Source organism: Paenibacillus sp. J53TS2 (genome assembly GCF_018403305.1).
Classification (GTDB): domain Bacteria; phylum Bacillota; class Bacilli; order Paenibacillales; family Paenibacillaceae; genus Fontibacillus; species Fontibacillus rhizolycopersici.
The window spans coordinates 574,050-630,410 of record NZ_BOSK01000002.1; the positions used below are offsets into that span (position 1 = coordinate 574,050).

62 protein-coding genes and 1 pseudogene (1 of these 63 cut by a window edge) are annotated in these 56,361 nt (G+C 45.7%); 22 read left to right on the plus strand and 41 right to left on the minus strand.

The annotated features are described in order from the left end of the window. The 5 genes from KJS42_RS07245 to KJS42_RS07265 all read right to left on the minus strand — a co-directional run. A protein-coding gene (locus KJS42_RS07245; RefSeq protein ID WP_213622458.1) for a VOC family protein crosses the window boundary here: on the minus strand, positions 1–174 show its beginning. Its footprint begins 222 nt before the window's first position; 174 of the gene's 396 nt are visible here — the first part of the coding sequence; its start codon is at positions 172–174; the stop codon falls past the left edge of the window. A 97-nt stretch (positions 175–271) separates the two neighbouring features. Further along, positions 272–934: a DUF4386 domain-containing protein gene (locus KJS42_RS07250; protein WP_213622459.1), complete on the minus strand. Its 663-nt coding sequence runs from the start codon at positions 932–934 to the stop codon at positions 272–274. Positions 935–1,000: 66 nt separating this feature from the next. Next, a complete protein-coding gene (locus KJS42_RS07255; protein ID WP_244868408.1) occupies positions 1,001–3,049 on the minus strand; it encodes a helix-turn-helix transcriptional regulator in 2,049 nt (682 codons plus the stop codon). Positions 3,050–3,212: 163 nt separating this feature from the next. Then, positions 3,213–4,121 (minus strand): hypothetical protein, encoded by a 909-nt coding sequence (locus tag KJS42_RS07260; protein ID WP_213622461.1) that lies wholly within the window; start codon positions 4,119–4,121, stop codon positions 3,213–3,215. Positions 4,122–4,138: 17 nt separating this feature from the next. Beyond that, on the minus strand, positions 4,139–4,672 hold the full coding sequence (locus KJS42_RS07265; RefSeq protein ID WP_213622462.1) for a GNAT family N-acetyltransferase: 534 nt from the start codon (positions 4,670–4,672) through the stop codon (positions 4,139–4,141). A 229-nt stretch (positions 4,673–4,901) separates the two neighbouring features. Here KJS42_RS07265 and KJS42_RS07270 point away from each other — a divergent pair, with 229 nt between their 5' ends. After that, the gene (locus KJS42_RS07270) at positions 4,902–5,753 is read left to right on the plus strand and encodes an aldo/keto reductase (protein WP_155604620.1); all 852 of its coding nucleotides are present in this window, start codon (positions 4,902–4,904) and stop codon (positions 5,751–5,753) included. A gap of 93 nt (positions 5,754–5,846) precedes the next feature. Here KJS42_RS07270 and KJS42_RS07275 read toward each other — a convergent pair whose 3' ends face one another. The 5 genes from KJS42_RS07275 to KJS42_RS07295 all read right to left on the minus strand — a co-directional run bounded on the left by KJS42_RS07275 (position 5,847) and on the right by KJS42_RS07295 (position 10,329). Then, positions 5,847–6,764, minus strand: a complete 918-nt coding sequence (locus KJS42_RS07275; protein ID WP_213622463.1) for a helix-turn-helix transcriptional regulator — start codon at positions 6,762–6,764, stop codon at positions 5,847–5,849. Between the two features lie 79 nt (positions 6,765–6,843). Next, entirely contained in the window at positions 6,844–7,989 is a 1,146-nt protein-coding gene (locus KJS42_RS07280; RefSeq protein ID WP_213622464.1) for a winged helix DNA-binding domain-containing protein, read from the minus strand. Positions 7,990–8,031: 42 nt separating this feature from the next. Further along, positions 8,032–9,198, minus strand: coding sequence for an epoxide hydrolase family protein (locus tag KJS42_RS07285; protein WP_213622465.1), 1,167 nt, complete (start codon positions 9,196–9,198; stop codon positions 8,032–8,034). 122 nt (positions 9,199–9,320) lie between these two features. Further along, on the minus strand, positions 9,321–9,764 hold the full coding sequence (locus KJS42_RS07290) for a VOC family protein (RefSeq protein ID WP_239483869.1): 444 nt from the start codon (positions 9,762–9,764) through the stop codon (positions 9,321–9,323). A 142-nt stretch (positions 9,765–9,906) separates the two neighbouring features. After that, on the minus strand, positions 9,907–10,329 hold the full coding sequence (locus tag KJS42_RS07295; protein ID WP_193417537.1) for a DoxX family protein: 423 nt from the start codon (positions 10,327–10,329) through the stop codon (positions 9,907–9,909). 1,329 nt (positions 10,330–11,658) lie between these two features. Between KJS42_RS07295 and KJS42_RS07300 the strand changes: the two genes are divergently transcribed. The 5 genes from KJS42_RS07300 (at position 11,659) to KJS42_RS07320 (ending at position 15,571) form a co-directional block, all read left to right on the plus strand. Further along, positions 11,659–12,426, plus strand: coding sequence for a sensor histidine kinase (locus KJS42_RS07300; protein WP_244868409.1), 768 nt, complete (start codon positions 11,659–11,661; stop codon positions 12,424–12,426). Next, entirely contained in the window at positions 12,413–13,060 is a 648-nt protein-coding gene (locus tag KJS42_RS07305; RefSeq protein ID WP_213622466.1) for a response regulator transcription factor, read from the plus strand. Before KJS42_RS07300 ends, KJS42_RS07305 begins: the two co-directional genes overlap by 14 nt. 100 nt (positions 13,061–13,160) lie before the next feature. Next, the gene (locus KJS42_RS07310; protein WP_213622467.1) at positions 13,161–14,021 is read left to right on the plus strand and encodes a CPBP family intramembrane glutamic endopeptidase; all 861 of its coding nucleotides are present in this window, start codon (positions 13,161–13,163) and stop codon (positions 14,019–14,021) included. Positions 14,022–14,248: 227 nt separating this feature from the next. Then, positions 14,249–14,650: a nuclear transport factor 2 family protein gene (locus tag KJS42_RS07315; protein ID WP_213622468.1), complete on the plus strand. Its 402-nt coding sequence runs from the start codon at positions 14,249–14,251 to the stop codon at positions 14,648–14,650. A 36-nt stretch (positions 14,651–14,686) separates the two neighbouring features. Further along, positions 14,687–15,571 (plus strand): NmrA family NAD(P)-binding protein, encoded by an 885-nt coding sequence (locus tag KJS42_RS07320; RefSeq protein ID WP_213622469.1) that lies wholly within the window; start codon positions 14,687–14,689, stop codon positions 15,569–15,571. 73 nt (positions 15,572–15,644) lie between these two features. Here the strand turns inward: KJS42_RS07320 and KJS42_RS07325 are convergent, their stop codons facing one another. The 5 genes from KJS42_RS07325 to KJS42_RS07345 all read right to left on the minus strand — a co-directional run bounded on the left by KJS42_RS07325 (position 15,645) and on the right by KJS42_RS07345 (position 19,123). Continuing rightward, the gene (locus KJS42_RS07325; protein WP_193417542.1) at positions 15,645–16,247 is read right to left on the minus strand and encodes a TetR/AcrR family transcriptional regulator; all 603 of its coding nucleotides are present in this window, start codon (positions 16,245–16,247) and stop codon (positions 15,645–15,647) included. Positions 16,248–16,285: 38 nt separating this feature from the next. Further along, entirely contained in the window at positions 16,286–17,308 is a 1,023-nt protein-coding gene (locus tag KJS42_RS07330) for a phosphotransferase family protein (protein ID WP_213622470.1), read from the minus strand. 32 nt (positions 17,309–17,340) lie between these two features. Continuing rightward, positions 17,341–18,369: a spore photoproduct lyase gene (gene splB / locus KJS42_RS07335; protein ID WP_193417544.1), complete on the minus strand. Its 1,029-nt coding sequence runs from the start codon at positions 18,367–18,369 to the stop codon at positions 17,341–17,343. Continuing rightward, on the minus strand, positions 18,362–18,610 hold the full coding sequence (locus KJS42_RS07340; protein WP_193417545.1) for a transcriptional regulator SplA domain-containing protein: 249 nt from the start codon (positions 18,608–18,610) through the stop codon (positions 18,362–18,364). The genes splB and KJS42_RS07340 overlap by 8 nt, the downstream gene beginning before the upstream one ends. Positions 18,611–18,703: 93 nt before the next feature. Continuing rightward, positions 18,704–19,123, minus strand: coding sequence for a DUF3237 family protein (locus KJS42_RS07345; protein WP_193417546.1), 420 nt, complete (start codon positions 19,121–19,123; stop codon positions 18,704–18,706). A 623-nt stretch (positions 19,124–19,746) separates the two neighbouring features. On the opposite strand from KJS42_RS07345, the gene KJS42_RS07350 reads away from it, so the two are divergent. Together KJS42_RS07350 and KJS42_RS07355 are read left to right on the plus strand one after the other, a co-directional pair. Next, positions 19,747–19,884 (plus strand): hypothetical protein, encoded by a 138-nt coding sequence (locus KJS42_RS07350; protein ID WP_213622471.1) that lies wholly within the window; start codon positions 19,747–19,749, stop codon positions 19,882–19,884. A gap of 6 nt (positions 19,885–19,890) precedes the next feature. After that, on the plus strand, positions 19,891–20,052 hold the full coding sequence (locus tag KJS42_RS07355; protein ID WP_213622472.1) for a hypothetical protein: 162 nt from the start codon (positions 19,891–19,893) through the stop codon (positions 20,050–20,052). Positions 20,053–20,900: 848 nt separating this feature from the next. Here KJS42_RS07355 and KJS42_RS07360 read toward each other — a convergent pair. The 11 genes from KJS42_RS07360 to KJS42_RS07410 form a co-directional block, all read right to left on the minus strand. Continuing rightward, positions 20,901–21,308, minus strand: coding sequence for a VOC family protein (locus tag KJS42_RS07360; protein ID WP_213622473.1), 408 nt, complete (start codon positions 21,306–21,308; stop codon positions 20,901–20,903). Positions 21,309–21,387: 79 nt separating this feature from the next. Next, a complete protein-coding gene (locus KJS42_RS07365) occupies positions 21,388–22,335 on the minus strand; it encodes a helix-turn-helix transcriptional regulator (RefSeq protein WP_213622474.1) in 948 nt (315 codons plus the stop codon). Between the two features lie 19 nt (positions 22,336–22,354). Then, positions 22,355–23,290: a VanZ family protein gene (locus tag KJS42_RS07370; protein WP_155604605.1), complete on the minus strand. Its 936-nt coding sequence runs from the start codon at positions 23,288–23,290 to the stop codon at positions 22,355–22,357. 11 nt (positions 23,291–23,301) lie between these two features. Then, on the minus strand, positions 23,302–24,018 hold the full coding sequence (locus KJS42_RS07375) for a DUF4386 domain-containing protein (protein ID WP_280516400.1): 717 nt from the start codon (positions 24,016–24,018) through the stop codon (positions 23,302–23,304). Beyond that, on the minus strand, positions 24,015–24,242 hold the full coding sequence (locus KJS42_RS07380) for a helix-turn-helix transcriptional regulator (protein WP_155604603.1): 228 nt from the start codon (positions 24,240–24,242) through the stop codon (positions 24,015–24,017). Before KJS42_RS07380 ends, KJS42_RS07375 begins: the two co-directional genes overlap by 4 nt. A gap of 1 nt (position 24,243) precedes the next feature. After that, positions 24,244–24,690, minus strand: coding sequence for a hypothetical protein (locus tag KJS42_RS07385; protein ID WP_193417551.1), 447 nt, complete (start codon positions 24,688–24,690; stop codon positions 24,244–24,246). A gap of 179 nt (positions 24,691–24,869) precedes the next feature. Next, on the minus strand, positions 24,870–25,223 hold the full coding sequence (locus tag KJS42_RS07390) for a DUF4260 domain-containing protein (RefSeq protein WP_213622475.1): 354 nt from the start codon (positions 25,221–25,223) through the stop codon (positions 24,870–24,872). A gap of 14 nt (positions 25,224–25,237) precedes the next feature. Further along, positions 25,238–25,654: a MerR family transcriptional regulator gene (locus KJS42_RS07395; protein WP_155604600.1), complete on the minus strand. Its 417-nt coding sequence runs from the start codon at positions 25,652–25,654 to the stop codon at positions 25,238–25,240. 141 nt (positions 25,655–25,795) lie between these two features. Beyond that, positions 25,796–26,650, minus strand: a complete 855-nt coding sequence (locus KJS42_RS07400; protein ID WP_213622476.1) for an alpha/beta fold hydrolase — start codon at positions 26,648–26,650, stop codon at positions 25,796–25,798. Between the two features lie 90 nt (positions 26,651–26,740). Beyond that, a complete protein-coding gene (locus tag KJS42_RS23105) occupies positions 26,741–27,046 on the minus strand; it encodes an ArsR/SmtB family transcription factor (RefSeq protein ID WP_244868410.1) in 306 nt (101 codons plus the stop codon). A 23-nt stretch (positions 27,047–27,069) separates the two neighbouring features. Next, a complete protein-coding gene (locus tag KJS42_RS07410; RefSeq protein WP_213622477.1) occupies positions 27,070–28,608 on the minus strand; it encodes an alpha/beta hydrolase family protein in 1,539 nt (512 codons plus the stop codon). 272 nt (positions 28,609–28,880) lie between these two features. Between KJS42_RS07410 and KJS42_RS07415 the strand changes: the two genes are divergently transcribed. Further along, complete coding sequence (locus KJS42_RS07415) at positions 28,881–29,495, plus strand: TetR/AcrR family transcriptional regulator (protein ID WP_213622478.1); 615 nt, start codon at positions 28,881–28,883, stop codon at positions 29,493–29,495. Beyond that, complete coding sequence (locus KJS42_RS07420; RefSeq protein WP_213622479.1) at positions 29,467–30,087, plus strand: DNA-3-methyladenine glycosylase I; 621 nt, start codon at positions 29,467–29,469, stop codon at positions 30,085–30,087. The genes KJS42_RS07415 and KJS42_RS07420 overlap by 29 nt, the downstream gene beginning before the upstream one ends. Positions 30,088–30,171: 84 nt before the next feature. Here KJS42_RS07420 and KJS42_RS07425 read toward each other — a convergent pair whose 3' ends face one another. Then, entirely contained in the window at positions 30,172–30,615 is a 444-nt protein-coding gene (locus tag KJS42_RS07425; RefSeq protein ID WP_193417556.1) for a cell wall hydrolase, read from the minus strand. A 182-nt stretch (positions 30,616–30,797) separates the two neighbouring features. Between KJS42_RS07425 and KJS42_RS07430 the strand changes: the two genes are divergently transcribed. After that, the gene (locus tag KJS42_RS07430) at positions 30,798–31,274 is read left to right on the plus strand and encodes a PAS domain-containing protein (protein ID WP_193417557.1); all 477 of its coding nucleotides are present in this window, start codon (positions 30,798–30,800) and stop codon (positions 31,272–31,274) included. A 3-nt stretch (positions 31,275–31,277) separates the two neighbouring features. On the opposite strand, the gene KJS42_RS07435 is transcribed toward KJS42_RS07430, so the two are convergent. Next, on the minus strand, positions 31,278–31,919 hold the full coding sequence (locus KJS42_RS07435) for an FMN-dependent NADH-azoreductase (protein WP_213622480.1): 642 nt from the start codon (positions 31,917–31,919) through the stop codon (positions 31,278–31,280). 87 nt (positions 31,920–32,006) lie between these two features. Between KJS42_RS07435 and KJS42_RS07440 the strand changes: the two genes are divergently transcribed. The 3 genes from KJS42_RS07440 to KJS42_RS07450 all read left to right on the plus strand — a co-directional run bounded on the left by KJS42_RS07440 (position 32,007) and on the right by KJS42_RS07450 (position 33,940). Then, complete coding sequence (locus KJS42_RS07440; RefSeq protein WP_213622481.1) at positions 32,007–32,942, plus strand: helix-turn-helix transcriptional regulator; 936 nt, start codon at positions 32,007–32,009, stop codon at positions 32,940–32,942. Between the two features lie 166 nt (positions 32,943–33,108). Next, complete coding sequence (locus tag KJS42_RS07445; RefSeq protein WP_193417561.1) at positions 33,109–33,528, plus strand: MarR family winged helix-turn-helix transcriptional regulator; 420 nt, start codon at positions 33,109–33,111, stop codon at positions 33,526–33,528. A gap of 19 nt (positions 33,529–33,547) precedes the next feature. Next, a complete protein-coding gene (locus tag KJS42_RS07450; RefSeq protein ID WP_155604593.1) occupies positions 33,548–33,940 on the plus strand; it encodes a rhodanese-like domain-containing protein in 393 nt (130 codons plus the stop codon). A 152-nt stretch (positions 33,941–34,092) separates the two neighbouring features. Here the strand turns inward: KJS42_RS07450 and KJS42_RS07455 are convergent, their stop codons facing one another. Then, positions 34,093–35,565, minus strand: coding sequence for an MFS transporter (locus KJS42_RS07455; protein ID WP_213622482.1), 1,473 nt, complete (start codon positions 35,563–35,565; stop codon positions 34,093–34,095). A 24-nt stretch (positions 35,566–35,589) separates the two neighbouring features. Beyond that, entirely contained in the window at positions 35,590–36,168 is a 579-nt protein-coding gene (locus tag KJS42_RS07460) for a hydrolase (RefSeq protein WP_155604591.1), read from the minus strand. Positions 36,169–36,290: 122 nt separating this feature from the next. Between KJS42_RS07460 and KJS42_RS07465 the strand changes: the two genes are divergently transcribed. After that, positions 36,291–37,178, plus strand: a complete 888-nt coding sequence (locus tag KJS42_RS07465; protein ID WP_155604590.1) for a TetR/AcrR family transcriptional regulator — start codon at positions 36,291–36,293, stop codon at positions 37,176–37,178. A 26-nt stretch (positions 37,179–37,204) separates the two neighbouring features. Here the strand turns inward: KJS42_RS07465 and KJS42_RS07470 are convergent, their stop codons facing one another. Further along, entirely contained in the window at positions 37,205–37,441 is a 237-nt protein-coding gene (locus tag KJS42_RS07470; protein WP_213622483.1) for a DUF6953 family protein, read from the minus strand. A gap of 113 nt (positions 37,442–37,554) precedes the next feature. Between KJS42_RS07470 and KJS42_RS07475 the strand changes: the two genes are divergently transcribed. After that, positions 37,555–38,025 (plus strand): pyridoxamine 5'-phosphate oxidase family protein, encoded by a 471-nt coding sequence (locus KJS42_RS07475; protein ID WP_213622484.1) that lies wholly within the window; start codon positions 37,555–37,557, stop codon positions 38,023–38,025. 60 nt (positions 38,026–38,085) lie between these two features. Here the strand turns inward: KJS42_RS07475 and KJS42_RS07480 are convergent, their stop codons facing one another. From KJS42_RS07480 to pdxR, 3 genes are all read right to left on the minus strand, one after another. After that, positions 38,086–39,627 (minus strand): SAM-dependent methyltransferase, encoded by a 1,542-nt coding sequence (locus tag KJS42_RS07480; protein WP_213622485.1) that lies wholly within the window; start codon positions 39,625–39,627, stop codon positions 38,086–38,088. A 1-nt stretch (position 39,628) separates the two neighbouring features. Further along, positions 39,629–39,991: a nucleotide excision repair endonuclease gene (locus KJS42_RS07485; RefSeq protein WP_213622486.1), complete on the minus strand. Its 363-nt coding sequence runs from the start codon at positions 39,989–39,991 to the stop codon at positions 39,629–39,631. A 578-nt stretch (positions 39,992–40,569) separates the two neighbouring features. Continuing rightward, positions 40,570–41,949 carry a MocR-like pyridoxine biosynthesis transcription factor PdxR gene (gene pdxR / locus KJS42_RS07490; RefSeq protein WP_213622487.1) on the minus strand — a complete coding sequence of 460 codons (1,380 nt, stop codon included), beginning with the start codon at positions 41,947–41,949 and terminating at the stop codon, positions 40,570–40,572. Between the two features lie 207 nt (positions 41,950–42,156). Here pdxR and KJS42_RS07495 point away from each other — a divergent pair, with 207 nt between their 5' ends. From KJS42_RS07495 to KJS42_RS07515, 5 genes are all read left to right on the plus strand, one after another. Continuing rightward, the gene (locus tag KJS42_RS07495; RefSeq protein WP_213622488.1) at positions 42,157–42,813 is read left to right on the plus strand and encodes an FMN-dependent NADH-azoreductase; all 657 of its coding nucleotides are present in this window, start codon (positions 42,157–42,159) and stop codon (positions 42,811–42,813) included. Positions 42,814–42,845: 32 nt separating this feature from the next. Further along, complete coding sequence (locus KJS42_RS07500) at positions 42,846–43,190, plus strand: DMT family transporter (protein WP_213622489.1); 345 nt, start codon at positions 42,846–42,848, stop codon at positions 43,188–43,190. Then, the gene (locus KJS42_RS07505; protein WP_213622490.1) at positions 43,190–43,504 is read left to right on the plus strand and encodes a DMT family transporter; all 315 of its coding nucleotides are present in this window, start codon (positions 43,190–43,192) and stop codon (positions 43,502–43,504) included. Before KJS42_RS07500 ends, KJS42_RS07505 begins: the two co-directional genes overlap by 1 nt. A gap of 120 nt (positions 43,505–43,624) precedes the next feature. Further along, entirely contained in the window at positions 43,625–44,071 is a 447-nt protein-coding gene (locus KJS42_RS07510; RefSeq protein ID WP_213622491.1) for a carboxymuconolactone decarboxylase family protein, read from the plus strand. A 467-nt stretch (positions 44,072–44,538) separates the two neighbouring features. Then, positions 44,539–45,231 carry a YjjG family noncanonical pyrimidine nucleotidase gene (locus KJS42_RS07515; protein ID WP_213622492.1) on the plus strand — a complete coding sequence of 231 codons (693 nt, stop codon included), beginning with the start codon at positions 44,539–44,541 and terminating at the stop codon, positions 45,229–45,231. Positions 45,232–45,600: 369 nt separating this feature from the next. Here the strand turns inward: KJS42_RS07515 and KJS42_RS07520 are convergent, their stop codons facing one another. From KJS42_RS07520 to KJS42_RS07545, 6 genes and pseudogenes are all read right to left on the minus strand, one after another. Beyond that, positions 45,601–47,340 (minus strand): ABC-F family ATP-binding cassette domain-containing protein, encoded by a 1,740-nt coding sequence (locus KJS42_RS07520; RefSeq protein ID WP_213622493.1) that lies wholly within the window; start codon positions 47,338–47,340, stop codon positions 45,601–45,603. A gap of 224 nt (positions 47,341–47,564) precedes the next feature. Next, positions 47,565–48,059: a DinB family protein gene (locus KJS42_RS07525; protein ID WP_213622494.1), complete on the minus strand. Its 495-nt coding sequence runs from the start codon at positions 48,057–48,059 to the stop codon at positions 47,565–47,567. Positions 48,060–48,065: 6 nt separating this feature from the next. Then, positions 48,066–48,842, minus strand: coding sequence for an RNA polymerase sigma factor (locus KJS42_RS07530; protein WP_213622495.1), 777 nt, complete (start codon positions 48,840–48,842; stop codon positions 48,066–48,068). Continuing rightward, positions 48,842–49,264 carry a VOC family protein gene (locus KJS42_RS07535; protein WP_155604577.1) on the minus strand — a complete coding sequence of 141 codons (423 nt, stop codon included), beginning with the start codon at positions 49,262–49,264 and terminating at the stop codon, positions 48,842–48,844. Before KJS42_RS07535 ends, KJS42_RS07530 begins: the two co-directional genes overlap by 1 nt. A 227-nt stretch (positions 49,265–49,491) precedes the next feature. Further along, positions 49,492–50,088, minus strand: a complete 597-nt coding sequence (locus KJS42_RS07540) for a dihydrofolate reductase family protein (RefSeq protein WP_193417575.1) — start codon at positions 50,086–50,088, stop codon at positions 49,492–49,494. 387 nt (positions 50,089–50,475) lie between these two features. Next, a pseudogene (locus KJS42_RS07545) lies at positions 50,476–51,037 on the minus strand (Crp/Fnr family transcriptional regulator). A gap of 135 nt (positions 51,038–51,172) precedes the next feature. On the opposite strand from KJS42_RS07545, the gene KJS42_RS07550 reads away from it, so the two are divergent. Continuing rightward, positions 51,173–52,135, plus strand: a complete 963-nt coding sequence (locus KJS42_RS07550) for an NAD(P)-dependent alcohol dehydrogenase (RefSeq protein ID WP_213622496.1) — start codon at positions 51,173–51,175, stop codon at positions 52,133–52,135. A 206-nt stretch (positions 52,136–52,341) separates the two neighbouring features. Here the strand turns inward: KJS42_RS07550 and KJS42_RS07555 are convergent, their stop codons facing one another. Beyond that, positions 52,342–56,163, minus strand: a complete 3,822-nt coding sequence (locus KJS42_RS07555; protein ID WP_213622497.1) for a YobI family P-loop NTPase — start codon at positions 56,161–56,163, stop codon at positions 52,342–52,344. Between the last annotated feature and the right edge of the window lie 198 nt (positions 56,164–56,361).

Consider the following 56,361-nt stretch of genomic DNA (forward strand, 5'->3'; position numbering starts at 1 on the left):
GTTCTGATTCAAGAGATTGATGCAGGTATTTCCAAAATCAAACACCGCGCAGTCGGCATCTTCATAATGAATCGCCAGTTGAAGCGTCTCTTGATAAAACGCCTTCGACCGCTGCAGATCTGCTACAAACAAGGTGATTTCGGTAATTGGACTCGCCCATCCTGATTTCTTCATTCTTATCAGCTCCCTACTTCTTATTTTTCAAATGTCCATCTATTTAGACGATATCCCGTTGCCAAATTCATCGGGTCTAGTTATTCAGCTAGGAGATTTAGGCCGTAGATTGGGATTGCGGATGAAATCCCTTCACGATGAGCCAACCCGGCAAAACGATTTCGAAGATCGCACCGGGGAGGTAAAGAATTTGTCCGGCATCCAGGCCGGCCAGAGACAGAGAACTGCTAGCCAGCAGCCCCGTATAGCCTACGAAGCCAATCACAGACAACCATCGCGGAACCAGTCTCGATTGATAAAGAATCGAACAAAATAACAAGCTGCCGGAACTTAGTACAAGCATGGCGAGATCAAATAATAACTCATGGGTTCCCACCGCTAAGCTCCCTAAAGTTTGTAGGTATGCACCACCGGAAGCTTCGGCAGTTACGGACTGCTGACTTAACGCGAGAAGAAGGAGCGGTCCGATGAAACTGATCATCAACATGGCTGACTCCATGACCCGAGAAGCGAAGTAGCCGAACGCAAACGCTTCATGATATTTCTTTAACGTTGGTTGCAGCAACATGGCAATCCCCACAACCGCGATAGCGTTAATGAACTCCAGGAACAATCCTGTAAGCATGCTCGTTCGATGGGAACCCACACCGACGAGCAAGTCCGTTCGATGCAAAATCGGATCCAATATCCCGCTCCCCACCAAAAATGCGCCGGTCGACAAGAAAAATAAAACCCCCGCCACACGCTCTGCCTTCCTCATGCTTAATCCCCTCTCATTGCGAATTAAGAGCAGTATAACTCGAAGAGGAGGGAGCCTGTAGACACTTTAGTGTGGTTTTGTCGTGTCGCTTATTAAATTGAGTTCGCGGGCGCGGGCGATCGCTTCCGTGCGTCGTTGTGCGTGGAGTTTCTCAAAAATCCTTCGGTTGTGGCCTTTCACCGTATCCAAGGCCAAGAAAAGCCTCTCAGCGATTTCCCGATTGGAAAGTCCCTGGGCCATCAGCTGCAGTACCTCTATTTCACGTTGGCTAAGCGGCTCGATCCGGTTATGCTTTCTCCCGGACTCGAGCACACGGCGTACGCGCTCCAGGCCTATTTCGGCTTCTTTCCTAGCGGGGTGCGGCAGATCGCCAGCGCGCCTCAGAGCCTCTTGGTACCGCTCTGCCGCTAGATCGGGCCGCCCTTCTACTTCTCTGATTTGAGCGATTCCGATGATCGCCATGACCGCCATCAGTTGGTGATCCATCACTTGGCAGTTCGCGATGACTTCCAGATAAGCCTCGCAAGCCTCATCGTAATCTCCCCGCCGCTGACAAGCAACGCCCAGCATCCAAGCGGACGCCGTCCGGACGGGGAGATGATCCGGTCGCAAATAGGCAAGCGCACGTCGGGATTGGAGGATGACTTGATCTAATACGCCCGGTTCACTTATTCCCGCATTCCAAGCAGGCGCAATCAAACCGACAAGGTCCTCCGTTTTATCCTCGATTTCCGAGACTTGCATCACCGCTTCGGCCGTATAAAGATTAGGTTCCGCGGCATCCTGTTGATCCGCTAGTAGTAATGAGGCTAGCGTAGCGCGGGTAGCCGCAATCCATCCGATCAGGTCCAGGACGCCGGCGTCTGGTTCCACGTCCTCCAAGGCCATCTCTGCCGATCGGAGCTTGCGCTCGACCCCTGTCGGTTGACCGGCAATCAATAGAGCGGAGCCATAATACACCCATAACTCGGGTCTTCCATCGAGTTCCTTGGCAGGCAACGATTCCAGCCACTCGATCGTCATTCTTGCAGCTCCCCGCAGATGCAGCGGCATCCCGTTGCCTTGAAGCAGACGAAAGCATCGCTCGACATCTCGAGCCATTATGGCATGATGAAACGCCTCGATCTCGAAGCCATGTTCTTCATACCATTGGCTTGCCCGCTGATGCAATTCGGTGATTTCGCTTGCACTCGTATGATCCAACAGCCGCCGACGAAGATGATCCGCGAACAAATGGTGGTATCGATACCATCGTCGTTCATGATCGAGGGGCACAACAAACAAATTTCTGCGATCCAGCTCAATCAACACTTCATGACTGGAAATCTCCGGTTGGAGCATCATGTCATCGCATAACGATCCGCACATTCGGTCTAGGAGTGAAGTTCGCAGTAGAAAGTGTTGCACAGCCTCAGGCTGACGCTGCAGAACTTCATCCATTAGATAATCCAGCACAAAATGATGATTGCCCGTGAAGGACTGAAGAAGCCGCTCGGCATTGTGATCTCCTTCGATAGAGAGCGCAGCCATTCGCAGCCCGGCAGCCCATCCCTCGGTGCGAGATTGCAATTCGGTGATATGGTCCGCAGTAAGCTGCAGATCCATGAGCTGGTTAAAGAAGGTTTCAGCTTCGGGAAACGTAAACTTCATATCGGCAGCGCGGAGCTCCGTTAATTGGTCCCGAGCCCGCAACCGCGGCAATGAAAGCGCGGGGTCCTCGCGGGTTGTTAAGACCAGGTGCATCTGAGGGGGAAGGTGGTCCAGAAGGAAACCTACCGCCTCGTCGATCTCTCTCGAGCTCGCCGCATGGTAATCATCAAGGACCAAGAGAAATGGAGTCGAAATAGCCGTAAGTTCATGGAGAAGAGCCGTCAAGATCGACTCGGTTGGTGTCGGCTGCGGGGAATGGAGGATGGAAAGCACGCCCGCGCCTATATCCTCCTCTATAGTCCGAAGCGCGGAAATCAAATACGTCAAGAATCGCGTGAGCTCGGTATCGCCCTGTTCAAGCGAAAGCCACGCAGCAGGGCGCTCGCAACCGGCTAGCCATTCGCACACTAGCGTCGTTTTTCCATAGCCCGCCGGTGCAGAGATTAGGGTTAATTTACGGTGCAAACCCTTGTTTAATTTCTCCGTTAACCTCCGGCGTATCACCGTTCTCGACCTAGGGGCAGGGATATAGAATTTGGTGGGATTTATTGGGTTTGACATACCCCTATTATAACCACACCACTTATCCACCATCAACGAGAGGTTACGCGCGTCCGTTTGCGATTTATTACCCGACTTTCACACTTCTCTCCCTGACGGAACCCATCGGCTGGCTAGCCTCTTTCATGAGTTCAATTTTCTCCTTTTCCCGCAGGTCTTGAATTCGAATTTGCTCGGAAACCTTCGCATAATCTTCCCATGTCAGGACGCTGTCCGCTTCTTCCCACAAGGTCATATACTCGTTCTCGACTAAATGGTAGAGACGACTTTTTTTGATCAAATTATAGGTGAAAAAATCGTTGGCCGTAATCCGTTGATCGTCTTCATCCCGATTATGCATGTAAGGCCCGGTCACGATATGTAGATCTACTTTATAAGTATCGCTAAACAACGGTTTCCTCGTAAACCGCACCTCGCACACTTGCTCAACGGGACGACCCGCCTCTCGGCAAGCCTTGGCGATTGCACTGAACACTTTACAGTAGTTGTCGATTACCCGATCGTTCTCACCGTAAACCAATTGGAACCCGTCCATCCAGGGAGGGGAGATCAAGATCTTGAGAAGAGCGCCTTGCTTGATCGCCTGCGACAAGCTGGGGGATATCTTGCTAGTCAGAATCAAGCGGTATCCCGAGACCCAGACTTCCCGGTCGCAAGTTTTCAGCAAATGCTCCAACAGCTGCAGCTTATTGAAATGAAGATCATTGATGCCAAACTCGTGGATCCCTTCCAGGAGCTTATCGTTTTCTTGATTTTTATATTTGACATAAATATCGGAGATGAGAGAGAAGATGGAGGCGAGCAACGAAGTGGCGCAAGCCAGCGCTAACTCAGGGACGAAGCGGTTGTGTCGCATTGGGGATACGTAAATCAAGATGGAGCCCAGTACGCTTACGGCTAACATCATAACGACATACACATTGTTGTGAAGCTTGTAGGCCTGAAGCTTCTGCCATAAGGATCGTTTGCTGTTCATGATGTTGTCTCTTCCTCCTAAATATCCTTGCGGTAATAAACGGTATCCACCCCAGGGCCTCGTCCGTCTTTGATCCGCTTGATTTCCTGCATGCTGATTTTGTTTAAGACTCGAATATGGCCTTCGTTCGTTGACCAAGTCCTCGTCATCATGGGTCGTTTCCTTTGCTTCGCAATTCTCTCTAGTTCCGCATACAAGTGCGTCGTGATTCCTTGGCCTCGATACGCCTGATCCACAATCACGGTCGTCACATAAAGCGTGTCCACATGGTCATCCCTATCTTCATACACATAACGCGGGCGAAAGGACATGAACCCGATCACTCGTTCTTGATCCTCTGCCAGCCAACAAGATTGCTCTTTCAATTCTTCAAAGTATCGCTTCGGCTCTTGAGTTCCCGCGGAGCCATTGGTTAAATCGGACTGATCCGTATGCTCACGGGCGGACAGCGGCGGTATAAATTCATGATCGTAACGGTATAGCAAATCCCATACCCCTTCTAAAAGAGCGGAGTCCGTCAGCGTTTCGTAAAATCGGTATTGGATCGGCATGTTTAGGTCATTCCTCTCAGTTCTCTAAGGTGTATTCAATCTATTATACTACCGTAACATTCATTGGAGGAGCCTTGTTTCAATATCCGAAAACTTTTTTCAGACGGTTGACTTCGTGTAACACGAAGGCGGTAACCTTACTGTGTGCAGGTCGGCCGGAGGCGGAAACCCGCCGAGTCCCCGAACCGGACGGCCGTCTGCCATATATAAAGTAAGAGGAGGAATTACCATGCAAACCGTAACCTTGAACAATGGAGTGAAAATGCCGATCCTCGGCTTCGGTGTCTACCAGGTTCCCGATGCGGAACAATGCGAGAATGCCGTATATGATGCGTTAATGGCGGGTTATCGCCTGATCGATACCGCCTCCGGTTATCTCAACGAGGAAGCGGTCGGACGCGCGATCAAGCGCAGCGGGATTCCGCGCGAGGAATTGTTCATCACGACCAAGCTCTGGGTTCAGGACGCCGACTACGAGAGAGCTAAGCTGTCTTTTGCCAAATCCCTGAAGAAGCTGCAGCTCGACTATCTCGATCTGTACCTGATTCACCAGCCGTTCGGCGATTACTATGGCGCTTGGCGTGCGATGGAGGAGCTGTATCGCGAAGGCAAGATCAGAGCGATCGGGGTCAGCAACTTCCTGCCGGATCGTCTGATGGACTTGATTGTGCATAACGACATCGTGCCCGCCGTCAACCAGATCGAAACTCATCCGTTCTACCGTCAGGTCGAGAGCGCCGCGTTTATGAAGGAACAAGGCGTGCAGCACCAATCCTGGGCCCCGTTCGCTGAAGGTCTTAATCACCTGTTCAGCAATGAAGTATTGAACTCGATCGCGGAAAAACACAACAAATCCGTCGCCCAGGTCGTATTGCGCTGGCTGGTTCAGCAAGGGATCGTTGTGATCCCCAAATCAGTACGCAAAGAGCGGATTGCCGAAAACATCAACATTTTCGACTTTGAGCTCCGCCCTGAGGATATGGATCAAATTGCCGCACTGGATACTCGGGAAAGTCTTTTCTTATCGTACCGCGATCCGGAAGTCGCTAAAAGGATGGGCAACTGGAAAATTGATCTGTAAGCCTAGAACGATAAAATAAACAGAAAAGAGTGCCTCGAAAGCAGAGCAATTGCTCTGCCATTCGGGGCACCCTCTTTTATCTAGATCTCAGTCTTAGCCATAGAGCTGAGACATCTCCTCGATTTGACGCTGCATATTCAGGATTAATTCCGCGGGTTCTATCACCTTTACCCCACTGCCGTAACTCAAGACTTTCTGGAGTGCTCTTTCCATGGACGAAAAATACGTAACTAGTGACAAGGTTTCGTCCGGATTGACGAGGACTTGATCGAAGCCGAATTCATCGCGAACCCGTGTCTTCATTTCCGGTTGAAAGCGGAGTACCGCCCGTACCTTCTTGAAATCAGCTCGATTCACGAACTGTTGTTCGACATCCTGCAGCGTATAGTTTCGCCTCACAAAATGTTCCGGTAAAATCCTCAGCTCCCCGATACGGGACAAGCGAAATACGCGGAAATCCTTCCGTGTCAGACAATAGCCATAGACATACCAAATATATCCCTTAAGGAACAGCCCCATCGGTTCCAGTGTGCGCTCGGTTTCCGAACCTTTGTTATCCAGATAGGTAAATGAAATGAGGTGAAGGTCTTTGATGGCCTGATGTAACGGAGCGATATGCACTTTATCGTTGGGGGCCGGCTTGAAATCGAGATCCACATGAATCGGGTCTCTGGTGATGTTCTGTTCGGGCATTAACGCACCAATCCGCTCAATTAATCGATCGATTTCGGAATGATCGGTCGCGGAACGTACCCCGCGCAAGGCAGAGCAGATGGAGGAGAAGTCATCCAAGGATAATACCTGCTTCTCCAATCGGTAGCCCTGCATAATCTCATACCCCCCATCCGATCCGGCAAAAGATACGATGGGAATCCCCGCTTGATTGATCGCTTCCATGTCGCGATAGATCGTTCGCAGTGAAACCTCAAATCGCTTGGCCAGGTCCGTAGCGCTGACGCGGGGCTGATTCAACAATGTCATCGTTATCGCAAGCAAGCGGTCCAGCTTCATATATCGACCTCCGGTGACGGGAATTCGAGTCCTGGCCTTATTATACCTTCAAATACCGAAGCCTCCTATATCCAACGGGTTAGTGAAAAATAAGATCAGAGGCAACCGCATTCGGGACTGCGAAATGAAGCAGACGAACCCCCTCCTCAGATAGAGCATCTATCTCTTGTTTAGAAAGTACGCGGAAGGGTTCGATATGCAAAAAAGCTCCTCCACGCCCGTTTGTCAGCTTCCAGGTTCCGGCTACGAAGCCGTCAATGAGGAGGGTTGCACGGATGATTCCGTTCGACGTGAATACACGTTTGCGGTCGTTTTCGTTCATAATACGACTACGGTCCGCATAGGACAGCAGCATATTATCGAACTCACTTAGAAATCTCGGTGCAGACGGCGAGTCGGCATCGGGCCGAGGGGCATTCGGCAGATCGAACAACTCCTCGCCTCGTTCATTTCGGAAAGTGATCAGATGCGGACGAAGAGATTCGATCCTTTCATGGATTCGCGTAAGCCCTGACCATACTTGAATATCCCTGATAGTGGCAGGTCCGAATGCGGCCAAGTAACTTCGAATGAGCCCATCTAGATCTGGCGATGAGGATAGAGGTTGACCGAGCCAGGCCTCCACTGTCGTATGTACAGCTTGACCACTCTCCCCCCATATGCCTCGAGGAGGGATTTGTACTAACGGCACCCGGTTTCGGATCACAGCCGTTGCTGCTTCCGGATTCAGCCCCGGCCATTGTTCACCTAATCGCTTACCCAATTCATTAAACGTCAGGGGCTCCTTTTCCACGATTGCCCTCCCTGCCGCAGCAAGCGCTTCTAGGTCTATCCCCTTAATGTGTTTGCCAAAGGATCCCCTTAAGCTGCGGTCCATGACGGACTGCAGCAAAGGGCGTAGTTGCAAAGCGTCGCGGGCAGAGACCAGGTGCAGGGTCGAACGCAGGAGTGCCATACGTACAACCTGTCTATCCCGCATCAGTTGGGACAGCTCTTCGTGCCGGAAACCTTCTAGCCGCGACCACAAACCGAAATAAGGGGCATTCGGGGACTGTGCCTGTAATCCAACGAGCTTCTCGACGACCTCTAAGACAGGGAGCTTAACACGATGAAGCAGCATTTGCCTGGCAAGCAGCGCGCGATTCAACTCACGGTCATTCAGTACTTTTCCGGTAGCCTTCTCGGTTGTTAACCCTTCGTTTCGCACTTTGTCCTCTGCCTCCATGTTTACAGCTCCCTTCTACTAAACCATCATTATAGACCAGTATTAACGGAATCTTCGAAAGAAAGCCTGAATGTCAGGGATGAGAAGGTCCGGTGCATCCATTGCGGCAAAATGGGTTCCACGTTCAAATTCCGACCAATGCACAATATTCGTATTATCACGTTCAGCAAATCGGCGGATCGATTTGAAATCATCTCCGAACACAGCCACACCGGTTGGAGTCGTATTGGTTCCTTGCGGCTCGTGCCCCTGGTTGTGCGCATTCTCGTAGTACAAACGAGCGGATGATTCCGCCGTATTCGTCAGCCAATACAAAGTGACATTCGTCAGGAAAGCATCTCGGTCGATATAATCGACATGGTCGCCAAAGCCGCAAAACAACTCGGCAATCCAAGCAAGCTGACCCGTCGGCGAGTCCGAGAGCCCGTAGGAGAGGGTTTGTGGGCGTGTAGATTGGATTGAGTTAAACCCCGCCCTTTCCTGAAAATTAGCCAGAAATTGAAGCTTCTGCTGATCTTCTTCCGATAAGTCCGCCATCTCCGCCGGGTCGCCGGAAGGGAAAGAGAACAGCTGCAGCACATGAATGCCATGCAGCCCATCCGGCTTTTGAATACCCAGTTCTCTGGACACCAGTGCGCCGCAATCGCTGCCGTGCGCACCATATTCCGCATAACCCAAGCGCTTCATTAAGACATCCCATGCTCTTGAAATACGAGCAATATCCCACCCCGCTTCGAGAACAGGTCCCGAGAACCCAAAACCAGGCACGGAAGGTATGACCAAATGGAAGGCTTGCGACGGATCGCCGCCGTGACTGCGCGGATCGCTGAGCGGACCGATTAATTCCAAGAACTCGATAAACGAACTGGGCCAGGCGTGAGTAAGCAACAGTGGAAAGGCGTCCGGTTCAGGCGAACGGACATGTAAAAAGTGAATATTGGCTCCATCGATCATTGTCGTGAATTGAGGATGCTCGTTGATGCAAGCTTCGAATTTTCGCCAATTGTATTCCTTCTGCCAATAAGCTGCCAACTCTTTCACATAGTCGAGTGAAACCCCATATTTCCAGCCTGCCTCGCCTAATGCATCCGGCCAACGTGTCCGGGCCAAACGATTCCGAAGGTCATCCAGATCTCCTTGCGGCACAGAGAGGTGAAACGGCCGGATTTCAGTGCTTCTCTCAGTAAGGATGGGTTTAGAATTCGTCATAAACAATTTCCTCCTCGAAATGGGTTCGTTTGTTGTGCTTTCTATACCCATCCTAAACGAAGCACCCTGACAACATCATGTCAGGGTGCTTGGCGTGCATTTTATTTTTTTAATGATCCGTTTCAACGAGTCTCCGTATAAACTTGGAACGTCACGCCGAATTTGTCCGTGACATCGCCGAATCCAGGGCTGAAGGATTCCTCTTGAAACGGAACATTGATTTGGCCGTCTTGCCGCAGAGCCTCGAAAATGGCTCTGGAGTGCTCGACATGGTTCGTCGTGATGCAAATGGTCACCCTTTTACCATCCCCCAGCGGTGAACCCCCAGGAGTATCCGAAAGCATGATCTCCGCGTCACCCACTTTTAACCTGGCGTGAGCCACAAGACGCTTCAATTCGTCAGTGAATGTATTGGGCATTTCCGGCATCTCGCCGTAAGTAATCATGGAAATGACCTTAGCTCCGATCGCCTCTTCGTAGAACTGAATGGCCTCTCGCGCGCGTCCCTCTAAAGTAATATAGGGAGTAAGCTGAACCGTTCTTGATGGATTTGTAATCATGTTCATGGACACCTCTTTCATGATTTTCGTCTTCTTATTGTTTCTCGCTTATATAGACGAAAGGCATGCAAGAAATTCATCGGTGTTATTGTGTTGACTAAAATGAGCCCAGGATTGTCACTGGACTCATTTCATAACCGTTTGAATGTTAAAGTCTGCGGCTCTTCGGGCGCAGCGCCCAGGAGGCCATGGCAAGCGCGGCATAGAAGAGCGGCAAGATCACATGAAATCCATAATCGCCGTAATCATGAGCGAACGCATGAGATAAGGCAGCGCCCGTCATCAGAAAGAAGATTCCGCTATAAGCCCATTCCTTGAGCCGGGGGAAACCCGGCATAACGATAGCAATGACTCCAAGCAGTTTCCAAGCTCCCAGAATGTTCGTGACATATAACGGGAACCCAATATTGGTCACTAACTCGACATTCCCTCCGTAGCGCATCAATTGCCCGATGCCGCTTAAGGCAATCGAGAATGCGAGAATGAGGGTGACGGCCCAATAAGCGGCCATCCTTCCACTAGGGCGGGACCCTACCTTCGTATTACTTTCAGTTCCGATCATCGTATTCATTCCTATTCCTCCTTTGATCTCGTTCACTTCTTCGCGTAGCAACTGGTATCCGTGTGACTCCATCTCCTGCTTGAATTCATCATAATCCTATATCATGTCAAAACATGATACTGTTTAGATGGCTTCGCGGAGGTCCGGATTTGTAGCTTGCGATTCTGTGAAACGAATCCTCAAGAGGTCTATAGGTTACATCCGATCTTCCTTGCTGTACATATGCTCCCGTTGCAGATGAACAAGCACCTTGCCGAACCGGCCGCCTTGGCCGGCGGCTCTATTATTGAGCTCATTGATTTGTCCTCGTTATTGGGATTGATTATATTATGGCGGACATGCTGGAACGAGCCGGATGCGTCTTCAGCGCCTCCGAGGTTTCGAAGGAATGGATGCAATCTAAAGCAAGGAGCTTATCAATCATACTTTCTCCGCAACCTGCAAATACAGCTGTCGCTTCTCTTTTTTGGAAGCGCTTTCAGAACTCATGTCCGGACATTCCTTTATTATTTTTTAGTTGGTAGACCGCGCGTGATCTACCAAGCCATTAGCTTAAGCTGACATAACCTTACTATATGTCACTGACACATTCAATGGTATGTTCCAAAAGAAATTGGATGGAATTTATCTCCATTTCCCAGAAAAATCAATCTACTCTTACCTAATCGCCTGTGCTATTGAAATAGGCTAGAGAGCCGCTATAAAGATCAGTGACATAGTTCAACTCCCCCATTATAGGGGTCATCCCTATAATCCCAAATTTATATTCAATGTCGCCAACCTGATGAGAAAGGTGTTATCCTTACTAGAACAGTCCTACGCGCATGCGGAACACCGCTCCGTTTGTAGTTATATGAAGCACTGATCTGCTGGTCAAGGAGGAGTCGTCTTATGCAAGCCAACCGTCACCTTAAATCCATTCTCGCGTGGTGGAGGCCGGCTGTGTTCTCTTTCATGGACTGGGGCGTCTTCGCTCTCCGTTCTTACCATTATCTATTGCTGTCGTCCCGGTTTTTCACCGTAAGTGAACTTTCGAGCCAAACCTGGTTAAACTTCATCTGGCTGATGATTGCATTTATCGTCCCAATGCTATTCTGGTTCCCTGGGCGGCGAATGAGCAAAGGATGGTTTTGTATCCTGGAGCTCTTGCTCGGAGGTTCTTATTATATAAACTCCGTCTTCCATCCGGATCTGGCTTCAAAAGCAGACTACTTGTTGCCGAGTCTTACAATGGGATATTTATTGAATAAACGTACTCTTTGGATCATTCCTGCCGTGACTTTGATTCCTTTTACTTTTCAAACCTACCTGGGATCATCTTGGGAGCAGACCCTTAGTATGGGAGTAGACAATCTGTTATTCTGCTTCATCGGGATATGGGTCAGCTTCGTAGCCAAAGCGTATCATCAGAAGAACGAAATGGCCGCTGAGATCGAGCAGCAAAATAAACGGTTAACCCTCTATGCCGCTGAGATCGAGAAAATGACCTTGCTTGAAGAACGCAACCGCATGTCCAAAGAACTTCATGATACGCTGGGACACTCCTTTATCTCCCTCATCATGAGTCTGGACGCCTCCATTGCCCTATTGGATCGCAAGCCCGCCGAAGCCAAAGATCGATTAATTCGTTTAAGAGCGTTGACCGAACAAAATCTGGACGAAATGAGAAATTGGGTTCACGAGATGGGAGATGAAGACTCCAGTCTTACACAACAGGTCGAAGAGCTTGTGGAACGTTTCCGGGAGCATACGGGAATTGTCCTGAATTCGAGTCTGGTCGGTACCGAGCCACTCTTGCGTTTTGAAGGGCAACAAGCGATCCTTCGGGTCATTCAGGAGTCTTTTACAAACGCACTAAAACACGGAAAAGCGTCCCAACTGGATCTGGAGCTTCGATTTTCCGAGTCGATGCTGCAATTAATCATTCGAAATAATGGCAAACCCATGGATAAGCTGGAATACGGCTTCGGCTTGACGACGATGAACCATCGGATCGAACAACTGGGGGGCAGCTTGCGGGTTTCTTCTAAAGAGGAGAATACAACGGTCACCGAGGTTAGATGTGAAATCCCACTCAAAGGAGTTATGCGGTATGTCCAAAATTAAAGTGCTGCTTGCCGATGATCAGGAATTAATTTTGGAGAGTCTCCATATTGTCCTTTCGATGGAAGAAGATTTGGAGGTTGTGGGGTTAGCCAAGAATGGGCAAGAAGCCATTGAATGCTGTGAGCAGTCTCCGCCGGATGTGGTGCTCATGGACATCAATATGCCCGTCATGGACGGCGTTGCCGCAACGGCACGGATTAAAGAGCGGTTCCCATCCATCCAAATTATCATGTTGACCTCCTATCGCGAAGTCGAATATGTAGTGGCGGCATTAAGTCATGGTGCGGAGGGTTACCTGCTCAAAGCCATTCATCCCAAGGACCTGGCCGCCGGCATCCGGGTGGTTCATGCGGGAGGGACCCTAATCACGCAGGAGATGGCGAGTAAAATGGTCAAAAAGATGAGCAACAGCCCGGCCGCAGAGAGTAATGAGTACGGACTCAGCCCCCGCGAAATGAGCGTGCTGCATAAGCTGGCCTCCGGCCTGCGCAATCAAGACATTGCTGAAGCGTTGTCTCTTAGTGAAGGGACGGTTAAAAATTATGTCTCCACGATTTATTCGAAGCTGAACGTGAAAGGGAGACGGGAAGCCGCACGTAAAGCCCGAGATTCAGGAATCATGGATTCTTTATAACCCGGTCCTGACCAAAATCATGACGAAATGGCACTGCCTCTTTATGACTTTTTCAGCGTATACTCCTAACCATTAAGCAATAGAGGAGCTGAAGCAAGACATGAAGAACACTTCTGCACACAAGGCAAATTCATTTTTACGTTTCCCCCTCACTTGGATGGTCGCAGGCACGATTGGGATCATTCTCGTAGATGTATTATTCCGGCTGCTAGCTGGGGATGTAAAGGGAATATCCTCCCTTCTGTTAACTCTAACGGCTAGCATCGGGGGCATCCTCGTCTATTGGCTCACGATGAAGTACTTAGCTCGTCGGTCCATTTCTGAACTATCCAGACAACGCGCAGGCGTGGAAGCGGGCAAAGGATTCCTCATCGGGGCCATCTTTATTCTTGTGTCTACTTTGATGATTGTGATTCTGGGGGGCTACTCTCTTCAATGGGCCCCTGCTGCGGATACGAATCTGATTCTACTCGCTTCCATTGAAAGTGCCTTAAGCGCAGCCATTATTGAGGAGCTGATCTTTCGCGGGCTGATGTTCCAGGCGATTCGCCAATGGTTGGGTAACTGGCCGGCACTCGCTGTAACCTCCTTATTCTTTGGGGTAGCCCACCTCGGGAATACCGGGGCAACTCTATGGAGCGCATTCGCGATCACCATTGAAGCAGGCGTCCTGCTCGGCGCCGCCTACCTGTGGCGTCGGAACCTGTGGTTTGCCATGGGGCTGCACTTTGCCTGGAATGCACTTGAAGCTTTGCTTGGCATACCTGTATCCGGTCACCCTGCAACCGGCCTGTTTACGGTAACCGTGAGCGGCGCTCCACTTCTCACCGGAGGCGATTTTGGACTTGAAGGTTCTATTGTGCCGGTGATGGTCAGCCTTCTGATCGCTATTCCGATGCTGATTGCCGCTTCGCGGAATCGGGCATCGTCAGCCCCGCGTAACAAGTTTATCGACGAATGAACAGCGATTAATAATTTTCTTTTGCCTCATCGTATTTCCACCCTTCTCCTCCCCATTTTAGTACTGTTCCCCGGGAATCAGCTGCTTGGCAATCTTGATGAGTCATTTACTTTTCGGACTGTTCAGTCAAAATATATTTGACCGTTCAGTCCGGAAAGTGATATAGTGAGTCTAGAGCTTCCCCCTTTGCTAAGGCTCCATTCTCTTTAGAAAGCGAGGCAATCGAAATGAATACCTTGACTAACGGGCAGGCTGAGCAGCTGATTCAACTCTTCGCGGATCGTTATATTCGAAAGGATTATGATGCATTTCTCGATTTGTTTGCGGACGATATCATCTTCGAATTTCCTTATGCCCAGGAACCGAATCCTAGGCGTCTGGACGGGAAGGCGGCGCTGAAGCCGTATCTGGAGAATTTGGAGAAGGTGCTTGAAATCACCTCATTCACCCCGCCGGTCATTCATGTAGCGGCCGATGCCCCGGTGTTCTTCGCTCAGTTCGAAGCGAGTGGAAAACTCCTTATGACTGGCCAACCTTATGAACAAAGCTATATTTCCGTAGTCAAGGTTCAGGAGAATGGCAGGATCGTTCATTATCAAGACTACTGGAATCCATTAGCCGCAACTTAATACTAGACCTTAATGAGAACTAAAGGAGATCACGATATGCCTAATGAATCATCCACCCGTATTCTACTAACCGGAGGACAAGGCAAGACTTCTTCTCGCATCGCACAGCTGCTGCAAAATCAGGGCGTTCTGGTTCGAAGAGCCGGACGTAGCTTACCCAAGCCCGGGGATCAACAAACCGGGGAATCGGTCCGTTTCGATTGGTTCGATGGCTCCAACCATGATCAAATCCTGCAGGACGTCCATGCTGTCTACCTGATCGCACCTCCAAGTATGAACCCTGAGGAATTCATGATCCCCTTTATCCGCAGGGCTATTGACGCTTCGGTAAGGCGCTACGTCCTGTTATCAAGCGCCTCGATTCCGGAGGATGGCCCTGTCTTTGGAGCGGTTCACCGTTACTTGCATGAGCATGTCCCCGAATGGGCTGTCCTGCGCCCCTCCTATTTCATGCAGAACTTTACGGATCCCGGACACGGACACGGAAATTCCTTGCGCCAAAGCGGACACCTTTATACGGCAACTGGGGATGGCAAGATCGGTTTCGTTGACGCCGAGGATATTGCCGCTGTTGGCTTTCATGCCCTGACGGACAAGGAACCCCCTAACCGGGAGCTTATCATTACGGGTCCAGAATCCCTCACCTATGACGATGTGGCCAAAGTGATCCGCAGCGTGACCGGCCTGAACGCTGCCCATATTCATATCACACCGGAGCAACTTACAGAGAGGCATATGGCGACTGGTTTGCCGGAGAGTTATGCCAAAAACCTGGCCGAAATGGATATCCGTATTCGCCTCGATGGATTGGAGGATCAGGTTACGGACACGGTGTTACGTGTGACCGGGCGAGAGCCGCGTTCTCTAGAGCAGTTTATTTCAGAACATAAGTCATCATTTCTAACTAAAGTATTATCCTAAGATAAAAGGCTCTCCCGTCACCATTTATGATGACCTGGGAGAGCCTTTTGAGGTTCATATGTTTGAATAAGATCTACCGTTTAGTGCCTTGTATCGTCCGAAAGACCATTAGAACCATCTGCAGGAGTCCAAGCAGCTTCGGTTCTTCTATTCCCAGCTTGGCTGACGTGATCAAGGCGATCCGCTCATGCACCAGGAACCGGGCCAGGTCTCGGATGTTCACCTCTGAGCCGATTTCCCCTTCCTCCACCGCCCGTTCCAGCATCGTGTAGAAGGTCAGCTCCGACAGCTCTATACTCTCTTGCAGATAAACCGCCAGTTCCTCATGATGAGGCGCCTGCTCAATCGCACTGCTAATAATGAAGCATTCCAAACGCAGTTCGGGATCAACTAGGACTTTAATGATGGTCAAAAATACGAGTTCCACCTTGTCAACGACCGTTCCCGGCCCCTCGCAATGCTGCTGCAACTCCCGATTCTTCTGATCCATATAATGCTTAACCGCTGCGAAGAAGAGATCCCATTTGGTTCCGTACGTGTCATATATACTTTGGCGGGCAATGCCCAGCCCTGAAATCAAATCGGGCAGCGAGGTGCCTTCATAGCCACGATTTCCAAAGACATTCATGGCTTTATGCAAGATTTCATTCGTGTCAAAGGCCTTCGTTCTTGCCAACGCTAGCGCCCCTTCCTCCAGTTATTCATAATAAGTAATTATACTATAGCTGGTGGAGAAGCCGCCTTCATTTCATAGATTTTCTGGAGCGTCTCTACATGCTTCATCTTCTCGTTCTCGTCCTCTGTATGGAGAACCCAATCCACGAGCCTATAGCCGAACAAGAAAAGAATCATCTCGTAGACGCAATCATCGACGATAGAAGCTACATCCACATACTCCGCAAAACCTTTGTAATACGCGGGGACGCATCGTTGGTAATATTCAACCATGTGATCGATATCCGCTTCATCCGCAATCAGACTGGCGATATCCTCGCCCAAGTAGCCCCATCCACTGGTATCCCAGTCGATGAGCGTGATTTTCCCGTCGGCAAAGATCAAGTTGGCCACCCAGAAATCCCGATGGCATAACACGAGGGGCAGTTTCTCGATGCGGGCGATGATCTCGTCTGCGTGTTCATCGATGTCGATGAGCATTTGACGCACGTGCTGCGGCAATTCGCAATCCTCCGAGCGGATATAATTGTAGACAACCGGCCATGCCCGGTAATGCAGGTATGTATTCTTCATAAAATCGGCATGGCTCAGGTTGGTCAAGCTCTGCAACATGGCGGGCTGTTCCGCATAAAGCTTGCCTTGATAACGCCCTAAGTCCAGCGCGGCCTGTTCATACATGTCACCCGTCAAGTCTAGACCCGATACACCATCGATATAATCCAGCCACAGCTGGAATTCACTACCTTCGGCATTCATCTCGGCGTAATAACAGGTCGGCCAGCGAAAAGCATCCGGGAACGTCGTTTCCAAGTCAGACGCGTAAAGATCATACTCTCTACGCCATGAACCCGGGTCGCCGTAACGCTCCCATTTCTTCTGAATTTTCAACACGATACGGTACGGCAACTCTTCACCATCCACGGTTTCGGCAACTCCCGTGACCAGGTACACATTTCCCACCGTTCCGCCCTTTAACGGCATCGTCTGGTAGTCGGCTGAGATGATCTCCCTCTTGAACTGTTCGCTTAAGACATAAGTGAGCGTCTCGAATTTTATATCCATGCTTTTCCCCTCCCTTCGAGGATCCCGTTCCCTTATGTGAAATATTCAATTGTGGCGTCAGGAAAATAAGTGCGGATATACCCACCTAGCGTCTCTTTCATATCCTCCTGCTCCAGATCGGTATAGACGTATTTCCCTATCCCATATCGTCCCCACTTCCACTTCCGCTTGGATTCATCAAGCTCCAGCTTGGTCATCGGATAATTCTTCTCAATGACACGCTTCGCCGGCTTGGTAAATCGATGCTGTATCAATTCGAACGTCAAATCTTTCTTTGAAGAAGAGGGAAGGATGGTCTCTAGTTTCTCGAACATGTCCTTATACCCCTCTTTCCATCCGTCATGCAAATAGATCGGAGCGATAATGAACCCTAATGGATATCCTGCCTCCGCCACTTTTCTCGCTGCCTCCATCCTCTCCGCTTGTCTGGATGTGCCTGGTTCAAAATTTTGAATGATATAATCGTCATTCATACTAAAGCGAAACCGGGTCCGACCATTATGCTTGGCATCCAGCAAGTGATCGATATGAGCGAACTTCGTTACGAAGCGCAACTGTCCCAACTCTGACGCGCCAAAATATTCGATGGCTTTCTTGAGCGTATGGGTTAGGTGATCAATCCCTGCGATGTCCGACGTACATGAGGCTTCAAACCTTGTTATCTCAGGGGCTCTTTCCTTCATGTATTGGTCCGCGGCTTCAAAAATATCGTCAATATTGACATAAGTCCGAATATACGGTTTACTTCCCATCGTCGTCTGTAAGTAACAATAATGACAATGGCCCATGCATCCTGTGGCGAACGGAATGGCAAACTCTGCGGAGGGCTTGGACGTATCAAACTTTAAGGTTTTCCTCACTCCGACGACTAGCGTAGACTTCGCCACTCGATATTTTTGAAAATCGTTGTCCCCCGGCAGGTTTCGGATTTGGTTATGCGAGGTCGTTTCCCGAATATCCAAACCCATGTTTTCGAATTTGGCCAGCAATTCTCTACCTAGTGGATAATCCAATGCCCTGGGCTCCACATATACGAGTTGAGGGACGAATGGCTTAACCATAATAGGCTTCCGCATCCGATAACCCGAAGGCTTCTCGATAGGCCGTTTCCGCTTCACTCGCTGTTGAATACACAGCGATCTCCTCGTTTAGCGGATAATACGTTTCGTAAACAAATAGTGCAAAATCTCCTGGTGAATTGGGATCGCTCACGACAGCTGCTTCCTGCACATTGGCGACTCCCTGTACATGCGGGTTTCGAATAATGACATACACAACTTGTCCGGGTTGATACTCACTCATCACTTTACCGCACCCCTTATCCATAACATTTGAACTAGTGTCACACGAAATAAGGGGGAGTATACCAGCATTCGAGGATTCCATTCATCCGATTTACAATGCTCTATAGATCTTAATATCTAAACCAGACTCCGTTGAACTTCCCTCGGCAACTAGGATGTCATCATTTAAAAAGGCTAAAGCCTTACTGTCCGTAATCACTTTAGGGTAAGACCTGAACAATACATTTTTCAACTTGTGATTCATATTTCCGTTATTCTCAATATAAACCTTGCATCGTTCGCCTGTGTGATCCTTCCCTTCAAGCATATACCTAGCTGATAAGGTATGAGGATGATCCAACTTTCCAATAATTTGGGTATCTACCCCTCCGGCAAGGATTTCTCCTTCAAAATACTTCCCTGTGACCCGCCCCTTAAAAGAAATCATGGTTACGGAATCTCCATCACGATGGTTCAAATGGATCGAACTCTCGATTTGAACATGTACCGTAAATATTTCTTCAAACTCCATGGTCCAGACCTCCTGTATCTTTCAGCAGCGATTTGATACTAGTATATCACTCCCTTTAGAGTTTGCGGCTTTTTGGACACAGCGCCCAGGAGGCCACCCCAAGCGCGACATAGAAGAGCGGAAGAAAAACATGAAATCCATAAACACCGTAATTAAATGCAATCGCTGCACAGCGACGTTGTTTGTTCTCAGGAAATTTTTATTCACCCATTTTCCTGAAAATAGTTATTTGTCTAGCTCATAACAGGCCATTCGTCCATGCCTAATAAATCAAGTCACGTACACTGAATAATCTTAGTGGGGAGGTGTCGTGGTGAGTTGTCCCGATTTAAAAAAACGGTGCAAAAAGAAAACCTTAACTGTGTGTCATCCGAAAAGAAAACCAAAGAAACATCGTGTTCGAGTAGCCAAGAAGATTGTTTGTAAAAGGTGTCCTCCGCCTAAAGGACGTGTATTGCTTCAAGGGCTTGCAGAAGCCATCTCTGAAGCTGGACCGCAGGGACTTGCAGGAGCACTAGGGCCCCAGGGAGCAGCAGGACTTATTGGGGCAATTGGCGCTCTTGGTCCACAAGGAATCGCAGGAGCGCTTGGACCTGAAGGGCTTGCAGGACTTGTAGGCGCGATTGGCGAACTCGGACCGCAAGGACTTGCAGGAGCACTGGGACCCCAAGGAGCAGCAGGACTTATTGGGGCAATTGGCGCTCTTGGCCCACAGGGAATCGCAGGAGCGCTTGGGCCGCAAGGAATCGCAGGACTTGTAGGCGCGATTGGCGAACTCGGACCGCAAGGACTTGCAGGAGCACTGGGGCCACAAGGAGCAGCAGGACTTATCGGGGCAATTGGCGCTCTTGGCCCACAAGGAATCGCAGGAGCACTGGGACCCCAAGGAATCGCAGGACTTGCGGGAGCCATCGGTGCAGCTGGATTGACCGGACCGGCAGGACCCGCCGGAGCAGTAGGCCCAGCAGGACCGGCCGGAGCAGTAGGCCCAACAGGACCGGCCGGAGCAGTGGGCCCAACAGGACCGGCCGGAGCAGTGGGCCCAGCAGGGCCGACAGGAGGAGTTCTAGGTTTTGCAGATTTCTTTGCATTGATGCCGCCGGACAATGCAGCAACAGTTGCTCCAAACACGGACGTAAGTTTTCCGCAAGATGGTCCCCTCAGCGGGACTGCGATTACTCGCATAAATGCCAGCTCGTTTAACCTGGCCGCGATAGGTACCTATCAAGTTTTGTTTCAGGTGAATGTAAATGAAGCAGGTCAATTGCTCTTAACACTAAACGGTGATGACCTGGCATATACGGTAGTCGGACGTGCGACAGGAACTTCGCAAATCGTAGGTATGGCACTTGTGCAGACATCACTCATTAATTCCGTTCTCACCGTTCGAAATCCAGCAGGGAATTCCACGGCACTCACAATCACTCCGTTGGCTGGGGGAACGAGGCCCGATTCCGCACACCTTGTTATTCTACAGATCGCTTAGGGAAGAATATTCTGGACTAACCGCAGCAGCCTGGAACTTTTCTATTCGGTCCAGGCTTCCGCGGTTTCCACGTTTTCTACCCTCGATCGTACCCGCCCAACCGGGTTTGATACGGTTCAGCGCGCTGTTTGTAACGATAAGTAATTGAGCCATTCAAACTCCGCTTGCAGCATATCTCGCAAAAGCTCATATTGTTGCTTCGCGGCAACGCGGTTGCCAGCGTAGGGCAAGTGAAATTTTCCCCATCGCAGGCTTGATTTTATAGGATCCAATTTGTCGTAAGTTAAAAACCTAAGAAGGTCTCCTACTAAACCTTTGAATCGCTTCCTCGGTCACCGGCTTGAAAAGGTTAAGGAGGTTGCCGTCGGGATCGCGGAACAGCATAGAACGGTTCCCCCACGGCATCGTGGTCGGTTCCATTACCCAATCATCGACAAATGGCTTCAAGCGCGCATATTCGGCTTCGACATCGTCGACGAGGAATTCCAGAATGACCGTGCGGTTATGGGCCCCCACAGCGGAACCGACGCCGAATAGCTGCGTTGTATGGGAGTGGCCGATGGCAAGAGTGCATGAGGGCAAGGCGAGCTCGGCAAATACAGGCGCGGGCCGCTCCGCCGAAACCCCCATGACTTTCTCATAGAACTCGACAAGACGATCCACGTCGTCCGTAATGATACGTACAGAAGCAAAATTCACAAATGATCATCCTTCCTCATATCTGTCTCCTTTACATTTACATGTCCAATTATAAAAAACCGCTACTGACAACATCATGTCAGTAGCGGTTTAGCATTTTTTGGGCTTCCTCACGAATCCGATCTCGGAGCGATTCGGGTTCTAATGCGATTACGCCCGCCCCCCAGCCAAGCACCCATGGCAGCAATTCATCCAGCTGATGAACGCGTAAGACCACATCCATTCCATCTGGATGCTCTTTCATATCCTCTACGTAAGGATAGTTTGATTCCTTCACCTTATCTGCGGTGTCAGGCGTAAATCGAAGGCATACCCGCAAGTGACGATCGTCTATGGGTGTATACTCCTTTAAGTCAAAATGCTCAGGGATTTCGAAACGTTCATCCAGTTCGATCAACTCAGTCATCCGGGACAACCGGAAATGGCGGATGTCTTGGCGTAGATCACACCAGGCCACAAGCATCCAGGCTCCTTCAACATGTACAAGGCCATAAGGAGCAACTGTACGTTCGCTATGGCGGTTCCCCGTGGAATCCGGAAATTTTCTCGAATAATGAAATCGGACCTTTCGCCCATTGAATAGAGCTCGGCGGATCTTATCGAGATTCTCCCTTTCGTTTGACGAAGCTGGCGGTTTGCCAGGTGAGAGAAGGCGCAGCGACTTGCGGATCCGGGAAGTCTCATTGCGAACACGCTCTGATAGAGTGATCTCAATTTTTTTCCTAGCCACAATAGCTCTATCCCGATATGCATCATCAAATCGTTGCTCGACAAAATCAGTTCCTATAAGCAAGGTCATGGCTTCCTCAATTGTGAAACGGATCGGAGGTAGAAAATAACCCTCCATTAAGGAATACCCTGTGCCTGGAGTACCTATAATCGGAACGCCTGCTTCGCTGAGCGCCTGAATGTCGCGATAGATGGTCCGCACACTGGTTTCAAATTGTGCCGCCAAATCTTCGGCACGTAACACTCGCCTGCCTTGCAGTTCGAGCACGATGGCCAACAACCGATCCGTTTTGTTCATCGACGGTTCCCTTGCCCCTTCACCGATTCCATGGGTACTTCATCTCCTGATATCCGACATCCCATAATTTCACGTTCCCCTCTAGGGTAATCGTGAGCTCATGGGCCCCTTGCAAGTAGATGGAGGACATCCCAAGTTCATGGCCCAGAGCTTCTGCGGACGTGGACAGGTACTCCTGTCCGTCAGCGGATAGCCGTAAACTCCCCTGAAAATCCTCTTGATCGGGAATCCCATAATTCAAGTAGATATAAAGCTCCTTTTCGCCTAACGAATACGTGTAAGTCACCGTATTTTTATCTTCCGTGCTATACACATTATATTGAGGTACTACGTTTTGTCCACCAATTTGAAAGTTGTCTCGCGTGACTCCCTTTGATGAATCGGTACTGCTGCTTTTCAGCTCGTTAAGCGCGACAAAAGGGCCCTGCTCTTTCGTGAACGCTTTGTCGATAAGCCCGAAGCTCGCCCAAACCCCAATGAGCAGGACAACAACGGAGATGCCTGTAACAACTAGGTTTCTTCTGACCTTTTCGGTACGAAACCCCAATCTATACGCCCCGAATCCAACTGCCGCGCCGGATGAGTTCTGAATAACATCGTTAATGTCAAAACTGCCGAGCAAAGTGAAGGCCTGAACGGTTTCCAGCACGAGGATAGACAGGATGAATAGGCTCATAAACCGAAGAAAACCAGTCCGATATAACAACGGAATTAGAATACCAAAAGGAACAAAGGCAGCAACGTTCCCAAAGCCCACAAGATCCATAAGCGTAGGATGTAGAAGGTCGGATAAATCCGGCAGTCTAAAAAAACCGTCCGGCATAAACATAAAGGTGTAACCCGTCTCCCGATCTACCGTATCTGCTCTGCCAAAAGCGAGAAACATAAAAAAAAGAATGAAAACCGTATAGGATAGCGTTATGACAAAAATCGTCTTACGTTGCTTCGTATTCATCTTCTTCTCCTTTATCTTTGCGTTCGAAACCGTGAATGGGTTGCGGACTCATTAAACCCTTTTAAGATGAGCCACACCGCAAGGATCATTTCATTGGCGAAGATTGGGAGCGCCAAGATCCCGCCCCAAGCCGAGACTTGATCAATGACCCCAAACATTTCTAATAAGGCAGCAAGCAGAACTAAGGCTGACCCGGTCAAACCCAATATCGGGATAAACCTGGGTACAAGCTTCGACTTATAAAAAATGTAGCTATACATCATCGTATTGATTCCCAGAAAAAAATTAGGTCCTAGCAAAAATGTGTAATCGTGCACGGCTTTTAGCAATGTACCCGAAACCCGATAGGAAGCGATATCCGGCCCCCCCGCTGCTACATAGTCCTGGCTTAAGGCCAACAAGGACATTACGCTGATGACCCCTACCGTAATCACAATGGCCTCCAAAAACCGGAAGCAAACATGCCAAATCGCAATCGTTCGACTATATTGTTTCAAATAGGGGAACATCATGGTCGCTGTACCTATCGCTGAAACGACAAGGATCAGCTCCATAAGCGACCCCAGAACCACCTGATTCGCATGTGCGGCGCCTTGAATCAGGTAGTCCGAATCGTTCAGGAGCGGTTTATACAAAATAACACCTAGTATAGCCGTAAGGGCAGCAATAACAAAAAGAACACCTGTGATCCTTGATGCAGTCTTCGTTGAGAAATCCAATTCCCTCACCTCTCCTCTGAGTTTTCTCCATAAAAGAATACCTCTTCCAACGGCAAGTTAAAGGCCCGTGCAATACGAAAGGCCAGCTCCAGTGACGGGGAGTAGTTTCCCTTTTCAAGAGCCACAATCGTTTGCCTGGTTACACCAACCTTGTCGGCCAACTGCTGCTGAGTCATTTCATGATGATTGAACCGTATTTTTCTGATGTGATTGCCAACAAGAATTTTACCCATCTTAAACTCCTCTTCTGTAGTGATACAGTCTCGAAATTGAACCGGTTACGTCTGATAGAAATCCAGAGACGATGAGGACGATGAACATCACCTTCAAGGGCTGGTCTATCACCAATGAGCCCATGGCTAGAAGGAAACCAAGGACAAACACAGCAAATGAATTTCGAAAGGCCAACAAATCGATGCGCTTATCCATTTCATCCGCGAAAGCAGGTTCCTTTTCACCCGTCGTTATTCGGAAGAGGATGTTAAAGATGATGCTAATCACGATATGTGCTGCGATGGAAACCAAGGTTAACACCAGTACGAAGGATCCCCAGTAATGGAAAGTTACATTTGAATCCAGCACTTCATTGGGATACTCCGGGTACTTGTACAGGCAGTACACTGTAAAAATAAGTATGGTGCTGATTAACGATACGATGCTCTTCTTTTCCTGATACGTCATGTAGACACCGCCTTCAATAAAGTAAAGTTGATTAAACATAATGTATACTAAACTATACATCATGTCAATTTTATTTTACGATCTGGGTGTCCCCTGCTCTAATCCCAGACCTTGAACAAGGCCATTACTACAGCAAATAGGAAATAAAGAAGCTCGCTGCGGTGACAGCGAGCTTCTCATTAAATCTTTTGTAGATGTGTATTCGTAAATGATGAATCTGGGTATTTCAACCCCGCCCCTATGGCTCGATCCATACAGATATGAGCGATCCAGATCACCGACCCTAATAGCAGATTATCGTTTGACAAATATAAGGAGCCTGATGCTAATAACAGAGGAAAAATAAAGGTGTGCCCGAAATTGTAAACCATCGCACCTATCTTCTTGTTCATGGCGTAACCAAGCATAGAAAGATCAGGAACAAATAAAAGAACAGCAAACAGCCAAATAGGAAAGTGCAGCTGGATGTAAATGAATAAAGAAAGTGCAAAGGCAAGTGCATATTCAACGTGAACGATTTGTTTATTCGTCATCTTATCTCTCCTCCTTATTCATCATTTTGAAATAAACTGAGCAATAATTTTTCAATATCATCTACATTCTCTAGATACTCCACTTCACTTGCAAGTTCCTTAATGGTTTGCACGACTTTCAAGGCCTGTTGGTAAAACCGGATTTTTTCCTCCAGATTCATCATTTTTTGATTCAACAACATCACGGTAGTATCCTTACATTCTGTCGATATCGATCTGTCGTCTCGTATTAGAAGCAATTGTTGAATTTCCTTGATTGTAAAACCTAATTGCTTTAATACGATGATAAGCTGGATCTGTTTTTCACATTCATCGTCAAATTCCCGATAGCCATTTTCCCGTCGGATTGGATTCAATAAGTTCTCTTTCTCATAAAAACGAAGGGTATCCGTTTGGAGATGATATTTGCTCGCAAAATCCTTGATTTTCATATGTGCCTCCTTCCCATAAAAATCATAACATTGGAGTAATGTCCAAGGTCAATCCCCACTTTCCATTGAGCGAAATAAAGGACGCCCCAATCGGGCGTCCTTCACAGATACTAGCTAGTGGATTCCAACAATGTTCGCCTGTTAAGCGTTTGAGGCCTCCTCGTTCAGGAAGGCATTCACTTTCTCGGCGAATTCATGCGGATACTGGAATAAGAAACCGTGATTCGCATCAGGGTAAATCATTAACTCTGCATTGGGAATATGTCCGGCAAGCAGGTAGGAGTTAACAGTAGGCACCATAATGTCATGGTTACCGTTTGCGACAAGCGTGGGCTGCCTTATTCCTGCAAGACGAGCCAGTTTACTCAGATCCGGAATGCCCCAATCGATGATCGCTTTTGCTTGAGCATCGCGTACTTGCACCGAAGGCATCTCGTCGCGGTCTTCGGACCGGGTGAAGATACGTCCTACGAATTCAAGCCCTTTGGCCTGACTTGTCGTTGTCGGAGCAAAGAACAAGTAGAATATGTCTTCAGCGCCTTGGACATCTTTGTACGCGTGATTATTTATTTCGTTATTCCAGCCATGCATATCGCGCCCGCCCTGCGGCCCAGTCCCGGCAAGAATCAGACGTCTTACCAAATGCGGACGAAGGAGAACGACTTCTTGAGCAACAAAGCCGCCCAAAGAGAAGCCGAACAAATCGACACTCATTAATCCAAGCGCATCAATGAACTCCAAAACACCGTGAGCCATTTCAGTAACGGTGCCTGGTGTAGATCCTGTCGTACCTCCAACTCCTACATTGTCAAAGAGAATGACTTCACGTTCAGCCGCAATATCGTCAACAAGCGCCGGATCCCAGTTATCAATATTTCCGCGGAAGTGCTGTAGGAATACAACTGGGGTCGTATCGGCTTTGCCGAAACGACGATAAGTGAAAGTGGTTTGATTGCCGGAAGTGACAGTCAAGTTAGGTGCAGTGTAATTAGACATGGATTATTTCCCCTTTTTCGTTTTTTTCGCTTGTAGATTTGCAAAAGTTTTTATGGGAATGTTCGTTCTAGTTATAGCAAAAAAATAACATCAATCATCTCCATAGCATCCTCTCCTCTGTATTAGTTGCATCATATTGAGAATGATCGTTCTTAATATGAGTTGTACCACATCGAGAACGATCGGTAAAGATGTTTTTTCAGACCCTATCATTGAGGTGGTCGGCCGGGAAAGGTAAGTTTTCTCTCTAATCTCGCCCACGCGCATGCCGGGGGTTTGCGGCCCTTGCATCAAGGCCATTAGAATGGCTTGCCGGGTTTCGTCTCCGATTGCGCTCAGCACCTTCTGTGAGTTCTTAAATTCAATCGCGATTGCAGCCGCAAGATCCCGATCCATGGAACTCCCCCACTTTCCATGTCCTAGTGGTTCGCAGGTGCTTCTCCTTTTCCGGGACTCCTCCCCAAACTATCTGGTTTTTTCGCCTCCGGAAAGCGGCTATCTGCTCCTTTCATTAAGACACCGCCCTGATTTTTCAAATACCTGTCGAAGAAATCCAGCATATAGGCATTGATCACGGTATTCGCTCTTTCGGGCGCTATCTTTCCTGTAATGCCCAGCATTTTGAAAATCGGAGAAATAAACGGTACGTCGGTAAAATTCAAATGCTCCGTATTCTCGATATAGAGGAGTTGTCCCCCTCCGTTGACCGCATCGCGCATCCGTTCAAGCTCCAGCTTTTTGTCGGCCGCGACTTGATCCTCCCACTCTCTTGTCGAGCCCATACGATTGAGCTCCTCATCCGTGTAGGCCCGGTTATCCATCACCCTTTTTAATTTTTCATAATAGCTCTCCGAGTTGATGAACATAAACGGTTTTCGCAGCCCCTCTCTGTCTTGTAGTCGGTAAAGCCCTCCATCCAGGTCTATACCTACCGCGATCCGTGGATCGAAAGAAGCGTCATAGGCCGTCGCTCCGCCGATGGAATGACCGAATACCCCAACATGATTGAGATCGATCCTTCCTTTGAAATGACTTGGAATTTGTCCCGATTGGATGAGCTCGAATTGGTCCAGCACAAACGCCACATCGCCGGTTAGAACTTTTCCCAGCTTGTCGCGATTTCCTCTTTCCGTCTGATAATCATGGCTGGGCGAGAATAACTCGTTGGTTCTGTTGGTCGTGATTCGCCCGTCCGGAAACTCGGTTGCAAATGTATTGTAGGTGGGGTCAATCACGGCCACGATATATCCATGACTCGCGATATTTTCGGCTTGCGACGTGTGGAGGAACCTGGAAGAACCGTTGCCTGGATTGGCAAGGATCAACGGGTATGAAATCTGTGCCGAAGAGACTTCGGCCCGCGAATAAGAATGACTCGATACATACTTTAGGTGTTGAAAAAGAAACCCGGGAAGGCCATAGTTCTCAGCCATATACCGTAAAATCGGGGTATCGGGAATAAAGGGAGCGTACTTGCCGGTGCCGGCCTGAGCCGGATACCATACCTGAACCATCAATTCTCTCTTCCCATCGCTGGTTTCGCCAAAAATCTCTTCCCGATGTGCATCTACGAAATGAAAGGATTGCGTGCCCACCTGATATTCGCCTGTCGGCTCAGGGGATTGAAACACAGGAAAAGCATACAGGAGACCCGCTGTTCCGACCAGCATGATCGCTATAGCGGTATAAACTGAACCCAACATGAATCGCGGGATTTGGGGGAGGCCCGTTTTTTTCAAATAACGATAACCTGAAATGACTAAAAACAGGATCGTTATGCAATAAGGGAACACTAGCTGAATTCTGTATCCTTCCACCGTCCCGTGAATGACCAATAGCAGTGTGGCGATCCCGCTTAGAGCGAAGAGTGGAGTTCTTCGACGTCCTTTTTTTAAGCCGACGGTTAACGCAAACAATCCGAGGTTTGACAACAGAAGCAACAGTTCAAACAACCTCATCAAGATACCCCTTTTCAAAATTCCGACTTCGTTCCTCCCATCTTATCCTGCCTGGCAGGCCTGAACCATCGATTTGCCTTACCACGACCTAACAATTTTGTCATTCGGTCTTGGGAGATTGGAAGACTTGTACAACGGTTTCTTTTCTGAAAATCGGATGGTTTTGACAAATTAGGACGATCGTGCTAATCTGATGTTGAAAATTTGACGATCGTCCTAATTTTAATTGAGCCGATGGGCGGTAACGAAGGTCGGCTGTGGAGGTATTCATCTTGAAGGGGAAAGTAACGCGGGAACACATTATCGATTCGGCCGACCGGCTATTTTATGAGCGCGGCTACGAACATACTTCTTTTGCGGATATTGCCGATTCCGTTCAAATCTCCAAAGGAAACTTCTATTACTATTTCAAATCCAAGGACGAGATATTGGATGCCGTCATCCAAGTGCGGCTAGAGGATACCCGGAACATGCTCATGCGTTGGGAAGAGGATGGGGAACGGCCCGAGGATCGCATCAAGAGCTTTATTCACATTCTGACCGCAAACCAGACGGATATCCAAATGTACGGCTGCCCCGTCGGTACGCTATGCACAGAGTTGTCAAAACTGAATCACGCGTCCCAACCGGAAGCGATTGAGCTGTTCAACCTCTTTCGGACCTGGTTAGGTCGGCAGTTCACTCTGCTTGGCCGCGAGGCTGAAGCCGACGAGTTGGCGATGCACCTCCTTGCCCGTAGCCAAGGCGTCGCTACGCTGGCACAAGCTTTTCGGGACGAGAAGTTTATACGGTATGAAATTGAACAGATGTGCGACTGGTTGAGCTCGCTGCTGGCACACTCGAATGAGGAGGAAACCCATGAACACAATCATAGAAAAGGACGGTAGACCGCGTTGTAGATGGTGCGGCGCCGCCCCGGAATTTCTTGATTATCACGATACCGAATGGGGGTTCCCGGTCGACGACGATCGCCGGTTGTTCGAGAAGATCTGCCTGGAAGGCTTCCAATCGGGCCTGAGTTGGCGAACGATTCTAGTGAAACGTGAGAACTTCCGTGCTGCATTCCATGATTTTGACTTTAACCGGATCGCGGACTATACAGATCGCGACTTAGAGCGTCTACTCGGGAATGAAGGCATTATCCGCCATCGGGGCAAGATCGAGGCGGTCATCAATAATGCACGGAGGGCGCAAGAGATGGTCCAACGGGAGGGCTCGTTGGCCGCCTTCTTCTGGAAATACGAGCCCGACCAGAGTCAACTTGCGGAGCCGCAGACCGCATCCACTTCGGCGCTATCGATCGCGCTGTCGAAAGAGCTGAAAAAGCAAGGCTGGAAATTCGTCGGCCCGACGACGATGTACGCTTTCATGCAAGCGATGGGTTTGTTCAACGATCATGTTGAGGACTGCGTTATTAGGGCAGAGGTTGAGCTCGTGCGCCAGCAGTTCCAGCGTCCCCGGGCAGCAGGCCGTTCATGAAAAAAGACAGTTAAGGCGACTCCATGTGCCCTAACTGTCTTTTTGCTACCTAAACTAAATTGTTACATGCGAATCATGCAGACTTTAAAACGTATTATATACATTTGCGCATTCTTCCGCCGTCGGTTCATAGAAACAATGTTTCTTCCATCGACCAACAAACGGCTGATTATACCATGTTGGCGGACAGGGTCCGGGGTTGTCATACGATCCTGGGCGGAAATACCATAGCGAGAATTTGGCTGGCCAACTCCGTTCTCCGTTCACCACCCGTTGCGCCAGACGGCGTTCTCTATCTCTTGCTTTTTGATAGTACATCCCATGTTGCAGCGCTTCGAACGCATGCGGCTGGTTTATCATTTGGGGAATGGTCCGGATTCCTGTAAAGTCGGAACAATTCGCTCTGATTCGGTTAATGCCAACTGCTCCAACATGGAGCATGCCCGTTTCGCCTTCGGCCTCCGCCTCGGCCCGAAGCAACCTTGCCAACATATCGATATCCTGTTGCCTGGATTTCACGACTGCCATTTGCTCACCTCATTCGATTTCTAGACCCATCATATTTGAGGTGAAGCGGATGTGTGACTCTGGAAATCCTGGCCATTTCGTTTTTTGTGAAACAAGTCACAATTTGAATTATTATTCATGCTATCATTATTAGCTAATAGATCCATCTCCTAAAGGGAGATTCCATAAAGGAGGTTTTTTATATGTCTAAAGATAAATTGTCAGAATTAATTAGCCCTGAAGCGATCATCAATTTTGAAACGGGTGCAATTCAAGCAAGCACTTTGGATTCGATTATTAATCTATTGCCGTTTGAAATGGGTTTTTGCGATGCTAACGATATTTTCCGCTGGTATTCAAATAATCCAAACCGTGTCCATGGTCGTCGTAAAGAAGCCATTGGTCGCCATGTGCTTGAACTTCATCCCAGAGTGGCGCACCACGTTGAAAAATTGTTGAATGATTTTCGTTCAGGAGCACGCGATGAATGGGAATTTTGGTTCCCGAAACGATCTGGGGAATCCGGCCAAATTTATCAAAAATTCATGGCTGTACGGGATAAAAACGGAACCTATCTGGGTTGTATGGATGTTACCGTTAATATTGACCTTTTCCAAGGAAAAGAAGGCAAACACACCCCTGAAACGATTGACGAGTTTATAGCTATTGATCCTAAATGACGATTAATTTTCGTAAAAATGTCTAAAAGCCTTTTCGAGTTCTCTATTTGCTTGCTCCCACACCTTGTCCGCAGACAAGATATCCGTTCCTTGCGCGCGAACCAAATCGAACTGGCTAAAGCCCATGATATTCGTAAACATCTCTTTTAGATAATTAGGGGCAAAATCTAATGCAGTATAACGGTCGTTATTCGTATAGATACCACCTGAGGCTTGCAGCAGAAGCAATCGATAGTCATCGGTCATCAGTCCCACAGAGCCCGACTCTGTGTATTTAAACGTTTCACGAGCGATGAGGATGTTATCCATGTAGTCTTTTAGCCGAGATGTAATGTTAAAGTTATGCAGCGGCGTTGAAATGACGATCCGATGATAGTCCTTGAATTGGGTCAATAATGCAGCAGACTGTTTGGCAATCTCTGCTTCAGTTGGATTTAGGGCGATGTCAGACTGTTGTTTGTTCCAAATCGCAAGCAATCCATCTGCTTCAATTCTCGGAATATCCATGTCATAAAGATGAATGATTGTCAGTTCCTCGTCTCGGAATTCATTCTTGTACTTATCAATGAATTTTTCTTGCAATTGAACGGAAAAGTGATTGTGGTTTGTAAAATCAGGATGTGCGTTAATAATTAAAGTTTTCATATATAAAACTCCTTTGTTTTTGATAAACTAAGTGTACCCTTAAAAGGTGACAATATTAGACACCATTAAACAAAGGCGGAGGAAAGATTGAAAAAAGCAGAACGTCTCAATCAGGAACTTATTTTTTTGAGCAATAAACACGAATTTCGCTTAAAAGACTTGATGGAAGAGTTCCATATTTCTAAAAGAACGGCACTAAGAGATCTTGAAGAATTGACTGGGTTGGGTTTGCCTTATTATACAGAAAGCGGCAGATACGGTGGTTATAAATTGATTAACCAAACCCTGCTGCCCCCAGTTTATTTCAACAAGGATGAGATTCGAGCTATTTTTTTCGCATTGAACGCCCTAAGCATTCTCTCAAGCACACCTTTCGAAAAATCATATCCCCATATCCGACAGAAATTATTGGCCACTTTACCTAAGAGCCAGCAAGAGTATCTTGATCGGATGCTTGAGGTGGTTCGGTATTATAGCGTTGCTCCAATTCATCCGCCAGAATATCTTGCGCTTATCTTAACTGCGATTATGGAAGAAAAAGTGGTTCGAATGATCTACTCTCAACATGAAACCATTCAAATTGATCTTCAGGTTTATGAATTGTTTTATCGCAATGGCATTTGGTTTTGTAGTGCTTACGAGGTAAACCAAGGAATGTGGGGAACCTATCGCTGTGATTATATGTCAGAGTGCGAAATTCTTGAAGAAATTGAACATACCCACTCCCTTAAAGAACTGAAGATTTCTCATGAGGAACACAAAAGAAATTATCATAATATCCCTTTTCGTGCTCAATTAACTTCGTTTGGGAAAGAATTATTTTTAAAGCATCATTACCCGAATATGGTGCTTGAAGAGAAGGATGGGATCTCTTATCTGACGGGTGGCTATAATGAAGCTGAACTCGATTACATGACGCATTATCTTTGTTCGTATGGAAAACATGTAAAAATTGAATTTCCGGAACAGCTCAAGAAAAGTTATCTCCAACAACTTGAAGAAATAAAGTCACAATATCTCTAATTCAGGCCACCCCCTAAGGATGGCCTTTTGTGCTTTTAGCTATTTGTATTCTTAGTCATAACCCGGAATGGTACAAAACATCTTTCAATAAACACTTGCGATTTGAAAATTAATCAGTTATGCTGATTATATAATATACGGATTATCACAGGAGGTGATTGTTGGGGTGAATAAATGGAATCAATCTTATGGTTTTTTGCTTGGAAAAGTTCTGCAACAAATGGAAAATAAGTTTGCCGAAGGACTTCTCCCCTTCAATATTCATGCAAGACAATATGGGGTACTTTTATTTGTTCAGGAGAACCCTTATTCATCACAAAAAGAGATTTCAGATAACCTACAAATCGACAGGACCACGATGGTAAGCCACATGGACCATTTGGAATCTTTAGGATTTGTGGAGCGTACAAAGAACCCTAATGATCGAAGATCCTATAGTCTTGTGATCACTGAAAAGGGAAAAGAGGTTTTAGACTCACGTTGGGAATTTTTAAACCAGATCGAATTAGACGTTTTAGCTCCTTTATCTCAGCAAGAAAAGCAATTACTTAAAGACTCGCTTGTTAAAGTTTGGAGATCACTATAAAGAACAGGAGATGTTAAATATGAATGCACTTGATTATTTTAATGCACGTCTGGAAGCAACTATTAGCCCTATGGATTATATGAGATCTAACCAAATGGATCCGGAGAAATACTTCTTAATGGATGTTAGAAACGGCCCCATTCATGTAAGAAGTGTAACCATTAAGGATGCTCATGTGATACCTGAACAAGAATTGCCCAGCCGATTAAATGAAGTACCCAAGGATAAGGAAATTATCGTTTATTGCTGGGATGTCTGGTGCAATACTGCGGCTAAAGTAGCAAAGTCTTTATTGGAGCAAGGTTATCAAGTTAAAGAGTTGACCGGAGGAATTGCGGCATGGCAAGAAATGAACTTTCCTGTCTCAGACACAACAAAAGTTGATCAAATATCTGATCATTGTGGATGCTAATTCAAGGCACACGAAGAAAAGAAGATCGTTTAAAGGAGATTAGAGTAATCTAATCTCCTTTAACTTATTAAGAGGATCTTCTGCTTTACGACCATTTGTAACACGGCATCTCCATATTCCCCATTCCCTTCTACGGCACCCCATACTCGAATTCAGCTGGCTACGGAAGAGCCTTTGTAAGCTCTGTTTTTCGGTTGAGGACGAAACCACGATGCTGCAAGGGCCAATAGGGAAGTCCATAGCAATGCGATGATAACCCAGCGGTAGCCATGAATGATGAATGCAAAATCAACGTCCGAAATCGCAGCGTTTTTTCCGGAATACAGCACGTTTTTCATATGAGCCGGCAGCGCCGCACTGACAATGGTTAAAGAAAGGGCCGTACTCAGGACCTGGCCCAAGTTATAGAGCATGGACCGCAGCCCATTTGCCACCCCTCGGCTGTTCTCAGGAACGGATGACATGATCTCCATCGTATTCGGAGTCAGAAATAAGCCCGTCCCGATGCCGATTAACAGCATCCCGCATGCGGTGGCCGCGTAAGGGAAATTCCCTCCGAGAACGAATAAGAGCAGCAGAAGTCCTGCTATGGATAGGAGTATTCCAAGCGAGGATAGGACTCGAAGAGCGATTCTCTTGGTTAACATGCCGGCAACGGGAGATATGATCAACATCCCTATCGTAATGGGAAGAATCCTTAGACCGGCATCCAGTGCGTTTTGGTGGAAGGCAAATTGGTAGTACAGTGCAAAAAGCAGGGCAACCGCCGTGCGAGCAAAGGAATGAAAGAAGGTAGCGATATTCGCCATAGCGAACATCCAATTCTTAAAAAGACTTAGTTCCAGTAAAGGGGAAGCCGATCGATGCTCATACCCTAAAAATATTGGAGTTATTACCGCGAATACAGCAAAACCTCCAATCACTTGCTTGTCTCCCCAGCCCAACTCTCCCCCCTTGGATAGAGCTAGGATTAAACCAGCTAAAGCGATAAAGACAAGGATACCCCCATATCGATCGACTTTGGTTCGAGGCTCTGTCAGCGGCTTCTCCCTTAGAATTTGGAGCCCCCAGATGAAGGCCATGATACCGAAGGGGACATTGAACCAGAATACCCACCTCCAGCCCCAAGCCGTCGTTACCAGGCCGCCTACGACGGGGCCTAGCACCTGCGCCATGGAAGCGGACAAGATATTCAGGCCTAGACCGGTACCAAGCTGCGATTGGGGAAAGGCATCGGTTATCAAAGGCGTAGTGTTCGTCACCACGAGAGCTCCCCCGGCAGCCTGTATGATGCGGAGAAGAATGAGCACCCCTGCGTTCGGGGAATAGCCAAGAAGCAGACTGGTCACGGTAAAGACGGCCAACCCTATTAAGTACATCCTTCTTTTCCCAAAAATATCCGAAATTTGACCGAAGACCAAAATCAGAATGGTGTTAACCAACATGTAGGAAAGTAAAATCCAGCTAGAAGTTGCTGCATCTGCATGAAAATGCCGGCTTAGTTCCGGCAATGCGACATTCAGCGTTCCGATATTGACCAGAACCAGAAACGCACCGAGGCTGGTTACGGATAGGACATACCAGGGGTACATCCGATCGTTCTGGGGACTTCCCCTTGGGATCATAGAGATCAACCTCCTGCAATAGCCTTAGGATTCCCTTTCAGTAAGGGCAGAGATGATTTCTTGGGTGGTCCGAGTACGCCCAATACGCGGAAAAATATAGTTTTTCACGTAATCATGCTCGGCTTGGGAAAACCCGGTCATTGCATCAATTGCAAAAATCTGCTGATAGCCATGCATAAATGCTTCCCGTGCAGTCGTATCCACACCAAGTCCGGTTGCGATGCCGCATAACACGATGGTATCGATTCCCCTGCGGCGCAGCTGCAGGTCCAGCTCCGTCCCGTAAAAGGCCCCCCACTGCTTCTTGGTAATGATGTGGTCCGTATCAGCGACCCGCATTTCCGGGACGATCTCATCCCATCCCTCAGGCAGATTCAGTGCAGGTGCAGGGGTATCCAACTTCGGTTTAGGGATATCCTTCAGGTCTTTGCTGGATACCCGGACCAGGGCAACCATCGAGCCTTGCTTACGGAAGGCATCTGCCAAGTCGGCGGCGTTGGATACCACCTGCTCGGCGGAATAAGGGGCGTATTGGTTCCCCAACCACTTTTGAAGATCAATGACAACCAGCGCTGTTTTTTGCGGATCAAATAATTTTTCCATACTGACATTCTCCCCATCATTTTTTTGACTGCATGTTAACAATCGTGAACTCACAGTCATTTGACTTGATGTTTTATATTTTGTACTATGATTCATAGTACGTCAAGGGGGAGAATCTTTTTATGAATGTGACAAGGGAAGAAGTCATACAATCAGCGACGAGGCTTTTTAAGGAACGTGGGTTTCTTTCGACGACGATCCAGGATATTGCCGAGGATTGCGGTATTTCCAAAGGATCGGTCTATAAATTCTTTCCTTCCAAAGAGGATCTCTTTAGCGAGGTATTTAATCAATGTCATAACCATTATTTTGATCAAGTCGATGAGCTGACACGTCTTCCCGGACTATCGCCGGAAGAACAGTTTGTTCAGCAGATCGTTTTGCGATTCCGCTACTTTATGGAGTACAAACATATTCTGGTCGAATTTACGGAGCTCCCTATTCAACAGGATCCCAAGTTCCAGCCGCTGAGACACAAGGTTAGGGGCCGGCTCATCCGATGGCATAGAGAGTGTTTGCTGCATGTATATGGCGAGGAAATCCAACCGTATCTATGGGATTTGGTTGCCATCTATCGGGCGATTCTGAAGGAATATCTATTTTGGATTGTATATGAGGAGAGGTCGTTATCCCTCGAGGAAACGGCGAAGTTCATCTTGGACAAGCTCCATGTGCTCGTTAAGCATATGATGACGTCCGAGCCTAAGTCTATGCTGAACCAAACTTCATTCGAGAGGTATTTAAACTGGGGATTCGAGGACCGGCAGGGTGAGAAGGAGCAGATTCTTTCAGAACTGTTTCGGGAGATGGATACGGCCATGAATACGATCCCGGCCGGTGCCGCACATCGATCGGAAATAAGGGAGCTTTCCCGTTTCATCCAGACGGAGGTTAGCAAGGAGGCAGCGAATCATCCGTTAATACAGGCCTCGCTGTCCTATTTGGAGAGGGAGAAGGAACTTAAAAGTCTGATCGTTCAGTTGAGGAATGTTATCTTCTCGGGGATATAAATTGATGGATACCAGCCCCCCTGGGTTCAGGTCCAAGCCCAAAAGAATCCGTCGCGGTCCCAAGCAATTCTTCCCCCGTGAAGTTTGCGAAAAGCCTTCTTCACCTCTTTAGACAGCGATGCATTTCCGTTCTCATTCACGAAAACAAATTGTTCGCCGAAATGGGTCTTCACATATTCAATCGCATCGGTCTGATATAGGTTTCCCCTAAACCTGATTTCCTTGACCATCCATTCTGCCACTTCCTGTGCGGTTACTTCCATAGGATGATGCTCCTTTCTACTCGCTTGTTATCGTAATATTTTTCACATGAAATAAGACTTCACAATGATATGTTTAATAGTATAAGCCTTATTCCAATTTGGGGGGGACTAAATTGAACAAGTACGACGAAGCCATGAAGCTGCTGGAAGATAAATTAGGCAACAAGGACGGTCTGATCTCATTGTCTACCATCGCGCTGGAGCCGGGGGCCGATGGCAAAAGCCGCCCCGCCGCCCGTATTGTGGACGCCTATTATGAGGACGGCGCGTTCTACACCGTCACCTACGCAACTTCAAACAAGATGCAGCAGATCGCCCAAAACCCCGAAGTCGCCGTTTGTATCATCGTCGAAAACTTTACAGCCGATGGGATCGCTGAAAACCTGGGCTGGGTGTGTGACGATAAAAACGCGGAGATGATGACGAAGCTGCGCAAAATATTTGCCGAGTGGTATTACGAAGCCAATAACGACGAAGACCCTAACACCTGTCTGCTGCGCATTCGCCTGACAAAGGGCCTGTGGAATGATGCCCATAAAGGGATCCGAACTGAGATTGATTTTGTCAATAAGACGGTAAATTAAGCGGTCTATGGGGTACGCCTTACACTGGATCGATCCTTCCATTCGGCAGTAACCGCATCATCAATAACTCATCATCGCTAATGCCTCTTCATTATCAGGTTCAAGTTCCAACAACTTTTGCAAGTACCTCTTTGCGTCTTCAATGAAGTCTAACTCGAAACAGCAAATGGCTAGGCAATAAAATACAGTGGATACGACCTCGTCTTGCTCTTCGTGTACCGAAATCTCCAAATAATATTTGGAGGGTTCGTACATGTCCATCTCAAATAGGATCAATCCCGCATCGAGCGCCAGATCATATCGCTGCTCCATGACGTAGTACGAGGACCACATCCGTTGAATGCCACTAAGCAAATCCTGCTTTTCGTCTTCATTGGATTCTGGCAACAGGCTGGAAATCCGCTTCGTGCTCTGAATGAAAAATTCCGCATCATAACCGCCCAAACGCCAGAAACTTAAGATTTGCTGCAACTCCATGCTATCTAGATTGCGATCCACCCACCCTTTCATATTAAAAAAATCATCAGGACCAAAGCGTTCGATACAACGACGGTAGGCTAATCGCAAATGATGATAATCCAATGGTTTATCAAGATAGAGAATACAGCCCACATTAATATTTTTATAATGATGCGGAGGGAATAACGCCTCAGCTCCTTTTTGTTCGTAGACATACTTCATCGCATGGTAGTTTGCCGTTAATGAAAAGCTTCCATGTAAAATCAACTCGGGCGGTTCTGCAAAAGCCCAGCTATCCAGCAAGTGATCTCCTTTGTCTGCTGTGATCAAAAGAAATCCCGACGGGGATAACCGATTCAAACGCTCCAAACAAGCGATACCGGCAGCAGGAAATAAAATATGCGAGTCTTCAAGTTGTTCCTGATAAATGGAAATCACATTGCGGTAAGGATAGGTTTCCTGTTCGTACTCAGGCGCTCGTCGATGCTCATAGCTTAAATGGATTTGATCTAACCATTCTGCGGGTTGAAGCGAATCATGATGTTCGGGTTGCTCAACGTAAACATCCGTTTCATAAACCTTCCCCTCTCCAATGTAAATCAATTCCTGCGGTATGCTATCGAAGAAGTAGTTGGCAATAAGGATTAGGGGTTGGTTTAAATCTCCTTCACGAATGGTTGTGCCTGTTACAATGAGGTTCAGCTCTGAATCATGCACAGCATCAAATTGCGCAAAGTCCAGTAATCCTTCGGCAATAAACGTTTGAAGCGCGGGATGCGCCTTCCAAGCCATAACATTGTCCATGGCCAAATCTGTCATGATATAGCGGAACGGAGGCAGCGAGATCCCGACGTAGTCTACTAACTGACACAATTCGTTTAGCAAATGGAAAGCAAGACGTCCCGCTCCTGCTCCAAGCTCCACTATATGCACGGGCTCAGAGCCATCTCCCCTATTCACCCGATCTTGAAGAAACCCAAAGATCATTTCTGCATAGGCAGCTGCAATCATGGGATTACTCGTTATATATTGGGGGACTTGGTCATTATTCCAGGCCCTCGTTCCCTTCTCTTCATAATACTCTCGCTGGACTTTCCAGATTGGCGCTTCACTGAAACGGTAACGTTTAGGATTACTTGTCATTTTAAGCCTGCTTGAAAAATACTTTGTCTTCGTTATATTTGGCCTTGCCCTCATTAATGATGTACGTTTCATAAATTTCTCTGTGGACAGGATCTTCCACGATACAAACTTCGATTTTCGTTACTTCGTCTCTATGCATTCTGATCGGGGATACGGCATCCTCAAAATGTTTTTTTATTCTCGGTCTTAGCTTTCTGGCTTTTCCGACGAGCAACAATTCATCTTTATCGTTGTAAAACATGAAAATCCCACCTAACTCTCTAGTGATCAGGTGAAATTCGGTGAAGCCGTAAATGTTACTTTCCTGAGGATTAACCTTTTTGGTTATGGTGACATCAGGGGTGGGAATGGTGATATTGATCATTATCGTCTACTTCCTTTGCCTGTATTAGATTGTTTGCTGTACCCGTACTCCGAGCTTAAACCATCATATCATTATACCCAACTTCTTACGATTCTCGCTTTCCCTATTCCGTTTCATTTGGAGATGTTAACGGATTTTTGAGGGCCGGGAGTACGACGCCGTCGATGAGCGAAGTGTAGAAATGCTTGTCGAATGTTTTGCGTTGTACGAGTCCGCGATAAGAAGCCATTGAAGTTATAACCTGGCAAGCCATCTCAAGGTGAACCTTACGTTATTATTTTGAACAAATAAACGGTGATACGTTTGACCTCAGTTTTGTGACGTCAGGCGACAATGCTGAAAAGCTGCGTGATTTTCCCTATTCTCAGCCCTTCCAGTTACCTGTCAATACTGTTTCTGACAACTAACTAATGTATGTTCTGGCAGTATGTTTATTAATCAATGAATTATTACTTTAGGGTAAGATTGTATATACACTAATATTTATTCATCTTTGTTAAGCGGTGCTTACTGCACTAACGGGCAGTTGACTTAAAAAGGATCAGATGGAACCCCCATCCTTCTACTATAGTGACTAATTATGACCATGCTTTTTTTAGAAGCTTAACTCCTAACCGTATTTCATCACTAGTCAGATGGCTAAATCCTAGCTTAATAATTGGTTCATCTGATTGATTTTTAACAAAATAAATAGAGGTGGGATAAACTTTCACTCCAAATAAAGAAGCTTGTTGAATTAACCATTTTTCTGAACGATTTAAATGCAATTTTACTAATAAGTATAAACCAGATTCTTCTCCAATAATGGTTATATTTTGCTCGAATTGCTTCTTTAATTCTAATACAAAGCACTGCATTTTCCGCTTATAGACAAGTCGCATCCTTTTTAGATGACGTATCCATTCTCCTTTTTCCATAAACTTCGCCATTGTAAGTTGGCTATGGAGGGAAGTCATACTATCGAAATCAATATATTGCTTTTTATAAAGATTTAGAAGATTCTGTGGAAGTACCATATAACTTAGACGAATTCCTGGAAGGAATGACTTTGAAAAATTCCCTATGTATATAACCCTAGTAGAATCTATAGAAGCAAGTGCTGGCAATGGTTTTTGTGAATACCGGAATTCACTATCATAATCGTCCTCGATAATAAAGCCTTTCAATTTGTTAGCCCAATGGATAAGCATCTGTCGCTGTTGAATGGTCATACTTACCCCAAATGGACTTTGATGTGAAGGAGTTACAAAGATTAATCTTGACATCATATCTTCTAATTTTGAGAAGTCAATACCTGTTTCATAAACTGGTATTGTTTCAAGTGTTAAATGATGGAATTGAAAGGCCTTCCTAGCTCCATCAAATCCTGGGTCTTCAACAATTATGCTTGGATATTCATCCTTTAAGATGTGTACAAGGTTAATCAACATTTGTTGGGTACTACCGCCAATTATTATGGAATCTAAGTGTGTTTTAACACCACGAGATTGCAATAAATAACTAGCTATTTGTTCACGTAAGCAGTCTTCACCGAATGGTTCCCCGTATTGATAGCTCACCGATAATGTTAAAACATGATTAGCAATTTTTCTCCAAGTTTTCAGAGGGAAATTATTCTGATCGACGGCTCCTGTTCGGAAATCTATTATCACAGGTATTTCCGATTTTTTTTCCTTTTTATCTGTAGGAATTGAAGCATTTTGAAATAACATTGGCTCCAATTCGTTAACAAAGTATCCTTTTCTCCCTTCACCACGGATGTAACCTTCAGCTACAAGTAGCTCATATGCCATTAACGTCGTATTTCTGCTTACTTGAAGGGATTCTGCAAGTTGACGAATAGAAGGCAATTGGTCGTTAGTTTTTATGTCACCCTTCTCAATAAATACTTTAAATTGCTCATAAATTTGTTTGTATTTAGAGGAACCCTCTCTAAAAGCAAATATTGTATTTTTCATTAACTACCACCTTTGACATGTATATTTTTATATAATTGTACCTTTTTAGATGTCAGATTCCATTATACAATAACATTGTTAGTTTTCAAAAAACAAATGGAACCTGAATTTGACTGCTTCAAAGACTTTTGTTTACGTTAAAATTCATTCATTTTATTTTTTTTCAACAGTACGAGTAATACTTCTAGTTACAGGAGAGAATTATTAATGGATAAAATACTTGTAATTAATGCTCACTCGAATGGTGATTCTACATCCTCTTTTAGCTTGCAGGTATACAATCATTTCTTGAAGCATTATAAAGAGCTAAAAAACCCAATAGAGAGGATTGAAAAAATAAATCTTTACAGCGAAGATTTACCCTCAATTGGCCCTACTGTATTAAGTGCCTGGAAAAAGTTGGCGGAAGGTGAACGGATTACAGATGAAGAGAGAAGAATTACTCAGCGTATGACTACGATATTACATCAATTTAAAAGTGCGGATAAGTATGTAATTATTATGCCATTGCATAACTTTAACATACCTTCAAAGCTAAAAGACTATATGGATAACATTCTTATTGTTCGGGAGACTTTTAAATATACGGAAAATGGACCAGTGGGTTTACTAAATGATGGCCGAAGTTTACTCGTTATACAAGCCAGCGGATCAATTTATACAAATGCTGATTGGTATACTGAAGTTGAATACTCTCATAAATACCTGAAATCAATGTTTAATTTAATAGGAATTAAAGATTATCAAATAATTAGGGCTCAAGGCACAAATTTATTAAATCGTGATGACATATTGGAAAAAGCATATAAAGAAGCAGAAGAAGCTGCCGTGCGTTTATCGATTGAAAAACTTAAAAATGAATAGATGTCTCTAGGTGTCTACCGTGGGGGGATTACATGAATCGAGATTGGACATTTATTTTGGGAGCAGCTTTTTTTGAAATATTGTGGGTAATTGGATTGAAACATTCAAGTAATTGGGAAACTTGGGTTGGCACAATTATCGCGATTTTTATTTCAACTTACCTTTTGATTTGTGCTACCAATAGATTGCCGGTCAGTTCTGTTTATGCAGTTTTTACTGGTATCGGCACAATGGGAACAGTTCTGGCAGAAATAATTGTTTTTGAAGAACCATTCAGTTGGATTAAATTATTCCTTATACTTTTGCTGTTGGCTGGTGTGTTCGGTCTGAAAATGGTAACAAATGAAGTTTCGGATGAAAAAGGAGAGGCCGTGTAGTGGATTGGACTTATCTCATTTTAGCTGGTGCATTTGAAGTGGTTGCAGTTATAGGTATGAACGAAGTGAGTAAACATAGAAACTTAAGATCATTTACCACTTTTTTGGGAGGGATGTTATTGAGTTTTGGGTTTCTAAGTTTAGCAATGCAGGCACTCCCGATGGGGACTTCATATGCTGTCTGGACTGGAATAGGTACCATAGGGGGTACACTGGTAGGGATGGTATTTTATAAGGAATCAAATGATTGGAAGAGACTTTTATTTATAAGTATGACCTTAATAGCGGTTATTGGTTTGAAACTGATAGCATAACAATTTATTTGATATAAACATATGCCTTTAAGGTTGTCTGTTATTAGAATATGACTAACAATTTCGTATTTTGATAACAGACATTCTTATAGTCTGTAACAATATCTAGGAGGAATGAACATGGAACAACGTATTAATTATTTGGAAATAGCACCTGAAGCTATTGGAATTATGATGGAGATGGAAAAATACAATAGATCTACAGGATTAGATCGTAAACTCCGTGAGCTAATAAAAATCCGTACTTCTCTAATTAATGGCTGTGCTTATTGTATTAATATGCATACCGCTGACGCTAGAAAAATGGGTGAAACAGAACAGCGTATATTCTGTGTAAGCGTTTGGGGAGACAGCGATTTCTACACAGATGCTGAAAAAGTAGCATTAGAATTAGCTGAACATGTGACGCTAGTTCCAACTAAGCGTGTACCTGATGAACTTTATAATCGGGTGCGTATACATTTTAGTGAAAAAGACTATGTTGATCTTGTTATCCTGATCAATCAAATTAATAATTGGAATCGAATCTCCATTTCAATGGGAGCTTTCGCAACAACCACAAAATAAGAAACTTTATTTATGTATACACTACAGCAATCAAGCGCTATCCTTGTTAAGGATAGCGTTTGATTGCTGTAGTGTAATATAGTTAGGTTGATTCAGAATCAAAAAAATTGATATTCGTGCAATTTGACAACTCACTATATGAATTAGAGGTAACTTGAGGTTTTTTTAAACATATTGCAGATTTTCTGAAAGAATTTTACTTTACCATAGCATGTAGTTCGAAGTGAAGAGACTAAAAATTTCAAATGTTATTATTATTGAGTATTTCTTACCAAAAACTATAATTAAGTATCACCAAATTCACCATAATCTGTATAAATAATAAAATTTATTACCTTTCACAACAACTTAAATATGTAAAGAAGACTTATCTATGTTTCATTGATGTCATTTATTTTCCTCATCCATTTATACATAACTTATATTTTGACATTAAATAAATATAGTAAAATGAAAGAGGGGTAAAAATGAAATATTCAACTTTATTATTTGATTTAGATGGAACATTACTTGATTTTGATGCATATGAACAAATTGCACTGGAAAATTTATTTTCAGAACACAAAGTTCCATTGACTAACGAAATTAGAAAAACATATGATTTAATTAACAAAAATTTATGGTTACAATATGAAAAAGGTGAAATACCATTAGAACTCGTGTTAAATTCACGATTTTCAGAAGCGTTAAAGTTACACAATATAGATATAGATGGTATTGCTTGGGAAAATAAATATAGGGAATATCTCGCTGATGGATATCTCTTAATTGATGGTGCATTGGAAACATGCGAAAAACTTTCGAAAACACATAGAATGATAATTGTTACAAATGGGATAAGAAAAACTCAAATCAAAAGATTAAAAATGTCCGGTTTGTATAAATTCTTCAGTGATATATTTGACTCTCAATCAATCGGCTTTCAAAAACCTGATCGAAGATTCTTTGAACATGTCATCTTTTATATCGATGATAAAAATTTAGATAAGTTGCTTATTATTGGGGATTCTCCAAACACTGATATATTAGGTGGAACCAATATGGGTATCGATACTTGTTTGTTTAATCCATCAAATAAAATATCATCAGGATTAGATACGATTAAAAGCACATATACGATAAATTATTTATCGGAGTTAAAAGAAATCTGCAAAATTTAATAATTAACAACAAATCTATCTTTGTATTATATTGAAACTACGTTGACCATTACATCATTAAATTGGTTTAATATAAAATGGTTAACCGCTGTTTCCATTCCTTTTGAATAATGTTCATGCCTGTTTTGTAGCACTAACCTAGTTGTATTCTCTAAGGGATAGTCTGTTTGAATTAACTAAATAACAATTACAAAATTGAGCTGTCTTTAATAATGGAATAAAGCAATCCATATAGAAGAAGTTGACACTTACCTATTAGTAAATTAGAACCATAGTGAATTCAATAAGTATGCAGTAAAAAGACACTGAGAGATTATTCATCAGTGTCTTCTTTTGGCCATTTTCTACCTTCACCATGAGCGTTGCCGTCTAAAGCTGCTTAATGATGTCTTCCAACTCGTCGACCAAGCCTTTTGCTGTTTCAAAATCCGTATTTTTCAACGCTAATTCGATCTGCATTTCAACGGACTTTTTCTTTTGTTCGTTTTCCAAATAGTCTTTATCAAAATGTCTGGCATAGATCATCTGTCTGAATTTCCGCATACTCATTTTTCTAATCGTCTTGTCGTCAATGATCAGCACATAATCCATGCCGTTTACGACTGAATAGAAATCGTGGGAAATCATCAGAATCGCGCCTTTGTAGTCTTCGATGGCTTTCTCCAGCGCAATCTGCGTATAGAGATCCAAATGGCTGGTCGGTTCATCAAACAGCAGCAGGTCGGCTTGACTACCAGCGACTTTAGCCAGTTGAAGCATGTTCTTTTCTCCACCGGATAAGGATTGGATCTTCTGATCCAGGATTTCGCCTTCAAAGCCGTAGTTCGCAAGATACGCTCTAATCTCGTCATACGTTTTGAACCCCGCGTCGATGAATTCATTCAGGATCGTATTCGAGTCTTTTAGCGTTTCGTCTTGAAGCTGCGATAAATAAGCCACTTTCACATCTGCATTGATTTCGATGGAGTCATGGTTGTTTTTGAAAATTTCGCGGAGCAAAGTCGTTTTCCCTGTGCCGTTCGGGCCGATGATCGCGACTTTATCTGTAGATTGGATCTCGAAATTAACGTTGTGCAGGAGCAGCTCGTCGAAGGCCACGCTGTAATTGGCAACCTTTACGACAGTGGCGTCTTCCACTTTACGATCCAGATCAAAACGAATATTCGGCTGCTTGATCTCGACAAACGGCGCTTTGATTCGGCGTGCTTCCAATCTTTCCTGAAACTTAACTCGGGCTTTTAATGCCCTTCCTCTGGACGCGTCTGCAACATTGGTTGCGATCTCTCGAAGATTGTCGATGATGTGATCGTATCGCTCGATTTCTTCGGCTTCGGCGATCGCGATTTCTTGCAGCTCAATCTTGGTCTGAAGCAGCGAGAAGTTATAATCGATATACCGCCCGTCAAACTCCTGGATCTCCATGTTTTCGAGATGGATGATTTTATTGAAGCAATGATTCAACAGATAGCGGTTGTGCGTAACGACCAGCAGCATGCCTTTGTGGGAATTGATTAATTTTTTGAGCGTATTGAGGTTTTCAAAATCCAAAAACACATCCGGTTCGTCCATAATCATCAAATCCGGGCTGCCGAGCATTTCCTTCATGACTTGAATCAGCTTGAATTCCCCGCCGCTCAAGGAAGTTACTCTGGCGTCTTTCAGCTTCATCAGATTGGCGAGATTCAGCTGCTTATGAATCGTGCTTTCGAAATCATCCCCGCCTAATGCATCGAGTGCGTCCAATGCCGATTGAACCTTTTCCATCAGCGAATCCATATCCGACGTGGTTGCCATCTCAGCGTAAATCGCGGTGAGTTCGTCCTGGATCTTGATAAACTCTTCCCCGATATATTCAAAAACGGTCATTTCTTTCGTTTTGTCCACCTGCGAGAATTGGCTAACGTACCCGATTCTGCAATCCGGGTCGATCTCCAGCTTGCCCTCGAACAAATGTCTTTCCGGGTCCATCAGCATCTCAATCAGTGTACTTTTCCCGCTGCCGCTCGTGCCGATAAAGGCACAGTGTTGGCCTTCTTCGAGCGTGAAGGAAATGTTTTGATAGAGTTTTTTTTGCGGGAAAGAGAAGGATAGATTATCTATTTTAATCATGGTGTTACCTTTCTGAATCGCCATAACGGCGGGTATTGTGGGGTGTGCGGCAGCGTGTGAACTTAAGGTTGCCGAATTTCAGATTAACACTGTTTGGTGGGGAGTACAATTAATAGTAGGTTTTACTCTTGCTTTGGAATTTTCTTCGCTAACTTTGCTAAAACCTCAAGGCCTCATGGATCCTAGCGTTATCATCGATTCGGCTCTATTCAGTCCTTGGGGATTTAGGTAAAGAGTCCGCCTAAACGATCGTCAGCAGGAGGCGGGTAACCCAGGTGTCTTGCCATCGTTACAATTTGACCTCTGTGATGAAATTCGTGCGTCTCCGTATGAGTTAACAGCAACAATGGAGTGGGTTCCTTCGGGTAACCCTGCCAGCTCTCGTCTTGCTCGATCGATTCATACCAACGATCGTCAAATTCACGTAAGAAGACTTGCACCAATTCATCCACTTCCGCAAATCTCTTACGAACGAACTTCACGTCGGCAGTCTCATGTACGTACACATCCCAATGATCATTTAATTTCCTGAACGCGAAAGATTCCAGCCAATACCTATAACAATCGACGACATGAAGATGGGTTCGAATGATCGTTCCATACCCAAATTCGGGAACCGGTTGATGCAGGATTTGTAGAGGAAGCTCCTCTAAAAACGCAAGCATATCTTGTCTAGCGGATCTGATCCAATCATATTGTTGCTGCAACAGTTTTAACAATTGCAATCACTCCTCGATCTCAGAATGATACCATCCTTCCTGAAATGGCAACTTCCCGGTTAACACCAATACATTGCCGTCTGGATCTATGATCGTAAAATAAAGCGTGTTTCCGCGCCATTCGATCCGATCCACCAGAGCTCCTTCATCAATCATCGTCTGGTACGATCGGAATATGGCAAAAGGGTCTGCACGGCGAAACCCGTCTACTAACGCTTCGAACACCTCGATGCTAAGTCCGCCACGCGGAGCAGTGAGCACGGAATCATCCCAATATTCGGGATGGCGTTCCACGGCCGTCTTCAGCCTCGTCCTCGCCCGCTTCAGAGCCGCCTTGACCGAACCCTCGGATTGTTTGAACAGCACTCCCGTTTCCCTCGCGGTAAAGTGAAATACATCGATCAGCAAAATAAGCACGACCTGCTTAGGTTTGAGCCGCTCGGACAACAGCTCAAGCGCCTCCCGTACATCCCATTTGCTCCATTCGTCATAGGAACTGCTTTGCTCCTCGATTTGTCCGACCAGAGGCTTAAATTTGCGGCTGCGGCAAATATCCACCCACGCGTTGGCGGCAATTCGAAACAAGAAAGGCTTCGAAATTTCCCTGCTCGGAAATCGGGTATGCCAACGATAGGCTTTAATCAGAGACTCCTGCAGTAAATCGTCCGCATCCCACGCCGAGCCCGCCTTAGCCAGACAATAGCGTCTTAGATCACTTTGCAGCGGAAGTGTCATCTCCGCAAACGTCTCATATCCCGCGTCCGGACAACCCCCTTTCGGCACTATTGCCGCTTCCTAAAATGATTCTTGTGATCAAAATACGGCGTTTGTCCTGTCTCTTCTACAATATCAACGGGATTTCCGTCCAGATCGAATGCTTGGAAAAACGTGTGTTCATCCTCTTCATAGATTTCGCTTAATTTCGCCCCTTTCGCCTTAAGCTCTCTATACGAATGATTAATATCGTACGAGGTGAAATTGAAATAAGGCATCTGGTGTTTGCCGGTGTAGAATTGGACAGGCTGCGGTTTGTCCACTTTCCATAATAAAACCAATGTCTGAGCGTTAGGGAAGGCGAGTGCGACTCGATAATCGGTCTGCTCAATCTTCTCCAGATCGAACATTCGAACGTACCACTCCTCCGAACGAGCGATATCGGTCACCGGAATAAAAATACTAGATACAAACGAGACGATTTTTTCCATATTGATCAAGCACTCTCCTTTAACCTCATTTTCAATCTATTAACGATAAAAATCCATAAATAGATACGGGTAAGCAAGATTTTGATCATCACAAATTTTATATTTTTAAACCACCTCTATAATTGGACCCCGGCAAAATTTCGCCCTACTTTTCGCCCTACTTATGATACGGTTCACCGCGTTGTCTGTATCGGCAAGTTAGTCCCTTTCCTTACTTATACGAATCGTTAAAAACTTCCGGTTTCAATTTCACCTGCGCGCTCGTAATTCACAACTATTACGCCATTAGGGGTAACTGTGCTTTCAGTTACCTTGAATGCCGCCGGGATCGTACCCCCAGCGAACAATCGCTTTCCACTGCCCAAAGTTACCGGGTAAATCATCAGCCAGAACACATCGATCAAATCATACTTCATAAGCGTCTGAATGAGATCACTACTTCCCCATACGTGCAAATCCGGCCCTTGCTGTTGCTTGACTCGGGTAATTTTCTCTACAATATCTTCGCTTAATAACACGGACGGCTTCCATTCCCCGGATGTCAAGGTATTGGAGGTTACATACTTAGTCGCCTTGTTAACCCCTGGCCATACGTCCGCATGCTTCGGCCAGTATGGCGCCCAAATTTCATAGGTTTTTCGCCCTAACAACAAGTCGAAGGGCATATTCATCTGCCTGCTCAGGAGCGTTCCAAGGATCTCGTCAGAGTAGGGCGCTACCCACCCGCCATACGCGAAACCGCCACTGTTATCTTCGTCTGGTCCGCCTGGGGCTTGAATGACACCATCAAGGGAGACGTGTTCTAGCACAATAATTTTTCTCATGATGGAGTACCTCCAATCGCTGGATTATTTTAATTGCTTTGGTTTTTTCTTTTACATTTATTTGACGAAATCCAACCGCAAGATTCATCGGTCAAGTAAGCAAATTTTGTCGCTGCTCCGCACATATCAGGCAAAAGCAGGTACCTGCACACAGATATCAAACCTAAGCTTGGAAAGGAATTCCGCAAAAAAAACTAGCCGTTACTTGTGATACGGTTCGGCGCACTGTTTAAATCGGAAATTTTCGTTTCTCTCCTAGCATACGTAAGGTCCTAATTTTCAAACTTTCCTCTTAACTTAAGTCAATGCATGCAAATCTCCCCCTAGTTACAATGTAATCATCACTACAACATAAGGGGTTGCTCATACTATTTTAAGGATGGATTTTCAGCAAAGGTCTTGGTGCATTCTCTTCTTAATTCGACTTAGCGATTCTGGAGTTATGCCAAGATAACTGGCCAGTTGATGTTGGGGGACCCGGTCGATTTAAGATGGACCGTTCCATTCGAAGTGTCTTGACGCGTTCTTCAGGCGAAGAAGCGATAAACGCAGCAAATTCCTCTTGGACCTGACTAAAGTTCTCTTCTATCATTCTGCGGGTCATTGATTCCAATTGAGGGTGTTTGTTGTACATGTCCATCTCCGTGTCTAGAGCGCCAACAACCATAACTGAATCTTCTACGCACACGAAAGTGTAATCGGAAGACTTATCCGGTTTGTGATGATTGAAAATTGCAATAGCCTGCTCTTCAGTATAAAAGTTAGATGTAACCTCTCTACCATCCCTATCGATGGAGTATTGCCTTACGCAGCCTTTCAAGATGAAATAGCATACGGTAGGGATATCCCCTTGTTGAAGGAGAACATCTCCTTTCGCAAATTGTTCTACACGGATTTCGTTCACTATGGCTTGCTGTTCCTCCTCGCTAAGAGAAGTCCATCTCGACATGTATTAGTACAGAATGTCTTCCAATATCTTATCCCCATCTCAAATTCCGTCGTTGTTTTCTTATCCATTTTCTAACACATAGGTGAGTCTATTGTAAATGTCCTTGTAGTGAAATTACCGTGAGGAGGGAAACCCATGAGAGCTATGGTACAAAATGCGTATGGTTCACCGGAAGTGATTGTCCCGCAAGAAATTGCGAAACCTACGCCAGGAGACAAGGAAATTCTCATACGTATCCAAGCAGCGTCAGTAGGACCGTCGGATTGTGCTTTTCGCAAGGGCGATCCATCTATGATTAAATTGATTTACGGATGGTCCAGACCGAAACATGCCATTCGAGGATGTGAATTAGCCGGAGAGATCGAAGCGGTCGGTAAAGAAGTCACCCGTTTTAAAGCAGGGGATCGCGTATTGGGGATGAGCATCAAAACCTTCGGTGCACATGCCGAATACAAGTGCCTTTCCGAAGAGAGCCCCCTGGCGATAATACCAGATAACATCACTTTTGAAGAAGCCGTCGCCGTCTGTGACGGCGGTGCAACCGCACTGGTGTTTCTGAGAGATAAGGCCAAGCTGCGGAAGGGACAGAAAGTGATCATTAATGGTGCCTCGGGGGCTGTCGGCATATACGCTGTGCAATTAGCCAAATACTATGGCGCTGAAGTAACCGGTGTTTGCTCTGCCGGAAACGAAGGTCTGGTAAGAAAAGCCGGGGCAGATTTCATTATTGACTATATCCAGGAGGATTTCACGAAGGCGGACAAAGCCTATGATGTCGTATTTGATGCTGTAGGTAAAAGCTCCTTCACGGTATGTAGGCCTTTACTTAAAGCCAAGGGAATCTATATGACTACCGTACCCACGCCGTCTATCCTTATCCAGATGATTTGGACTTCTCCGATTAAGGGCAAACGGACTATTTTTGCAACAACCGGCCTTATGCAAAACAAAGCGAATTTGGCATTTCTCATGGATCTCACCAGAAAGGGGACGCTCAACGCTGTGATTGATCGCCGATATCCTCTGGAACTCCTGCCGGATGCCCACAAATATGTAGAGACCGAACGTAAAAAAGGTAACGTGATTATTAAGTTCTAAAGTCTGTCGTAACTATTCTCTCAAGCTTGCCGTTATTTATGGTAAGGTTAGGCGTAACATCTATAGAGCGAAATCGAAAGGCACCCGCTTGGGTGCCTTCTTTGCGAATAGGAGCCTTCTCTCCCTAGCGTCTGAGTTCTGTCATCAATAACCACACCCACCGCCTTCATAAAGTCGTAGCCTAGAACGCCGTCCATTTCCAACCACTAAACCATAACATCATCTTTTTCGGCACCTGTAAGTAATCTGCGACCATACGCTCGGTAATAGTTGCTATCTCTGTCGTCGACTTCAAACTTGGTAATCCAGTATTTGCTTTGAAATTCTTCGAGTATTCGCTTATTTGTATCATTAAGTAGAATTTTCGGTCGCTTTTGTTCAAACAAGCTAAGGAAATCATCATTTAGACCAAGCTGGCTCAGATAATGCTTGCACTGGCCTTTATCTAGTCTAGGAACTAGACACAAAAACAGAATTGATTTTTCTTCTGAGGTCATGCTTCTATCAGACGAAATGATGTCCTCGAAAAGCTCCCTCGAAACTGGCAGTGGTTCTATAAGAGGCGTTTTCAGCCAGTCCATAGTCTTTGAGATAATCGCAGCTTTCGTTTCCTCGCCTTCTGTTTTGTAATGCAAAACAAAGTGCGGTAAATCTTCTTTGCGGAATTTGTTCTGAATAATATACGATTTAACCGCATCAGTATAGGCTGAGTTTATAGCCGTAAATTCGCCCTCAATATTCTCAATCAACCTTAGTTTGAACTCGTCGGAAATGTGTTCCACGAGCAGTTTAATCGCTTCGTCAGAATTAAATAGCTCTGACGCTACAACTAAGTCGCAATATTCCTCGATATTCACAAGGATATATTGAATCAGATTGTCGGGATAATTCGCTCGAATGAAGGTGAGGTTGGCTTCGCCCATCCAAATTACATTGTTGTCAACGAGAATATCCATCTTCTTTCCAGCGATGTCTTCAACATCAAAACCACTACTATTATAATGCCATTCAAGTGTTGCAAGAAACTGTTCGTAGTGAGCATCACTTAAAGAATCGCACCTAACTATTGCTTTGAAGAATGCCCTTTGAGTCTCTTCATCATATTGTTTTCGAACCTCGGAGAAATTGTATGTCTGTTCATCAGCGTCAATGAACTGAACCAAGTCGTCTGTAAGACAATTTCCGCATTGCACGAAATAATTGATTATGTTTTCTTCAGTGTGTGCTACAAGATTTGACGTAATCAGTTGCTTCCAAAGTGACTCCTCTTCAACGTCTGATAGATCCTGAATCTCTGTTTTGAGAACAGCAATATAAGCCGTCTTATTTTCGGTGGATATTTCGTCATTGTTTAGTATCGCCTTGGCCGCCGTCTCGTCATCTTCAATCCGCTTGTCACAGTGCGTGAGAACTTCTTCGATATAGCAGTCGATTTCACTCTCGACATACACCGCCAGCGGGCTTTCCGGTCGTGCACTTATCAAGGTATAATTCTTATGTTTGAGGTCATCCGATTCCTTGAGATCATACTTAACTTTTAGCAAGTGTGAAATATTGGAGGATGATAGTTTATATAGGTTGTTGGTATAGACCGCATCGAACAGTTTTGTGTCAGTGGTTTGATAATCAATACTGCAAAAGCGTATTTTGAGCAGTTTGAAGCGTTCGACGAGCGAAACAATCAAGAGGTTCTGGTTGACATCCTCCCCGAACATGACTTTCAGCCTATTCTCTTCAATACTGGCTTTATCAAAGATGAACGGATGATTGGAAACGAAAGCGGACAATGCGTTGGTAAAATCGTCATCGTTTGTGAGATCACGGTCTGGGGTGATTATGAGTGTTCTGAAAACAAAATCATCTCGACTTCTTCCAGCGAAATCAGTCTTTTTGATAAGTATGTTTGTAAGGCAATCTTTCCTTGCTGAATTTAGAAAATTAACAAGAAAATTGAGTTTTTCGTCTTGTATGTCGATAAATACCATCTGCAGGAAGTAATAGTCTTTTATGCTGAGTATTTGTTGGACCATAGCCATTAAGCATTGTTGCTCTTTTGTTATGCCAGCCTCAATTGTCGGAAATGTAGGAATGGCGGCAAGATAAGGTATGGTAGTTTCATAGACAGCAAACTTTTGCAGAAGAAAGAAAAGCAGATCGTAATTCAAGACTTCTGGTTGGTCAAAATGAGAAATGTTTAGATGAATGAGTATCTTTTGCGGTTCTTTCAATTGGTAGCCGGCTTCCTTCTTGACTTGGTCGGACACACTCCGAAGGAATATCTTATCCGTCCTGCTCAGACTGTGTTCGTAGAAATAGGTCATGTAATCCGCATAAGATTCATCAATGTAACCATTACGAATGAGGTATTTGAGCAAGTCAAAGTAATCGTTCCCACGAATGTCTCTGAAATCTGAGATAACGCCAATATTGTTTTTGCTCGTTACCGCAAACAATTCGTCAATGTTTTCACGGGTGATAATGTCCTGCAACGCCTCATTCTTAACTCGAGCAATTTCGCTCTCAAGACGACTAATATCTTTTTCTAAAGTGGGCTGCCGACTAGCGCTTCGATTCTCAAGTGCTTCTTTTCGATTTGTATACTCAGTTTCTACCTGTTGTAATTGCGTTTGCCGCTGCTGATAGTCGTAGTTACTCAATCTGTTTCTTTTTTCTTGGAAAACCAAATCAAGCTCATGAACGGAAGTTAGATGTTCACTTTTCGTCGCTTCCAGTCTCGCCCTTGCTGCCGTCAACTCCGCTTCCAGTTGGACGATCTTAGCTGCAATAAATTGCTCCTTCTTGTCAAAAAGCGTGAAAACAAACCCCCTGCCTAACTGCAATTCGCTGAAATCCCGTGGGAAAAGATTCTTGTAGGCGATAATCGCCATCAACTTATCAGGTTTCAACTCTGTAATGTTCAGCCGGTTATCATAAATTGAAAATTCATTGCAGATATTCTTTAGCAACCGCATATCGTCAATGTACAAAGAAAGACCACGCAAAAACGATTCGTCAAACAGCCCCAGCACACCGTTATCGCTGAGATGCTCGATAAATTTGTCGTATGCGTTAGAGCTAGCGACAACAGGAACTATTGGGATTATAAAATCAAAAAACTTAGTTCTGTCCTTTGATATGAAAATATCATCCCGCAGGAGGTAGAAGAAGCGGAGCGGTTTTGCATCTACTTCTTTGCTTCTCTGAACGTTTACAAGATAATTAATCTCCCTAAGACGTTCAAAGATGCGATTGGCATTGTATCTGTCCATATCTTCGAAGACAATGACATCCGCCGCGCATTGATCAAATAAATACAACACTTCATTTAGATATTTGTCGAAATACGAATCATCACTGCCTTCAAAAATTTCTATAGTGAACTTATTTGCACTAATCTTCTTAAAAACGCCTTTGTTGATCTGCAAATTTATAATGTGGTACAGTAGAATTGCCGCCAGCGCAACACAAATGACCCCACTTACTAAAGGAGAACTATTCTCCGCAGTCAATCTCAAAGTGGTTTTAATCCATGCTGGTGAAACGTTGTTCGCATAACTTTTCCAACCGCTGAAAAAGAAGAGATGGAGAAATGAAAGTACAAAAAAAATTGAAGCTATTACCCACCAAACCAATTTCTTTCGTACAACTTTTTGTTTGACTTTGAAATTTGTTTGCGGGATACGATTTGGTGAAATCTGATGAATGAGTTGGTTAAGGATCTTACCCTCTAAAATAGATTCCTTTATTGTTTCTGGTTTAGGTGCACTATTAGTTGCTGAATCTACTGTAGCAGTAGTTTCCTCTGCCGATTGAAAATGTGCCAGCGAGATGTGGATGAACTTCTTGTCAGGATGCAATGCTTTGTATGACTCTATTACACTACTTTTCCCAGCACTGTAAGCACCAGAAATAGCAACATTTCGCAAGTCTTTGTTTTCAAAAACAAATTCCATCGCATCGCTGTAAATGCCTATTTCAGCATTACGAATTGGTGTAAGTTTTTGAAATATTTGCTTTCTTTCAGACATATATACTCGCCCTCCGTCTCGCATCATCGCTAACTTCTGTTCTATGGTACGAAAACCTCATTTCATCCACCACGACAATACTTGGGCCCATTCGCCGTTAATCCTCAGCTACATGCGTTTCGGTTTAATTAAATCTAACAATTAATTTCCAATGCCCTCACACCGCAATGGTTGTATATTTAAAAATTCATAGTAGTT

Excerpts from the sequence above, each read along its gene's own strand:
- KJS42_RS07485 (WP_213622486.1), bottom strand. The coding sequence starts at position 39,991 with ATGATCAATATCACCATTCCCACCCCTGATGTCACCATAACCAAAAAG.
- KJS42_RS07385 (WP_193417551.1), bottom strand. The coding sequence starts at position 24,690 with ATGACGTATCAGGAAAAGAAGAGCATCGTATCGTTAATCAGCACCATA.
- KJS42_RS07365 (WP_213622474.1), bottom strand. The coding sequence starts at position 22,335 with ATGAACAAAACGGATCGGTTGTTGGCCATCGTGCTCGAACTGCAAGGC.
- KJS42_RS07370 (WP_155604605.1), bottom strand. The coding sequence starts at position 23,290 with ATGAATACGAAGCAACGTAAGACGATTTTTGTCATAACGCTATCCTAT.
- KJS42_RS07450 (WP_155604593.1), top strand. The coding sequence starts at position 33,548 with ATGAATGCACTTGATTATTTTAATGCACGTCTGGAAGCAACTATTAGC.
- KJS42_RS07310 (WP_213622467.1), top strand. The coding sequence starts at position 13,161 with ATGAAGAACACTTCTGCACACAAGGCAAATTCATTTTTACGTTTCCCC.
- KJS42_RS07285 (WP_213622465.1), bottom strand. The coding sequence starts at position 9,198 with ATGACGAATTCTAAACCCATCCTTACTGAGAGAAGCACTGAAATCCGG.
- KJS42_RS07320 (WP_213622469.1), top strand. The coding sequence starts at position 14,687 with ATGCCTAATGAATCATCCACCCGTATTCTACTAACCGGAGGACAAGGC.
- KJS42_RS07470 (WP_213622483.1), bottom strand. The coding sequence starts at position 37,441 with ATGGAAGTAACCGCACAGGAAGTGGCAGAATGGATGGTCAAGGAAATC.
- KJS42_RS07275 (WP_213622463.1), bottom strand. The coding sequence starts at position 6,764 with ATGAAGCTGGACCGCTTGCTTGCGATAACGATGACATTGTTGAATCAG.
- KJS42_RS07250 (WP_213622459.1), bottom strand. The coding sequence starts at position 934 with ATGAGGAAGGCAGAGCGTGTGGCGGGGGTTTTATTTTTCTTGTCGACC.
- pdxR (WP_213622487.1), bottom strand. The coding sequence starts at position 41,949 with ATGAAAAATACAATATTTGCTTTTAGAGAGGGTTCCTCTAAATACAAA.
- KJS42_RS07340 (WP_193417545.1), bottom strand. The coding sequence starts at position 18,610 with ATGAGTGAGTATCAACCCGGACAAGTTGTGTATGTCATTATTCGAAAC.
- KJS42_RS07410 (WP_213622477.1), bottom strand. The coding sequence starts at position 28,608 with ATGAGGTTGTTTGAACTGTTGCTTCTGTTGTCAAACCTCGGATTGTTT.
- KJS42_RS07270 (WP_155604620.1), top strand. The coding sequence starts at position 4,902 with ATGCAAACCGTAACCTTGAACAATGGAGTGAAAATGCCGATCCTCGGC.
- KJS42_RS07380 (WP_155604603.1), bottom strand. The coding sequence starts at position 24,242 with ATGGGTAAAATTCTTGTTGGCAATCACATCAGAAAAATACGGTTCAAT.
- KJS42_RS07290 (WP_239483869.1), bottom strand. The coding sequence starts at position 9,764 with ATGAACATGATTACAAATCCATCAAGAACGGTTCAGCTTACTCCCTAT.
- KJS42_RS07460 (WP_155604591.1), bottom strand. The coding sequence starts at position 36,168 with ATGGAAAAATTATTTGATCCGCAAAAAACAGCGCTGGTTGTCATTGAT.
- KJS42_RS07265 (WP_213622462.1), bottom strand. The coding sequence starts at position 4,672 with ATGCCGATCCAATACCGATTTTACGAAACGCTGACGGACTCCGCTCTT.
- KJS42_RS07425 (WP_193417556.1), bottom strand. The coding sequence starts at position 30,615 with ATGGCAGTCGTGAAATCCAGGCAACAGGATATCGATATGTTGGCAAGG.
- KJS42_RS07480 (WP_213622485.1), bottom strand. The coding sequence starts at position 39,627 with ATGACAAGTAATCCTAAACGTTACCGTTTCAGTGAAGCGCCAATCTGG.
- KJS42_RS07510 (WP_213622491.1), top strand. The coding sequence starts at position 43,625 with ATGGAACAACGTATTAATTATTTGGAAATAGCACCTGAAGCTATTGGA.
- KJS42_RS07515 (WP_213622492.1), top strand. The coding sequence starts at position 44,539 with ATGAAATATTCAACTTTATTATTTGATTTAGATGGAACATTACTTGAT.
- KJS42_RS07315 (WP_213622468.1), top strand. The coding sequence starts at position 14,249 with ATGAATACCTTGACTAACGGGCAGGCTGAGCAGCTGATTCAACTCTTC.
- KJS42_RS23105 (WP_244868410.1), bottom strand. The coding sequence starts at position 27,046 with ATGGATCGGGATCTTGCGGCTGCAATCGCGATTGAATTTAAGAACTCA.
- KJS42_RS07390 (WP_213622475.1), bottom strand. The coding sequence starts at position 25,223 with ATGACGAATAAACAAATCGTTCACGTTGAATATGCACTTGCCTTTGCA.
- KJS42_RS07520 (WP_213622493.1), bottom strand. The coding sequence starts at position 47,340 with ATGATTAAAATAGATAATCTATCCTTCTCTTTCCCGCAAAAAAAACTC.
- KJS42_RS07550 (WP_213622496.1), top strand. The coding sequence starts at position 51,173 with ATGAGAGCTATGGTACAAAATGCGTATGGTTCACCGGAAGTGATTGTC.
- KJS42_RS07330 (WP_213622470.1), bottom strand. The coding sequence starts at position 17,308 with ATGGATATAAAATTCGAGACGCTCACTTATGTCTTAAGCGAACAGTTC.
- KJS42_RS07280 (WP_213622464.1), bottom strand. The coding sequence starts at position 7,989 with ATGGAGGCAGAGGACAAAGTGCGAAACGAAGGGTTAACAACCGAGAAG.
- KJS42_RS07395 (WP_155604600.1), bottom strand. The coding sequence starts at position 25,654 with ATGAAAATCAAGGATTTTGCGAGCAAATATCATCTCCAAACGGATACC.
- KJS42_RS07495 (WP_213622488.1), top strand. The coding sequence starts at position 42,157 with ATGGATAAAATACTTGTAATTAATGCTCACTCGAATGGTGATTCTACA.
- KJS42_RS07435 (WP_213622480.1), bottom strand. The coding sequence starts at position 31,919 with ATGAAAACTTTAATTATTAACGCACATCCTGATTTTACAAACCACAAT.
- KJS42_RS07300 (WP_244868409.1), top strand. The coding sequence starts at position 11,659 with ATGGGAGTAGACAATCTGTTATTCTGCTTCATCGGGATATGGGTCAGC.
- KJS42_RS07345 (WP_193417546.1), bottom strand. The coding sequence starts at position 19,123 with ATGGAGTTTGAAGAAATATTTACGGTACATGTTCAAATCGAGAGTTCG.
- KJS42_RS07400 (WP_213622476.1), bottom strand. The coding sequence starts at position 26,650 with ATGTCTAATTACACTGCACCTAACTTGACTGTCACTTCCGGCAATCAA.
- KJS42_RS07540 (WP_193417575.1), bottom strand. The coding sequence starts at position 50,088 with ATGAGAAAAATTATTGTGCTAGAACACGTCTCCCTTGATGGTGTCATT.
- splB (WP_193417544.1), bottom strand. The coding sequence starts at position 18,369 with ATGGTTAAGCCATTCGTCCCTCAACTCGTATATGTGGAGCCCAGGGCA.
- KJS42_RS07420 (WP_213622479.1), top strand. The coding sequence starts at position 29,467 with ATGAACACAATCATAGAAAAGGACGGTAGACCGCGTTGTAGATGGTGC.
- KJS42_RS07500 (WP_213622489.1), top strand. The coding sequence starts at position 42,846 with ATGAATCGAGATTGGACATTTATTTTGGGAGCAGCTTTTTTTGAAATA.
- KJS42_RS07465 (WP_155604590.1), top strand. The coding sequence starts at position 36,291 with ATGAATGTGACAAGGGAAGAAGTCATACAATCAGCGACGAGGCTTTTT.
- KJS42_RS07455 (WP_213622482.1), bottom strand. The coding sequence starts at position 35,565 with ATGATCCCAAGGGGAAGTCCCCAGAACGATCGGATGTACCCCTGGTAT.
- KJS42_RS07295 (WP_193417537.1), bottom strand. The coding sequence starts at position 10,329 with ATGAATACGATGATCGGAACTGAAAGTAATACGAAGGTAGGGTCCCGC.
- KJS42_RS07305 (WP_213622466.1), top strand. The coding sequence starts at position 12,413 with ATGTCCAAAATTAAAGTGCTGCTTGCCGATGATCAGGAATTAATTTTG.
- KJS42_RS07430 (WP_193417557.1), top strand. The coding sequence starts at position 30,798 with ATGTCTAAAGATAAATTGTCAGAATTAATTAGCCCTGAAGCGATCATC.
- KJS42_RS07535 (WP_155604577.1), bottom strand. The coding sequence starts at position 49,264 with ATGGAAAAAATCGTCTCGTTTGTATCTAGTATTTTTATTCCGGTGACC.
- KJS42_RS07260 (WP_213622461.1), bottom strand. The coding sequence starts at position 4,121 with ATGAACAGCAAACGATCCTTATGGCAGAAGCTTCAGGCCTACAAGCTT.
- KJS42_RS07555 (WP_213622497.1), bottom strand. The coding sequence starts at position 56,163 with ATGTCTGAAAGAAAGCAAATATTTCAAAAACTTACACCAATTCGTAAT.